Here is a 56,982-nt window from a genome sequence, read left to right on the forward strand (position 1 = left end):
TCGGTGTGGCGCGTGATGTGGCGGTGTTGAATCAGCTGGTATTGAATGAACCGACGATTGAGCCGGTTGCCGCGACGATTCAGGATACCTTCCCGATTCAGGTCGATGCGCCTCAGGCATGCCCGCGTTATTTAGGCCGTGTGGTGAAAGGTATCAATGTTAAGGCGGCAACGCCGCTGTGGATGCGTGAAAAGCTGCGCCGTTGTGGTATTCGCTCTATCGATCCGGTGGTTGATGTGACCAACTACATTCTGTTGGAGCTCGGCCAGCCGATGCACGCATTCGATCTTGACCGTCTCAACGGCGGCATTATTGTGCGCATGGCGGAAGAGGGCGAAACGCTGACGCTGCTGGATGGTAACGAAGCGAAGCTGCACGCCGATACGCTGGTTATTGCTGACCAACAGCGTGCACTGGCGATGGGCGGTATCTTTGGCGGTGAACATTCTGGCGTCAACCAAGAAACGCAAAACGTTCTGCTGGAATGTGCCTATTTTAACCCGCTGTCAATTACCGGGCGTGCACGTCGCCATGGTTTGCACACCGATGCCTCTCACCGTTACGAGCGTGGCGTTGATCCGGCGTTGCAACACAAAGCCATTGAACGTGCCACTCGTTTGCTGATCGATATCTGTGGTGGTGAAGCAGGCCCGGTCGTTGATGTCACGAGTGATGCTAATTTGCCAACGCGCGCAACAATTACGCTGCGTCGTGAGAAGTTGGATCGTCTGATTGGCCATGTGATTGCCGATGAGCAGGTAAGCGATATCCTGCAACGACTGGGCTGTCGTGTGGTGAAAACCGACACCGGCTGGCAGGCGTCTGCGCCGAGCTGGCGCTTCGACATGGAAATTGAAGAAGATCTGGTTGAAGAAGTCGCGCGTATTTACGGCTACAACAACATTCCGAATATTCCTACTCAGGCTCCATTGATCATGACCGCGCATCGCGAAGCGTCATTGTCATTGAAGCGTGTGAAGACATTATTAGTCGATCACGGCTATCAGGAAGCAATTACTTACAGTTTTGTTGACCCGAAAATCCAGGGGTTAATCCACCCTGATGAAACCTCATTGAGCCTGCCGAGCCCGATTTCAGCAGAGATGTCGGTGATGCGTTTATCACTGTGGAGTGGCTTACTGAGCGCCGCGGTGTATAACCAAAACCGTCAACAAAGCCGCCTGCGTCTGTTTGAAAGTGGTCTGCGTTTTGTACCGGATACCCGTGCTGACTTGGGTATTCGCCAAGATTTGATGCTGGCGGGTGTGATTACCGGTACACGTTATGAAGAACATTGGGATCTGGCGCGTCAGGCCGTTGACTTCTATGATTTAAAAGGCGATTTGGAGGCGGTACTGGCATTGACGGGCAAATTGTCTGAGGTTGAATTCAAAGCCGAAAATAATCCAGCATTGCATCCGGGACAAAGTGCTGCTATTTATCTGTGCGGGGAACGCATTGGATTTATTGGCGTTATTCACCCAGAACTGGAGCGCAAGTTGGATCTCAACGGGCGCACCGTGGTGTTCGAATTGTTGTGGGATAAGGTCGCAGACCGCGTATTACCTGATGCGAACGAGATTTCCCGCTTCCCTGCGAACCGTCGTGATATTGCCGTTGTGGTCGCTGAAAATGTCCCTGCGGGTGATATTTTGGCCGAGTGTAAGAAAGTTGGCGCAAATCAGTTAGTTGGCGTAAACTTATTCGATGTGTACCGAGGGAAGGGCGTAGCGGAAGGTTATAAGAGTCTGGCTATTAGCCTGACCTTGCAAGATACCACGCGTACACTGGCAGAAGAGGAAATTGCTGCTACCGTTGCTGAGTGCGTAGCAGCATTAAAACAGCGATTCCAAGCATCCTTGAGGGATTGAACCTATGGCGCTTACTAAAGCTGAAATGTCAGAATACCTGTTTGAGAAGCTCGGGCTGAGCAAACGGGATGCTAAAGACCTGGTCGAGCTATTTTTTGAAGAAGTTCGTCGCGCTTTGGAAAATGGCGAGCAGGTCAAGTTGTCAGGTTTTGGCAATTTTGATTTACGAGACAAGAACCAACGTCCTGGACGTAACCCAAAAACTGGCGAAGATATTCCGATTACGGCGCGCCGTGTGGTTACGTTCCGTCCGGGGCAAAAGCTGAAAAGCAGGGTAGAGAACGCCTCTCCCAAAGAGTAACAGTGTCACTCAAAAAGGCCGCGCAAGCGGCCTTTTCCTCTCTTATTCGCTGTATCTATTTTAACGTCATCTACTTTAACGTCAGGTCGGTATCTGTCGGCTCGATCGGCTGCGAACCTAAAGCGGTCGCCCGTCCAGTTGACGCTTTGGGTGATGTCTCTTTTTGGGGGTAATCTGGCACGGGTCGATGATCGTCAATTAAATGGCGTATCGCCAAAATAGGGTGGCGCAGCAACATCCGTGGCCCTGACCAGCGCATAATCGCTTTAATCGCTTCACGTCTGGCGGGCTGATAGCAGTGAATAGGACAGTGCTTACACGCAGGTTTATCTTCACCAAAATGACAGCGTTCCAGACGCCTGATGGCGTAATTGAATAGGTCTTTATACTGCGCGCTGTCGTCGGTTTCTGGGTGGTGCTTTTCATACAATGCGATCATCAACCCGACGGTACGTATCTCCCGCTGTCGGTATTTTCCCAAGGTTTTTCTCGCCATGAGCGTCATATCCTGATGAAATTATAATAGATGTATTTTAAATGCAATTTATGGCAGGGGAAACCGCTTAAGTCACATCAACGTGTAAAAGGCTGAGAGAGAAAAAGGCGAGGAGAACCCTCGCCGAAAAAAAGAAGGTATCAGGCCTGACCGAATTGTGCCTGATGCAACGTCGCATAAATGCCACTTTGTTCCAGCAACGCGTGATGGCTACCTTGCTCAATGATGCTGCCATTATCCACCACTACAATACGCCCCGCGTTTTGTATGGTTGCTAGCCGATGCGCGATAATCAACGTAGTACGCCCTGCGGAGAGTTCGCTGAGCGACTGCTGTATAGCCTGCTCCGTCGCGGTATCTAGTGCGGACGTCGCCTCGTCAAGAATCAGAATTGGCGGATTTTTCAGGAAAATTCGCGCGATAGACAAACGCTGCTTTTGCCCGCCGGACAGCTTGACGCCGCGTTCGCCGACCACGGTATCCAGCCCTTCAGGCAGATTGTCGATCAGCTCATCTAATCTGGCCCGTTGTGCGGCCTCCATGATTTCGTCATCGCTGGCACCCAGTTTGCCGTAGGCGATGTTTTCCCGGATGGTGCCGCCGAACAGGAAGACATCCTGCTGTACGATGCCGATTTGACTACGTAGCGACGCCTGGGTCATCTGGCGGATATCCATACCGTCAATGGTGATGGCTCCGCTGGTTAAATCGTAGAAGCGGGGAAGCAGGGAACAGAGCGTAGTTTTGCCCGCACCAGACGGGCCAACAAACGCCACGGTTTCTCCTGCGCGAATCGACAGGTCGATATTGCGCAGAATCGGACGATCGTCGGAATAACCAAAGCTCACCTGATTAAAGCGGATATCACCTTTCAGCGGCCCGGCATCATGCGCATCAGGGGCATCGGCAATCTCGGGAACGGTGTCGATCAGTTGAGTAAAGCGCTTGAATCCCGCAATGCCCTTGGGATAGCTCTCCAGCACAGAGGTAATTTTGGCCACGGGACGAAAGAAAACTTCGATCAGCAGCAGAAACCCGATAAAACCACCATAGGTAAGCTCGCCTTGAATAACATACCAAATGCCAGCCAGCATCACGATAAGCTGTATCAGGCGCGTGCTGAGGTAACTGAGCGTCATACTGGCGGTCATGATGCGGTATGCCTGCAATTTAGTTCGGCGATAGTTTTCGTTGTCGTTAGAGAACAGTTTCTTCTCATAGGCTTCATTAGCGAAAGCTTTAACGACACGGATACCGCCCACGCTCTCTTCAATGCGGGCGTTGAAGTTGCCTACCTGACCGAAGAGTTGGCGCCAGGTTTCTGTCATTCGTGCGCCATAGCGGCTGACGAGATATCCCATGAAAGGCACGATAATAATCGTCAGCAGCGCCAGGTTCAGGTGAACCGTTGCCATCAGAATAAATGCGCCAATAAAGGTCATGATAGCGAGGAACAAATCTTCTGGGCCGTGGTGGGCAATTTCCCCTACTTCTTCCAGATCTTTGGTGACGTGGGTGATGATATGCCCGGTCTTCATATTGTCGTAGTAACGGAATGGCAAATTTTGCAGATGCTCAAATGCCTGCCGGCGCATGTCGGTTTCAATCCCCACGCCCAGCGCATGCCCCCAATAGTTGACGATAGCCATCAGCGCGGTGTTCAGTAGATATACCGCCAATAATGCTACCGACGCTAACAGGATCAGTGACCAATCCTGAGCTGGCAACAGTTTGTCGATGAACGCTTTAATCGCCATCGGAAACCCTAATTCAAGCAGGCCTGCGATAATGGCACAGCCAAAATCGAGGACGAATAACCCTTTATAGGGAGAATAGTACGAAAAGAAACGGCTTAACATGTGTGACTTTTTAGGTAACTAAATGTGAAAGCGACTATAGCAGGTTAGCGAGAAGAATGTGACCGCGAGCAGATTAAGGTTTTTATTGACGAGGGAGCCCCATCCAAAACGGATCAGCACGGGGGAGACCGTGTCGCATACCAACAGAGCAATGAGCCTGTAGTGACCATGGCAACGCCTTGCCAGAACGAAATGGCGGGCGTGATGTTGAGCCAGATCGCTGCCAGTAATGTGGAAAGTACGGGCGTAAAGTAAGAGGCGGTTGCCAGCAACGTCAGATTGCCATGTTGAATACCGGCATTCCATGCTGAATAAGCCAACGCGGTTGAGGCACCCATAAAGAGCAATTCCAGAGAACTTGGTAATGTCAATGAAATCGACCCTTCGGCACTGAAGATATACTGAATCCATAGCACGAGCGAAGTGATGAAGAAAAACAGTGAGACGCCACTTTTCCCTTGCCCATAGCGTTTAGTGATATTGCAGTATAGCGCCCAGGCCACGGCCGCAGAAAACGCCAGGCAGTAGGCCAGCGGGTTAACAAGAATGTTGTTCCACAGGCGCTCTGGTGTCCAGTCGCTTTCTCCTTTCATCATCCAGACGATACCGCCCAGCGCGAGGGCGAGGCCTGGCCAGAGCAAAAAACGGCTTTTCTGCCGATTGATAAAAAGAGAAAAAAATAGGGTCAAACTGGGCCACAGATAGTTAATCATCCCGATTTCCATCGCCTGCATGCGACTAGTGGCCAATCCGATAGACAGAGACAGAAATATTTCATAGCAGACAAACAGCGCACCGCCTGCGAACAAATAGATTCTGGGTAGCGTGTTAACGCGTGGAAGGCCATAAAAAGCGAGTAGGCATAACGTGCTGGTGGAGTAGATCATTGCCGCTCCCCCAATGGGGCCAAGCGCCTCTGTCAGGCTGCGGATAAGTCCAACGGAGGTACTCCATAGCATGATTGCGAGTAAGCCTGTGAGCGTGGCGCGCTGTGGCGTCATGTTTATCCCTGTCATTCTTCAAATTGCTTGCACGGTGGTTGCATTGCTTGGCCTTTCCATGGTTCATCCCTGATGAACCAACGCTTCAGATTGTTCAAAATGCTAACATTTTTCCCTGCCACTTGAATGAGTGACGGTGTTATAAAATGCGTACAAAAGGGATCAAGGTCGAGCCGGACGCCATTGCTAGCGTCCGGTGGTGTTTATCGCAATGGTTTACTGCCAGAAGTCATCAAACACGGTAATCGGTGGACGACGCTTGTGCTCAGTTTTGCGATACCAGTTCTCGATCGTGGTCGCATCGTTAGCGTCGATCTGCTTACCTTCCAGATAGTCGTCGATCTTTTCATAGGTCACGCCCAGTGCAACTTCATCAGGAAGGGAAGGACGATCTTCTTCCAAATCGGCCGTTGGGGCTTTGGTATAAAGATGAGAAGGGCAGCCAAGTTCGCGCAGCAGCGCTTTGCCCTGTCGCTTGTTCAGTCGGAAAATCGGGTTGATATCGGTACCGCCATCACCGTATTTGGTGAAAAAGCCCGTTACTGCCTCTGCCGCATGATCGGTGCCGACGACAAGCCCGGCATTCATGCCTGCGATGCTGTATTGCGCTTTCATGCGTTCTCTGGCTTTCTCGTTGCCTTTGACAAAATCGGAAAGCGTTACGCCAATGGCACGTAAGGTGGCTTCACTGGCCTCGATAGCTGGCTTGATATTTACGGTGAATACGCGATCGGGTTGGATAAAGGTGATGGCATCCTGACAGTCGGCTTCATCTGCCTGCACGCCGTAAGGCAGGCGCACGGCGATGAACTGATAGCGAGAATTTCCGGTTTCATTGCGTAATTCCGTGATAGCCATCTGGCACAGTTTGCCAGTCAGCGTAGAATCCTGACCACCGCTGATACCCAACACTAACGACGTAACGAACGGGTGCGCGTTCAGATAATTCTTTAAAAAATCAACGCTAACACGGATTTCCTGTGCTGGATCGATGCTGCTTTTCACTCCCAGCGCAGTGATAATGTCGTTTTGTAATGACATGCCATCTCCCTCCTGAACTTATTGATACTGCAAAAGAATTATTACGATTTCTTGAGTGTAAAACGAATCGACGTGAAGAAAAAGGACAAGCTGTCAGGTAGTCATTTTCCCTATAGGTAACCCGTTTTTGACTATCGGCCAATAGGTTACATCCCTGCGTTATGATTTGAAAAAGTGGTCGCTGCCGACTAGCCTTAGAGTGACCCATTAATATGAGGTGATGAAATGAAGAATAACAGATTACTGGTATGTATTGCGGCAGCGGGTGCTGTCATGTTGGCGGGATGTTCGGCTTATAACAAAGCAGAAAGCTATGTCAATGAGCCTGTGGTGAAAGATGTGAAAGTAGGAATGACGAAGCAGCAGGTTCATCAGGTTGCGGGGATCGGCGGTACAGAGAAACGGCTGGTGAATGCCAAAGGAACCTGTAGCGATTATCTGCTGAAAAACCGTGATGGAACGGCACAGAACTATTTCGTGAGTTACAACGACACGGGTCATGTGCTGAATAAAGGCTTCCAAAGTTGCCAGGCTTACGATACTAACCCGCAGCGCTAACTAGCCGATGGCACGATATCGTTATTAGAAACGCGTCATAAAAAACGTAGGGAACGTTTTTCAACGTTGCGTAGCAACGGCTCGTAGGGTGACGGACAAGGATGTCCGTCACAAAGAAAACGCCGACGGTAGATGCTGTCGGCGTTTTCTTTTGTGCAGCAAGCGTGGCTTAGCGGTGCGTCAATTCAGCGTCATCCTGTGCGTTAAAAACCGTTTTATCCGTCTGCTTCATCAACTGGCTGGTGACGGTGCCCGCCGTCATCGATCCGCTAACGTTGAGCGCGGTACGTCCCATATCGATAAGCGGCTCAATGGAGATCAGCAAAGCAACGAGCGTGACTGGCAACCCCATCGCGGGTAAAACGATTAACGCGGCAAAGGTAGCACCACCGCCCACACCGGCTACACCAGCCGAGCTGATGGTGACAATACCGACCAGCGTTGCAATCCAGACAGGATCCAGGGGATAGATTCCCACCGTCGGTGCGACCATCACGGCCAGCATCGCTGGGTAAAGTCCAGCACAGCCGTTTTGACCGATTGTCGTACCAAAAGACGCCGCGAAGCTGGCGATAGATTGCGGCACACCGATGCGACGCGTTTGCGCTTCGATGCTGAGTGGAATGGTTGCCGCACTGGAACGGCTGGTAAATGCGAATGTCAGTACCGGCCAGACTTTGCGATAAAAACGCGCCGGATTGATTCCGGTGAAAGACAAAATCAGTGCATGGACGCCGAACATTATTGCCAGTCCCAGATAGGATGCAACAACGAAGCTACCGAGTTTGAGGATATCTTGCAGGTTAGAGCTAGCAACCATTTTGGTCATTAGCGCCATGACACCGTAAGGGGTTAACTTCATCACCAGGCGAACGAGTTTCATTACCCAGGATTGCAGCGTGTCGATGGCGGTTAACACACGTTCGCCTTTCACTGCATCATCTTTCAGCAATTGTAGCGCCGCAACGCCAAGGAAAGCGGCGAAGACGACGATGCTGATGATAGACGTTGGGTTAGCGCCAGTCAGTTCGGCAAACGGATTTTTAGGAATAAATGACAGGATAAGCTGAGGAACGTTAAGGTCAGCGACTTTACCCGCATAGTTGCTTTCAATAGCCGTTAATCGCGCGGTTTCCTGCGCACCCTGTACCAATCCGGTTGCCGTCAGGCCAAATAGATTGGTGACGAAAACACCGACCAGCGCAGAAATCAGCGTGGTGACCAACAACGTGGAAAGCGTTAAAACGCTGATTTTCCCTAATGATGAGGCATTATGCAGTTTGGCTACGGAATTGAGAATGGAGATAAATACCAGCGGCATCACGATCATTTGTAACAATTGAACATAACCATTACCAACGATGTTAAACCATGAGATGGACTGCTTAACGACCGGATTGTCGCCGCCATAAATCAGATGCAGCGCCAGACCAAATAGCACCCCAACAACCAAACCCAGCAATACCTTCTTTGCCAGGCTCCAGGATGGATTGCGGCTGGCATAGCCTAACCCGAGCAGTAATGCGATAAATAACAAAATATTTATAAGTAGCGGAAAATTCATCTGGTCTTTCTCCCTATCAGTGAATCGCGCTATATCACGTTAGCCACAAACGCACACAACTGGGCTGTTTGATGGCAAAACCTGATTTTTCGCGATAAGAAATAACAAACGGGCACAGAATAGCAGTTCTTTTGTCATCGCGTTACCTAGACGACGTCGTAGCAGATAAAACCGCTATTTCACGTATTGAGAAAAGTATGTCTGCGCGGACTGTAAGAAGCGAAATGACTGTTCGTAGGTGCAACAATCCAGATTTTTTTGCGGTTGATACAGCGAAAAACCGATACAGGCAAGACACAGGAAACGCTCTAGTTGATTACCTTTTTGGCTGTTTAAAATTGGCAAGCGGAAACGCCAGCGGCAGGGCCAGAGTAGGGGAACGCCAGAGGGGGTCAACATGTCGGCGAGAATATGGCTAAGATAACCGACGATCATGGCATGGTAGGCATCAGTCGGAATCGGCCAACTCGGTGGTAAGCGCGTCTGAATAAAGAAAACACCTGTAGCGATAGCAAGGAAGCTGTGAGTAAATCCTCGGTGACCAAAAAGCCGCGCAATAGGTGTAGAAAGCCACTTCAGGCGTTGTCCTAAAACGGATTTTGGGTGATCGATATCGGGTAGCAGCGCGGTAAGGAGTGCTCCAGGGATAATGTGCCACCAATCTCCGGTAGCCAGCGCTGGCGATAACTCAACTTTTTTAGCCAGAATCGCGCAGGCAACAGAAAAAAGCAGGTGTCCTTCCGCAGTCATGAAACATCTCAAATAAAACTGTTATTTTATACAGTATAAGAGATTATCTCTGCCTACGGAAGCGGTGACAGCGTAACGATTTATTACGCTATACCTCGATTACGGTGCGGTTTTGGACGGTTCTAGGGGCAAAGCTTGCAGCCAATTGTCCAGCAGTTGAGGCCATGCTGCTGCGGGAAGCCCTTTTGTACCGCGCAGACCGAAGCCGTGCTTACCGTTCTCAAAGAGATGCATTTCAACCGGAATTTTCTCCCCTCTCAGAGCGCTAAACATGACCAGACTGTTATCAACCGAGACTGACGGATCGTCAACGGCATGTACCAGAAATGTAGGGGGCGTTTGAGCCGTAACCCGCTTCTCTGGAGAATAACGGATCACCTGCGCTTCCGTTGGCTGTTCGCCGATTAATTGTTTACGTGAACCGGTGTGCGCAATATTGGCTTGCATGGAAATCACGGGGTACATTAACACCATGAAGTCAGGACGTGCGCTTACGCTGTCAATGGCATCTATCGCGGGGTAAACGGATTGTGCGAATCGGGTTCCCAGACTAGCGGCAACGTGACCACCGGCAGAGAATCCCATGATGCCGATACGCTGTGGGTTGATGTGCCACTTATCCGCATTGGCTCTCAGTGTTCTTATTGCTCTCTGAGCATCGGCCAGTGGGGCATCAGCGCCTTCTTTATGGCCTTCACCGGGCATGCGATAGGTCATTACGAAAAGTGTGTAACCCTGCTGGTTAAAGAACGGTGCCAGATCACTGCCTTCTTTGTCCAACACGACGCGTTGATAAGAACCACCAGGTGTGATGAGCAATGCCATGCCATTGGGTTTCTCTGCCTGATAAACGGTAATCTCGGGGCTGCGAATCCCAGTTGCTGCACGGTCGGGAAGGGAGGGATCTTTGCTTCGCTCAACCAGTTGCGGCTGTACCGTTGAAGAAGAAGCTCCCGGTGCATCGCCGTGTGGCCAGACAGGAAAAACAGGTTGGGCGTAACTTAATCCATTTACAGACATCATAATGGCTCCGACAAGCAGAGAACGAACAATCATGATAGATCACCTGACAAAGGGAAAGGGGGTGGGCGATGATAAAAAATAGGGTAGCCATTACATCGGAGAAAAAATGACTACCCTGAACCGCAAAATTTAATAAAGAAATAACATTCATACACGAAGAGGGTAAATCAGACACAGCAATTGCAACAGCTAAAACGCATGTAACTAAAACATAGTTAACTCGAACGCATGTAACAAAGAAACGTAACTAACTTAACCAACAACGGACAGCGTAATAAAAGGATGTTAAAAATAAAAGTAAATAAACAATTAAAAATAACATCCCTTCCGCTAACTAATAACACTTAGTTAAATAACAAGGCTGTTATTAGAAGCTGTATTGCACACCAACGCGGAAACGAGTTTGACGATGGTCTGTTTTTCCATCTTGAGCTACGTTACCAATAGCAGTGTATGGTTTCCAGTTTTTATCCCACTTATAGGAAAGCTTTACATCATGATCGAAGTTATCATTGTCATTATCATAAAGTGTTTTTCCTGCTTTGGTGGCTTTTTTATAATCTAATTCATAATCAACCTGGAAGTCTTTCAGGAATTTATAACTTAATACTGTTGTTAAGTTGTAGCCTTTTTCAACAGAAGGGTCACTGTTTGGTTTGCCAATATTAAGCCCGCTGTTTCTTAAATAGTATGGACGGTAGCGGAAAGAAACGGAGAAATCATCAGTGACCGCTGCACGTCCACGCAGGTAAGGGCGGTAATTGTTAGAGGTCGAACTTGAATCTAAAGAGAAACCAGGTTCAACTTGGAAAATTTTATTAATTTTATATACATAGCTGGCAACCACTTCGGTACCGTTGCTGACGGTTTCATTAAATGGTTTATCTGGCGTGTTTTCGTTACTTGCTTGACGCCATTTTGCTTCGGCTGAAAGACCAAAGCCATTGTCAAAACGGTGAGATATTGATAAACGATCTCGGTGATCTCTATTTGGTGTATCTTTCATTTCATGACGGTAATCGATGGTTACGGCCATTGCATTTACACTAATTAATGACGTAACTGCCAGAGCTAATAATTTAAATTTCATTGTTATATTCCCTACTGGTTAGGAAGTCGCTTAATAAAAACACGCATTATGATTTTTGGGACAAGTTCTATTCTATTTATTATTAAATTACGTTCTGTGATCGAGATCGTCTTGAGTAACAAAAAGTAAAATTGGGTTTCAAATTGTGAGTGAGATCGAATTGAATATAGCGGATGTTTTAATTTAAATGAAAAATCCCTGCCGACGGTGCGGCAGGGATGAATGACAGAGTAAATCGAGTGCTACATTATTTCATTGCGCGTTTCAGAATACGCTCAGATTGACGCTGGAAGTATTTCGCTGCGTCATCAACAGATTTCTGACCATAATCGATAGACTGGATGGTATCACCAAACAGAGAAACGATTTGCGGATCGTCGAAATAAGGAGAAACAGCAACGTCATGCGGCAGAGACAGCGCCAATTTCAACCCGGCAACCGCTGGTGCATCATCTTTGATGATGCCATCTGCAGTCAACTGAGCCACAGCGGCTTTACTCAACGGTACACCACGCTCCAGACCCAGTGCCTGAGCACCTTCTTTGCTGTTCAGCAGGAAGTTGATCAACTGAGCAGATTCTTTAGGATGCTTGGTTGATTTACCAATAGACAGCATCTGTGCAGGTTTGAAGAACAAACCAGAATCTTTCGCGCCTGGCAGCATTGGGTAATTACCCAATTCCAGTTTCGCTGGTGGTTGCAGGTTGTCAGAGTACTTGCTGATGGTGGAGTTCCACATGTAAGTACCAGACCACTCGCCATTGATCCATGGCTTCATCTCATACATGTTGCTCTTACCATAAGAAGCATAGTATTTCGCATCAGGCATGACATGGCTGTCGATCAGTTTCTTATACATGCCAAAGAATTCAACCCATTGTGCATCGGTATAGGCGAATTTCTGACCTTTTACATCAATAGCGGGAATGTTGTATTTCTGAACCATGTAAGAGTTCAGCAATGCCAGAGAATCCTGGTGTTCCAACACGATAGGGTAGTATTGGTCGCCCAGTTTTTCTTTGAACACTTTACCGGCATTCAGCAGCTCGTCCCACGTTTTCGGATATTCCAGACCTGCTTTTTTCCAGCTTTCGGTGTTGAAGTAGAACACACGCGCAGTAACAGAAATTGGAATGCCGTTCAATTTGCCGTTAACCGTGGTGTTTTGCAGTTCTTTTGAATCAAACTGCGTCAGATCCAGAGAATCTTTAACCTTGTTCAGATCATAAAAACCATCGCCGTTTTTAGAGAAAATTGGCAACCAGTTCCAGTTGGTCTGCATCACATCTGGCTCAGTGTTACCGGCGATCTGTGTGGTCAGACGAGACAGGTGACCATCCCATCCAGTGTATTCCGCCTTCACAGTGATTTCTGGGTGCTGCTTATGGAACTCTTCAATGGCCTTGAGCGTCTGCTGGTGACGGCCATTGCCGCCCCACCAGGACATTCTCAATTCCACATTATCAGCGGCTAAAGATGGCATTGCTACTAATGCCAGAGATGAAACTATTAACGTGTGTAGGATCGCTTTTTTCATCGGTTACTACTCCTGTTAAAGAGAGATATTTTTTTCTGTTTTTGCATCAAAAATATGGCATTTTTCCATGTCGAACTGGAAATATACTGGACGATGCAGTCCCTTCTCGATAATCAGCCGACCTTCGTCATAAGGAATGCGGCTGGTTAATTCAAAGCCATCGACTTTAATGTACATAAAGAATTCATGACCCATGTTTTCTACGCGAACCAGCTCACCCTGTGAGTGGCTGCCTTCAAATGGTGTATCTGACACGGAAACATAATCTGGGCGAACGCCGAAGAATACGTCTTGTCCGATATAGCTGCGCACTTTATTTTGTTTTTCAGCATTTAACACCAGCGCGTTATTACCCACAACAACGCCAATCTGACCGTCTTTCTCGACGAGTTTGCACGGCTTAATGTTCATTTCTGGTGAGCCAATGAAGCCAGCAACAAACATGTTGACAGGGAAGTGGTACAGGTTATCCGGTGTATCGACCTGCATGATGTGACCGAGTTTCATCACGCAGATACGGTCACCCATGGTCATGGCTTCAGTCTGATCGTGGGTAACATATACCGTTGTTGCTGCTTTACCGCTTTTCTTCAATTGCTTATGCAGGTCGGAAATACGGATACGCATGGAGGCACGCAGTTTGGCATCCAGGTTTGATAACGGTTCGTCAAACAGGAACACATCTGGCTTTTTAACGATGGCGCGGCCTACTGCCACACGCTGTGCCTGACCCCCAGACAACTGGCGCGGCAGGCGATCCATCAGGTCTTCCAGTTCCAGAATTTTGGACGCTTCAGCTACCTGAGCTTCAATTTGCTCTTTAGGCAATTTGCTCAGCTTCAGACCAAACGCCAGATTCTCTTTTACCGTCATGTGAGGGTAGAGCGCGTAGTTCTGGAACACCATCGCAATCCCACGCTCTTTCGGCGCCAGATTGTTAACAACACGTTCACCGATGCGAACTTCACCACCGCTGATGGTTTCCAGACCCGCCAACATACGCAACGTTGTTGATTTCGCACAGCCAGACGGGCCGACGATAACCATGAATTCACCGTCTTTAATGGTCAGGTCGATGCCATGAACCGCTTTAAAGCCGTTGGTGTATACTTTTTCCAGTTTGTTGAAAATAACTTCAGCCATGATAAATCCTCTATTAACCTTTAATTCCGCTGCTGGTCACGCCTTGTACGAAGTAACGCTGTGCCAGGAAGAAAACAATAATGGATGGCAGAATGGAGATGCTGGACATAGCCAGAATTTCATTCCACGGAGCGCCTTCAGTCACGTCGATAGACATTTTCAGCGCCAGCGCAATCGGATATTTATCCACGCTATAGACATAAATCAGCGGACCGATGAAGTCGTTCATTGACCACATGAACTGGAACAGCGCAACAGAGATGATGGCTGGTTTCAAAATCGGCACGACCACATACCACAGCACCTGGAAGGAGTTACAGCCATCGATCTGGGCGGCTTCTTCCATATCACGTGGTACACCACGCAGGAACTGGATCAGCATGAACACAAAGAACCCTTGTGTTGCAAACGCCAGCGGCAAATACAGTGGTAGATAGCTGTTCAGCATGCCCATTTCACGGAACATAAGGTACTGTGGAATCAACAGTACGGTGCTTGGCAGCAGCATGGTGGTAATCAGCGTGGCAAACCAGAAATTCTTCCACGGAATGTCAAAGCGAGCGAAGCCATAAGCCACAATCACCGAGGAGATAACGGTCAGAACCACTTTCGGAATCACATACTGGAAAGTGTTAATCATGTAGTGACCGAAGTTATATTCCGTACCGGTTTTCCAACCGTTAACGAAACCGTCCCAAGTGGCATGTGCTGGCCATAGGCCCAACGTCGTGAAGATCTCATGGTTCGGTTTGAACGACGCTGAGAACATCCACGCCAGTGGGTAAAGCATCAGCAAGCCAACGAACAGCAGAACCACGTAACGGATGGCGGCACTGAGTTTCTCTTTACGTAATGTACGGCGTACTTCTGCAGCGGCAATTTCTTGTGCTGTAGTCAGGTTTGAATGCATGTCAGCCATTTTTTCCTCCTTTATCAGCGGAGTAGAACACCCAGTATTTCGACGACTTAAAGGAGATAGACGCGAATACCGCAACAACCAGGAACAGAACCCATGCCAGTGCAGCACCATAGCCCATATCAAAATACTTGAACGCTGTATCATAGATATAGAGCGAGAACAGGTAGGTGTAGTGCGTTGGGCCACCGCCAGTGATGACGTAAGGTGCCGTAAACTCCTGGAATGCCTGAGTGGTCTGCATGATAAAGTTAAAGAAAATAACAGGCGTAATCAGTGGTACCGTTACTTTCAGGAACATTTGCCATTTGGATGCACCGTCGATCATCGCCGCTTCATACTGAGACTGCGGAACGTTCTGTAATGCAGCCAGGAAGATAACCATCGCGGAACCGAACTGCCATACGCGCAACAGCGTTACCGACATCAGTGCCAGAGACGGTTCGCCCAGCCAGTTGATGGCATCAAAGCCAAACACGCCAAGGAAGCTGTTTAACAACCCATCGATAGCGAACAGTGCACGCCACAGAACGGCGATTGCCACGCTGCTGCCCAGAATAGAAGGCACATAGTAAGCAGTACGGAAGAAACCGATACCACGCAATTTGAAATTAAGTACAAACGCAATTAACAGTGCGAAGATTAATTTCAATGGAATGGTCAGAAATACATAGGCAAAGGTAACGCCCATTGATTTCCAAAAGAGATCATCTTCCATGAACATACGGTGATAATTTTCTAGTCCCGTAAATTCAGGTGGATTTATCAAATCATACTCAGTAAAACTGAGGATAAATGACGAAACAAAGGGGAAAGCGGTAAAAACTATCAGCCCTATAATATAGGGGGAGATATAGGCTAACCCCAGCATTCTGTTTTCATTCATAATGCTTACCTATTTGTAATTGTGAATCATTAAAAAAATATAAAATTTAATCCGCTAATAACTCTGGATAAATTAACTCCACGTCATAAACAATTCTATTTTCCCCGTTAACGCAAAAATCACCGTGAACATATCCACCTTGCGTCAAGAACGGTGGAATAGCGTTTAATTTGTTGCGACAAGCGGCAACGAAAGTCAGTAAAGCCAGCGGATAAGTATCATCCAGACGAACATAACGATGCTGTGCAGAGCGAACAAACAAGCCATGATGGAAGTGTTGTTCAAACAGAACGCTCGCCAACTGCGCGGCGTAATGTGCCCAGGATTCTGATTGTTGGTGGTCGGCCAGCTCGATAACGGTCAACAACAGTAGCGGGCTAGCAATGTGCTGAATCTCTTCTTTATTCAGCCGTGTCAGCATGGTGTTAACCAGTGCATACAGATCTTCATCGCCGCTCAGACGATAAGCACGAACCAGTGGTAATAAATAATCGCCTTCTAATGAAAACGGTTTTAATTCTGTTCCCGCTTTGCCGTAATAGCCATCGCGTTGAAAACGGTAACCTGTCATGTCTTGACCGTTGTTCCACATCGGACGCAGCGTATTGCTAGTGACATCGTAGGCATATTGATAATAATTTTTTAATCCAGAGATGACCCAATCCAGCATTTCAGCATCAGGTTGGGTGCGGAGGATATCCAGCATTGCCAGTGGATTATCAATTAGCAGTGGGCGCATATCACGGAACAGCACATTAGCTTCACGCGCGATTTCGCCGAACTCAGCACCAAACTGGCGTTGGGCACGATCGCCAAACCAGGACTGCGTTTGGTTATCGTCTTCCGGCACAGGCTGACGCTGCTGCGGTGAGCTGAACTGATACACAGGCATACCGGTTTCTGGGTTACGAGCCAGAACGTATTGGCGATAAAGGTGTTTACCCCAGGCTGCGGCATGACTATCGCCGGTGTATTCTGCGTATTTGAATGCGGCGTAAATCAGGTCCGTGCCAGCATTAACAAACGTCAATCCTTTCGTTAATGGCAGAGCAGGCCACTTTGCTGGATCGACGACATCATGACGGCTATGCAGGAATACATTAGGATCGCGTTTTTTGCTGTAATCGCCATGACGACCCAAATCCAATGATTCCCAGTTTTCAACGTGCGCGTTCCAGAAACCCTGAAAGAAATTCAGCGTCTTTTCCGCATTAACATGCTGTAACAGCGAATAATAAGGCAGGTGATGCTTTAATTCATGCACCTGAGCTTTGGATTCTGGCCCTTCACCTTCTAATGTGTCCAGATTAATAAAGCGGTGACCGCCCCAGTAGAACAGGCCGCTATTATCATCAACAAAGTGTTCCAGGAAATATTCGCTTTGTGCGATAGCGTACTGTTGATAGCTATCATTATCGGTAACGACGCTCATAGCACACAGTGTTCTTAGCCAATTTTGCTGGCTGGCAAAATTAGAAATAGGTGCGCTATGTCCATCGGGAAATTGCCATACTACAGGCGCATAATTTTCTACATCAAAGCCATCGGCTAATAACGGCGTTGGTTGAGTCTGGCTGCGACCTTTATCCTGTACGCAAGTTATGTGGCTATCAAGCGCTGCAACCCATTCGTCGAGCTGCGATTTCTTGCTGGTGTATAAGTTTTCAAAAATACTCATGGAGTACCTTCTTATGGAACCGTGGAACAGTTCCTTATAAATAGAAACACTGTTTTGATTGATTATATTGCGCTATTAACCTTGTCGTCATGCACGCAATCTCTAAAGTGTGATCAAAGTCGGAACGTTGTTTTGATTTTTTTTAAGAAAGGATTTAGGCAGGAGAAAGAATGATGAGAAACAAAATAACAACTTGAAAAATAAATAAAAAGCACAACCGAAATTGTGCTTTTTATCGCAGGTTGGCGAAATGCCGCTAAGACAAATGATGCTTAGCGAGCCAACCAGCCACCGTCAACGGCAATCGTGTAGCCATTGATGTAGTCAGATGCGCTGGATGCCAGGAAGACGGATGGGCCCATCAGGTCCTGTGGTAAACCCCAACGACCCGCAGGGATACGATCCAGAATTTCTTTGCTACGATCTTCATCGGCACGCAACTGTTGAGTGTTGTTGGTTGCCATGTATCCTGGAGCAATCGCGTTGACGTTGATACCGTGTTTTGCCCACTCGTTGGCCAACAGACGGGTCACACCCATAACGGCGCTTTTTGATGCGGTGTAAGAAGGTACGCGAATACCGCCCTGGAAGGACAGCATAGAAGCGATGTTGATGATTTTGCCACCTTTACCTTGTTTGATAAACTGGCGCGCAACGGTCTGAGACATAAAGAAAACGCTCTTAATGTTCAGGTTCATAACGTCATCCCAGTTTTTCTCACTGAACTCGATAGCATCTTCGCGACGAATGATACCGGCGTTGTTGACCAGAATGTCAACGTGGCCAAATTCAGCAACGGTTTTTTCTACCAGTTCGGCATGACCAGATACATTGCTCATGTCAGCAGTCAGGCTGAGGAAACGACGTCCCAGTGCGGTGACTTTTTCGATGGTGTCTTTCGGTTCAACGATGTTGACGCCGACGATATCACAACCTGCTTGCGCCAGACCGATAGCCATACCCTGACCCAAACCGGTATCACAACCAGTGATAAGAGCAACTTTACCTTGCAAATCAAAAGAATTTAAAATCATATCTATAATCTCTCTGTAAGCGACAAAATACTTAGTCGTTAGCTGTTACTGTAGGGAACACCGGTAATTCCGGTTGAAAGCGATTAACGTAACTCGCTAACTTTGACGTGATCCATGTCACCGAAAACTTGATTCTCGTCAACTATGCCCCAGATAAAGGTGTAGCGTCTGGTGCCAACACCGGAATGAATTGACCAGCTCAGTGAAATCACCGCCTGCTCGTTTTTTATAACTATGTGACGGGTTTCCTGTGATTGACCCATCATGTGGAAAACGGCCATTTCATCATTAACCGCTCCTGGCGAAAGCACCGGGCGAAACAGATGATGTCGCGTGGCAGTGACAACGTCACCTATCCTTTAACCTGCCCGGTTCTTTCTTGTTATGCGGGATGATAGTTTGGATGGGATGTGAATTCAATAAAAATGAAATAATGTTTTATTTATTTCTTGAGGGCCGTCATGGTTTTGCTTATTTTATGTTTCTTCTGGTACTGATGTGGCTAAAATGTCGCAATCCATAGTCATACACTCGTTGCCGTGCACAGTTTGTTGACGCAATAGAAGGTATGGGCAATAAAAGCGTTAGAGGAGAGATGATGATGAGAAGATTTTTTATTGATGATGAAACGCCATGGGAAGAGCTGGGCGGTGGCATTAAACGTAAAATCATGACGTGGAGCGATGAGCTGATGATGGTTTACGTGCACTTTGATAAAGGTGCGATTGGTACGCCGCACTTCCATGAGATTCACGATCAGATTGCTTATGTTGCTGCTGGCAGCTTTGAAGTGGAGATCGAAGGTGAGAAACGTATCCTGAAAGCGGGCGACGCCTATCTGGCGGTGAAACCTGAGATGCATGGTGTGGTTTCGCTGGAAGATGGCAGCGTTCTGATCGATGCTTTCTCGCCTAAGCGAGCTGATTTCCTGTAATGCCTCACTGCGTGGCGGGTATATAGCCAGCCACGCTTTCGCAATATCCCGCGATTCCTACCGTTCTCGTTCTATTCTGCTACTTTTCTGACCCTAGACCAAATGCTCCTCAGCCAGTTGATTTAGTGAGTCTAGCTTATAGTCGGCCAGCACCCAGCGTGCGTCAGCACGAAATTCAGCCTGTGGAATAACGATTGAACGCATGCGTGCTGCTTTGGTTGCGATCATGCCATTCACCGAATCTTCCAGCGTCACGCACTGTGCAGGAGAAATGCCGAGTCCGTTTGCTGCATTTAAATACACTTCGGGGTGGGGTTTGCTATACGGCAGTGTCTCGGCTGACATTAGGACATCAAAATAGTGCTCCAGATTAAACATGCGCAGCACCTGCTGCTGCATACGGAGCGGCGAAGCGGAAGCTAGTCCAATTTTAAGGTTCTGTTCACGACACAGTTGCAGCGCATATTCTACGCCGGGCAGAAGAGGGCGCTGCTCAGCAACGAGTTCGATGGCGCGATCGATAATGCGGCGGACAACGTCATCTCGACCTGGAGTCGCCCAGGGAGAATGTTGATACCAAAGTTCGACCACCATATCGATGCGCAAGCCCAGCGTGTCTTTCATTGATTCTCGTAGTGAAATATCGACGCCTAGCGAAGCGATAACTTCCAGTTCGGCCTTATCCCACAGTGGTTCTGAATCAATCAGCAGCCCATCCATATCGAAAATCGCCGCTCGTATAGAGGAATCAAAGGACATACCACGGGCTCCATCAGCAAAGAAAAAGAATATTTAATGGTAAACTATACCCTGAATAAGTCGAGTGGCAGGGGACAACTCAGGCTAGGCGGGAGATAAAGTATTGACTGCACGTAAACTTACAGTAGGCTATCCGTCGTACTAAAACGAAATATTATCGATGTTGCGTCGCTAAGAAGGGGTTCTCATGACGTATCAACAGGCTGGCCGTATTGCCGTGGTTAAACGCCTTGCCGGATGGATACTTTTTATCCCCGCGCTGCTTTCAACCTTCGTCTCGCTGGCTAATTATCTCTACGCCTATACGCAGAAAAAACAGGGTATCGATGCTGTACTTCTGGATTTTCTACATTTAATGGTCGATATGGTGCGCTTTAATACGCCTTTCCTGAACATCTTTTGGTACAACTCACCTGTGCCAGATTTCACACATTTTTTCAGCACCGCGACGCTGATGTTTTGGCTGATCTACATCCTGATTTTTATTGGCCTTGCGTTGCAGGTTTCGGGTGCCCGCATGTCTCGTCAGGCGAAGGTCATTAAAGAAGGCATTGAGGATCAGCTAATTCTGGAAAAAATGAAGGGAGAGGGTGGGAACACGCGAGAGACACTGGAATCGCGTGTCATTGTTCCTGCGCATACGATATTTGTGCAATTCTTTCCGCTTTATATTCTGCCGCTAATTATCGCAGGGATTGGCTACCTGGCGTTGCGTTTATTAGGATTGCCAGTCTGAGTGATAGTCTGGCGCAGAGATTGCGCCAGATGTTGAAACCTCTTTCTTACCGTAGAGTAAACTTGTTGGCTGCGAGCAAACACCTCGTCTTAAATCAAAAGCTGACGTTCTATAAGCTGTTGCGCTTCAACAATATGTTTGCCACCGAAAAGATTGGCGCGGTTAAGCAGATAGTAAATCTGGTAAATGGGTTGGCGATCGATAAAGCCTTTATCCAGCGGCCATACGCTCTGGTAGCCATCATAAATCTGCGCAGGTAGAGCCGGATAGCGTGGCAGCATCGCTAAATCACACTCTCTGTCCCCCCAATAACAGGCTGGATCGAACAGATAACTGCCATCCTGACTATTTGCACAATTATCTGGCCACAGATCGCCATGCAAAAGTGAGGGCTGGGGCAGGTGCCCCGCGAGACGTTCCTCAACGCGTGCGATCAGCGTTTCAATGTGACCAAAATGCATTCCTTTTTCCGCCGCCAGTTGTAGCTGCCACCCAATACGCTGTTCGGCAAAAAAGGTCGCCCAACGCCGCTGCCAACTGTTGGGCTGAGGCGTTGTCGAGAGGTCATTATCAAAATCCAATCCAAACTGTGGTTGATCGCTCCACTGGTGCAGGCGTGCTAGCTGCTCGCCCAGACACCACGCGCTGTGGGCATCCAACGGTTTGACAGGCAGATATTGTAGAAGCAGGAAGCTGTGATCGCGTGAACTGCCGACACCGTAGACGGCGGGTACACGCACGGTATTACTGCGGCTCAGTAAGTGAAGTTGGTCGGCTTCAGCGGTGAATTTAGCGAGCATTTCACGGCTATCGCATTTTACGAAGACGTCATGCTCGCCGTAGCGGACGTACCAGGCTGGATGTATTTCACCACCGGACAATTCGCGATGTTCCTGAATGTCCGCAGTACCGTGATGCTCTTCCAAAAGTCGGCTGATAGCTTGCCACATAAGGTCATCCTCCCGTTGATGTTGCCCGATATCCTGCTGTTCACTGGGTGATTCGTTTACGGTAACCCATTGAGCGCAATAAAAATGGAATCTACAGCACAGTGATAACCGATCGATAGATATAGCGAGAGACAAGTATAGTCGGAATTAAAAATAACGACGTTAGGATGGCGCTCAATTCGTTAGATGATGACGTAACCGGCAGTTGCGTTCCGGCTACGCCATGTTGGGGCAGAGAAGCAAGGCACTACAGTGCATCAGTGACAATCTGGGATGCTGCTTGACGACGTAGTTTGAGCTGGTGGTACGTCAGGGCTAATATGAAGAACAGCGCCTGAACGATGACGATGCAAGGACCCGTCGCCCCATCAATGTAAAAACTGATCAGGGTGCCAGCAATACAGGAAATGACGGAAACCAGCGTCGCGACAAGAACCATATACTCGAAGCGTTTACAGACCATAAAAGCAACGATCCCCGGCGCAATTAGCATCGCGATCACCAAAATAACGCCGACGGCCTGTAATGATGCGACGATGGTCATTGCCAGCAAGCTCAGTAACCCGTAGTGCAGTAGCTTAACGGGCAGGCCAATGACGCGGGCATGATTAGGATCGAAGCAGTACAGCATGAAATCTCGCCGTTTTAACAAGATGACGGCCAATGTCACCCCTGCAATCAGTAATATTTGCGTCAGTTCTTGCTGAGTGATGCCTAGCACGTTACCAAACAGAATATGGTTTAGGTGCTGATCGGTATCGATGCGTGCAAACATGACGAGCCCCAGCGCAAACATGCCGGAAAAAATGATCCCCATTACCGTATCTTCTTTGACCCGGCTGTGCTCTTTTACATATCCTGTCGCTATCGCACAGAAAATACCGGAAACAAAAGCGCCGATGACCAGTGGAATCCCCAGTAGAAACGCGACAACGATACCGGGCAACACGGCATGCGAAATAGCATCACCCATTAGCGACCAGCCTTTCAGCACCAGATAGCAGGACAATACCGCGCAAACCGTACCCGTGACGACGGCGGCGAGTAAGGCTCGTTGCATGAACGGATAAGACAGGGGATCGGTTAGCCAGCTAATTAGCATCATAACGCGTCTCCTGATTGATCGCGCAATCGCAGGCGGCGTGAGGCCAGTAACCCATGCTTGGGAGCAAAGACAAACGCCAGCAGGAAGACAATGGTTTGCAACGTGACAATCACGCCGCCCGTTGCGCCATCAAGGAAAAAGCTCAAATACGCCCCCACTGCACTGGTGAGTGCACCGAGCACAATCGAAATTATAACCAGGCGGCCAAACCGGTCGGTGAGCAGGTAAGCTGTGGCACCCGGCGTAATCACCATCGCGATGACCAAAATCGCGCCAACGGTTTGCAATGCCGCGACAGTACAGGCGCTCAGCAGCGTAAAGAAGAGAATTTTCAGTTTTAGTGGAGAAAGGCCAATCGAACGGGCATGGTTCTCATCAAAAAACACAGCCAGCAGATCCTTCCACAGTAGGCAGAGAATCACGAACGTTACGCCAATAATGATCTCAACTTGCAGAATATCTTCGTCGGCAATTCCCAAAATATTACCGAAAATGATGGATTGCACGTTAACGGATGTCGGATTGAGCGAAATAATCAGCAGACCGACGGCGAAAAACGTTGAGAAAATAAAGCCGATGATCGCATCTTCGCGCAATCGGGTAATGTGACGGATAAGGGTCATCGCCAGCGCGGCGAGCATGCCAGTAAAAAATGCGCCGGCAGCGTAGGGCAGGCCCAATGCATAGGCACCCGCGACGCCGGGAACGACAGAGTGGGAGAGGGCATCCCCCATCAGCGACCAGCCTTTCAGCATCAAGTACGCCGAAAGAAAGGCACATACGCCACCGACAATGGCGCTGACCCAGATCGCTTTGACCATATAGTTATAGTTGAATGGCTGTAGCAGGATATCGATCATCAGGGCTTTTTCTCCTCCGGTATCGCGCGTGACGCAGGAGGGTCGCTCTTAGTCGAACCGTAGAACACAGCCGGACGTTCATCGTCAGTTAATACCGTCACCGAGCGGGCATCGTCATCATCGTGAAGGTGAGATCCCCCAAGGTTGATGTGTCGCAGAACACCACCGAACGTTTTTTCCAAATTACTTTGGGTAAAGGTGCTGTGCGTCGGCCCAGCGGCTAGCACAGTGCGATTGACCAAAATAACATTGTCACAAAACTCTGGAACGCTACCGAGGTTATGGGTGGCTACCAGAATCAGATGTCCTTCATCGCGCAAGGTACGAAGTAGTTCGATGATGGCGTTCTCTGTTTTGACGTCCACCCCCGTAAAAGGCTCATCGAGCAGTAAAACGCTGCCTTGTTGAGCCAGCGCCCGGGCCAGAAAGACGCGTTTTTTTTGGCCGCCGGACAACTCGCCGATTTGGCGATGTTGCAGTGTCGACAGCCCGACGCGCTCCAATGATTCCGCCACAATGGCGCGATCTTGTTTACTGGGAATACGCAGGAAATTCATCCGTCCGTAGCGTCCCATCATGACCACGTCGGCAACCAGCACGGGAAAATTCCAGTCTACGTCTTCTGTTTGCGGAACGTAAGCAACCAGATTCTGTTTCAGCGCTTGGTAGATGGGTTGCTGATTGAGCAGCACCTGTCCTGAGGTTGGTTTGACTAACCCCATGATACTTTTGAATAACGTCGATTTCCCACTGCCATTTACGCCGACTAAGGCGCAAATCGTACCGCCGGTCAGAGAAAAAGAGGCGTGGCGAATAGCCTGATGCCCGTTGCTGTAAGTAACCGAAACATCATTGACTTCTAATGACTGTTCTGATCGATCACCACTCATTGATTAAATCCTTTCGCGATGGTTTCCACCGTCACTTGTAACAGGTCGATATAGGTTGGCACAGGACCTTTTTCTGTCGACAGCGAATCAACATACAATACGCCGCCATATTTTGCGCCCGTTTCTTTGCTGACCTGTTTTGCTGGTTTATCAGAAATCGTGCTTTCACTGAAAACTACAGGAATCGCCTTTTCACGCACGGTATCAATCACCCGACGAACCTGCTGTGGCGAGCCTTGTTCATCGGCGTTGATTGGCCAGAGATAGACTTCATTGAACTGATAATCCTTCGCCAGATAGCTGAATGCGCCTTCACTGGTGACTAACCACCGCTGAGGCTCTGGGATACGGGAGAGGCGCTCACGCAACGGTGCATCGAGCGCCGTAATTTTTTCAGCATAGGCCTTGGCGTTACGGTTATAGGTCTCCGCATTGGCTGGATCGGCTTGAACCAAACCTTTGCGGATATTCTCAATATAGATTAACGCATTGGAAGGGGACATCCAGGCATGCGGATTCGGATTGCCATTATAGGCACCCTCGCGAATAGGGAGGGGGGTGATACCTTCCGTTACTACGACAGCGGGCACGTTTTTTACATTTTCGAAAAAGCGCGTAAACCAGCGCTCAAGGTTCATACCATTCCACAGCACCAACTGCGCAGACTGTGTTTTAACAATATCGCGTGGCGTCGGTTGATAATCATGAATTTCTGCACCCGGTTTGGTGATGGATTCGACGGTTGCGGCATCACCTGCTATGTTTTGTGCGATGTCCTGAATAATGGTAAAGGTGGTGATTACTTTTAGTTTTTCAGCCGCCTGTACGGATGTGCTGGCTAAAAGCAATAAGGCGCTCGGTAGCGCAATACAACGGAACAAGGCAGATAAAAGGGCGTGAAAACTGATCATGCAAATATCCTTACAAACCGTGAGATGTCATTTGAGAATAATTATCAATATCATTTAAGTCAAGAGGCAAAAGAACGCGGAGAGTCAGTATTCGAGGGGAGCTCATGATACAAGCAATCGCGGTTCGCTGGCTTGTCGTATGTGCTTGTGCAGATAAGGAACGCATCATGCTCCTTTTGTAACAAAAATGTTGCTTTAATTTAATGAATCGTACTTAAGGTTACAACGAAAGTCTAACGGTAACGAGGGCGAACTGTCGTGTCGCTATACATAGCTATACACATGGTTAAATTTACGCCCAAAAAAGAGAAAAATCTGAAGTAACCTTAAAAGTATCGTGGCTGCTGCCGATAAACCATAAAGAGTGTGAGAGATGTCTCTATTTTTATATGAAAGGACTGTGAAGCGTATGAGCACAAAATCAGAGCGACGCTGGAAATTGGCGAGTGTATTTTTATTGACCTTCTTGGTGGCATTATTAGTTCTACTGGTTCAAACCAGTTAATTCCTGGCACAGCAAGAGGCTAGTTACTATCTATTATGTAATGAATTAATGCAAAGGATATAGATAGCATAAAAATGATAATTGATTTTAAACATTGATATAAGCGTGACCGCTGCGGATCACGCTTCTCGTTAATGTTCAATATCTGTTAGTGACAGAAGGCTAATTATCGCTTTTTGTTACGATTGTCGGCCTGTTGTGCCAGAAATGCGACATTTGTCGCGTATTTTGTGCATAATAAAATCTGAAATGTGCTTATTGTGTAATGCCAGAACGGGCTTGTGAATATAGGTGTCAGTGTGTGCTATCGTGTATTAATGAATCAGTAATGATGTGAATTTGTGCGGCGTATCCATGACTGATAAAAAAGGCCTTGCCATCGTTTGCATAGTGTGTAATAACCCTTCTGGGTAAAACGAGGTACAGTTCTGTATATGAATGGCATTTTCAGTAAAGAAGACTTAGGTACAACCTTTAGCGTTGCGTGCTACTTCTCTGCCGATCCTTATCTTAGTGCCTCAAGCAGTAACGACTTTGGTTTGTCTGTATAACGCCTTTTGGGCGGTTTAAACAATTAAAGGAAATATTTGAAATGGCAAAGATTAAAGGTCAGGTTAAGTGGTTCAACGAGTCTAAAGGCTTTGGTTTCATCACTCCTGCTGACGGCAGCAAAGATGTATTCGTACACTTCTCTGCAATTCAAGGCAACGGCTTCAAAACTCTGGCTGAAGGCCAGAACGTAGAGTTCGAAATTCAGGATGGCCAGAAAGGTCCTTCTGCAGTAAACGTCACTGCGCTGTAATTTTACAGCTCTGTTGCAAAACCCGCCATGGTGCGGGTTTTTTGTTGTCTGCGTTTTATCTGCACCCGTAATGCAATGACGACGTGTTTAATGAGGAAAATGTGCCGATGAGTTATCAGTGTCCGCTATGCCAGTTGCCCCTGGAGCGACACCCGCGGCAATGGACGTGTGGTAAACATAGCTTTGACTGTGCGAAAGAAGGGTACGTCAACCTGTTGCCGGTACAGTTTAAGCGCTCAAAACAGCCCGGTGATAGTGCCGAAATGATGCAGGCCCGTCGCAGTTTTCTGGAGGCTGGCCATTATCAACCGCTACGTGATGCTGTTGCACAACATATTGATAATATTGTGCCGGATGACGCGTTAGCACTGCTGGATATCGGCTGTGGCGAAGGGTATTACACCGCAGAGTTGGCCCATCGTCTCACATCACGCAAGGCGATGGCGATATACGGACTGGATGTTTCCAAAGCAGCGATTCAGCGTGCGGCAAAGCGGTATGATAATGTTGAGTTTTGCGTTGCATCCAGCCAGAGGCTACCTTTTCGCGACGCATCCCTTGATGCTGTGGTGAAAATCTATGCACCGTGCAATGACGCAGAACTACAGCGCACGGTTAAGATTGGCGGTTGGGTGGTGACGGTGTCTCCAGGGCCACGGCATCTTTATCAGTTGAAGGCGGAAGTCTACGATGAGGTGCTATTGCATCCGAATAAAGATGAAGCACTCGCAGGCTTTCAACCTATGGTACAGCAAACGCTCACGTATCCAATGCAGTTATCTGGAAACGAGGCCGCAACTCTGTTGCAAATGACCCCCTTTGCCTGGCGGGCAACACCTGATGTGAGTATTCGGTTGCAGGCAACTGTGCAGTTTAGCTGTGAAACGGACTTTATTATCCGTTTGCATCAGCGCGTGGAGAGCGGTGCGGTAGCGTAATCAAGAAGAATAAAAATGGGCAGCGCGATAGCCGGGCTGCCCATTAATATGAGAGGTATTTTTATCAGGCAGCGTAGCCGAGGTGTTCGTACAGGATATTACAGCCGATACCAATCAGAACTAATCCACCCATAACTTCTGCTTTTTTACCGAGAATCGGGCCAATGTAACGGCCAATCATCATCCCAAGCGTAACCATAATCATGGTGGCACAGCCAATCACCATCGCGGTATGGAAAATATTGACCTGAAGGAAGGCCAGACCAACGCCGATTGCCATGGCATCCAGGCTGGTGGCGACGGCGGTACAGATTAACAGTGCCAGACTATGATTTTTGACTTTTTCGCAGCGGCAGTCTGAAGAGCCTTTGAGGCCTTCAACGATCATGCGACCACCCAAAATCAATAACAGCGTAAAAGCAACCCAATGATCCCATTCGAGAATATATTGGCTGGCAAAAAAACCAAGCACCCAACCGATGAGTGGAGTAATGGCTTCGATAACGCCAAAAATGAGGCCCGTGCGTATCGCATCACGAAAACGGGGATTATGCAGGACGGCACCTTTACCGATTGACGCGGCGAAGGCATCCATTGACATGCCAAATGCTAGGATAAGTGTTGCTGACGTATTCATTGTAAAATAGCCTCGGCTGGACGATTAACCATATACACGCAGACCATCCCCAACCCGAATGACGATCCTACGTGTCTATGGTCTCGCCTGCCAATCATGCTTGGCCGCCCGCACCACGTTTTATGCTCCGATAATATGGAGATAGAACGAGTATGTTGATACGAGCATTTCTGACCAGTTACTATGAATATTGGCTAATCAGAAATCGGCTACTCCCCAATGACGGCGCAACCTTACCATATTATTTATGTTGCAAACAACACCAAAAGTTTTAAGTGTTAATAATGCAATTGATAATTATTTTCATTTGGTTGTTGAGGATGAAATCGGATAAAATAACGTCATGGTTGTTGTGGTTAAAGTGTCATCGAGATAGGAAGGGTATATTGAAAACTATTTAAATAATTTGAATGATAATTTCATTTCATTGATTGTTAATCATAAATTTATATATTTTTTCTAAATCATCGAGCTGTGTAACTTGTATCAATAAACGACGTTTTTCAAGTTCGATGACCAATACGCCATCCTCAGATAAATTCATATTCTTAATTTTGGTATAAGGAATGAATATATTCGCATGAAAGAAACCGGTTGATTTAAAAAACAGTTTTGGGCGGCGAATATAGGCCAGATAACATGCCATGAAGGCCAGCGAAATCAAAAGATAGGTTGTGATAACAGCGCCATTATTCATCACATTTTGATAAATAAGAATACCCACTAAGCCGATAAAAATCAGGGTGTCGAGTCGATTGATCCGTTTCAGGGGGATGAGAAGCTGTGTTTTTCCTTTGAGTTTATCCATGATGAATTCGTCATAGATGGCATAAATCAGTGCTAAAGTAATCAATCCCACCAGCGTGATATCTGTCATCGTCATCCGTATTCCCCTTGTCCGTTGCGTCTCTGTTGATAAAGAATCGTCGGGCACATTGTGTGCCCGACGAGTAAGCATTATACGCCGAGCAGGCCGATCCAATAGCCGAAGATACCGATGGCAAAGAAGCCCATGATCAACCACAGCGCATTCACCTTACGCCGCAATAGCCACATGCAGCCGAACGTCAGCAGTAGAGGAACGAGCCCCGGCATGAGCTGGTCGAGGATGGATTGAACGGTGGTTACCGTGGTTTCCCCGTTCTGGTTCGTCACCGTCGACACCACCATCGGAATGTTGACGTGCGTCCATTTATTGACGAGTGCTCCCATCACGAACAAGCCGAGGATAGACGCTGCTTCGGTCATTTTTTGCAGGAAACCGCCGCCCATATCACTGACGATATCGATCCCCTTGCGGTAGCCGTAGGCGACGCCATAGTAACGCACCAGCAGGCGAATCAGGTTAAAGAGGACGAAGAAGAGGACGGGCCCTAACAGGCTGCCGCTCATGGCAATCCCCGCGCCTAGCGCAGCGAACACCGGGCGGGCGGTTCCCCAAAATATCGGGTCGCCGACGCCAGCCAATGGTCCCATCAACCCAACCTTCAGACCGTTTATCGCCGCGTCGTCAATCGGGGCTCCGTTAGCACGTTGCTCTTCCATTGCCATTGTTACACCGAGTATCGGGGCGGCAACAAAAGGCTGCGTGTTGAAGAACTCCAGATGGCGCTTGATCGCTTGTTTACGTTCTTCCGAATTTTCAGGATAAAGACGGCGGATCACCGGCACCATCGAAAAACAGAAGCCGAGTGCCTGCATACGTTCAAAGTTCCAGGAGCCTTGAAACAGGTTGGAACGGATAAACACCGCGCGGATATCGCTGTCAGTGAGTTTTTTAACATTCGTATTTTCGACCATTTCTCTCACTCCTGTTAATCCAGTTCGTTATCAAGGCCGTTATTGCCTGATGCAACAGACTGGCCTTGAACCTTGTTATATTTTGGGCTGAGCTGGATATATAGCACTGCCATCACAATACCGATTACGCCCAGCGCCACCAGGTTGAACTCGGTGAACGCGGCGGTCACGAAGCCAAGATAGAAGAATGGCATCAGGTAGCCCGCGCGCATCATGTTGATGACCATCGCGTAACCGACGACGACAATCATCCCACCAGCGATATTCAGGCCGTTAGTGACAACGTCTGGGATGGAGTTCAGCAGAGCGTGAACGGCGTCAGTACCGACAGAGACTGCCACAATAACCGCAGGAATCGCGATACGCATGGCTTGAAGCAGCAGGGCGGAGACGTGAATCCAACTGATGGCCGTCAGGTTACCGCGCTCTGCCGCGCTATCTGCCGCATGTTGAAATGCAACTGTGATGGTACGAACAATGATGGTTAAGACTTGCCCGGCCGCAGCAAGTGGAATCGCCAGGGCAATCCCAGCCCCAATTCCCTGACCGCCAGCAATAACCAGAATGGTTGAAATAATGGAAGCCAGCGCCGCATCGGGTGCGACTGCCGCACCGATGTTCATCCAGCCTAATGCGATCATTTCCAGCGTACCACCAATAATGATCCCGGTTTTTAAATCACCTAATACTGCACCAATTAGCGTACACGCGACGAGTGGACGGTGGAACTGGAATTCATCAAGAATCGAACCCATCCCCGAAACACATGCGACGAGAAATATCAGCACAATTTGAAGTGTGGTAATTTCCATCGTACTTCTCCTATAAAATGTGTCTGAGTAAAAATAAATCGTCATCCCCGTTGTTTTTCAATGTCAACGTAAAGCTTTCTATGTCGATATAAAGCTTTTCAATATCGGCATAACTTGAAAATCGCCAGGTCTGTAAAACTATTATTGATAGTGATATTGGCATTAACGACCTTCGCAGCACGACAGGCATCAACGCGGCATTTTGTTAATCAAATCCATCATTTTAATCCGGGAATCGGTTGATACTTTTCGAACCTCCAATTCAATACCGCGTTTATCTAATTCACGGAATGCCGCAATATCGTTTTCATCAATAGAGACAGCATTATTTACCTGCGTTTTCCCCTGTTTGAATGCCATCCCACCAATGTTGACCGAGGTGATGTTTACGCCATTTTCGATCAGCGTTAATACATCCGTCGGATTGGTGAACAGCAACATTACGCGATCGGCGGCATATTTCGGGTTGTCATAAACACGAACCGCTTTTGCCACATCCACGACGTGGGCGGTAACGCCCGGCGGCGCAACCTGAGTCAGCAACGTTTTACGCACGTGATCGGCGGCGACCTCATCGCTGACAACAATAATGCGCGAAACATTGGTTTCTTTCGTCCAGCGGGTGGCGACCTGACCATGAATCAGACGGTCGTCGATACGTGCCAACCCAATCTTCATATGTTCACCGGATCCCGCTGGTGTGGGTACGGTGTTGGTTTTTGGAGGGAGTAGAGGAGAAGGGGGCGCTGCTTTGGGTTTTTCCTGATGCTTCAGGGCTTTTACACCCTCTCTACCGGCTTCCAGAGCGATGGTAACCAGATCGGAGAAGGAGGGGTTATCATCCCGAGCCATAAAGGTTTCCGCCAGCATAGGGATATTCACGCCGGCGATAACATCATGGTTTTCTTTGTCAGTGACGAGGCGACTGGCGGCGTTGAACGGGCTGCCGCCCCAGGTATCAACGAGAAACAGCACGCCCTGCGATGTGTCTAACTGCGTGAGTTTTTCCTGATATTTTTCTATCAATGTTTCGGCGTTTTCTCCAGGAACGAAATCAATCCAGGCGATATTACTTTGTTCGCCAAGAATCATTTCTGCTGTTTTTAACAGCGGTCCCGCAGTGGCGCCGTGAGTGCATAACATGATTGCAATACTCACTTGCTACCTCCTCACGTTCACGATCAAAAAGAGTCAATGTGTCAGGAAATCGGGTTAGCGTTCAGTCACTGAGCGTTAACCGTCGCGGTATTAGTATGGCTACAAGAAAAAATTTTACCGTGCATTCATGACATTTCGCTGTGTTCCTCCAGGTTGTCAGGCGAAAAATCGTGACTGACAGATTTATTTTAGTTATCGAAAAAATAAATAGTGTGATGATGCTCTAATGCTGACCAGTTAAGCAGGGGGACAAAACGGTGTGAAATCAGAAAATTTGAGCGAGTTATCAATGCGAAGCCAGTCTAAGAAATTCTTTGTGAAAAACGGTAACAACCTGTTAGAGTAAATATCCCTTAAATTGCTTAGGAGCACCGGGCATCAGCCCTTCCCATGGACTGTCACCGACAAAACGTTCTCTGTTTTCCCGCTAATGCTGGCGGTTTTCTGTACTCAGTTGGTCACTCAGACCACGTTCAGAATCTCTCTGATTCACATCAACTCTTTTTATTACCATTCAATGCGGCTCATGCGTTGATGTCATCTGCTCGTTCATTTTCTGGAGTCTGACATGGAATTTTTGCTAGATCCTTCAATCTGGGCAGGCCTATTGACGCTGGTGGTACTTGAAATTGTTCTGGGTATCGACAATTTGGTGTTTATCGCCATTTTGGCAGATAAATTACCTCCCAAGCAGCGAGATAAAGCCCGCATTATCGGTTTAAGCCTGGCGTTATTCATGCGTCTGGGCCTGTTGTCTTTGATTTCCTGGATGGTCACACTGACGCGCCCACTGTTTAGCGTTGGCGATTTCAGTTTCTCAGGGCGTGACCTGATTCTGCTATTCGGCGGTATGTTCCTCTTGTTCAAAGCCACGATGGAGTTGCATGAACGGCTAGAAAATAAAACGCACGACGGCAATGGTAATCGCGCGCATGCCAACTTCTGGGCTGTGGTTGCGCAGATCGTCGTGCTGGACGCCGTGTTCTCGCTGGATGCTGTAATTACCGCCGTGGGGATGGTAGACCACCTGGGCGTTATGATGACGGCGGTGATCATTGCGATGGGCGTGATGCTGATTGCTTCTAAGCCACTGACCAACTTCGTTAACGAGCACCCAACGGTGGTTGTCCTGTGCCTCAGCTTCTTGCTGATGATTGGTCTGAGCCTCATGGCGGAAGGTTTCGGTTTCCACATACCGAAAGGCTACCTGTATGCTGCGATTGGTTTCTCTATCCTGATCGAACTGTTTAACCAAATTGCCCGTCATAACTTTATGAAGCATCAGTCGCACCGCCCCTTGCGTGAACGTACCGCAGAGGCCATTTTGCGCCTGATGGGTTCACGGAAAAATACGGACGATGTGGATGCGGATGAACCGCAGAAGAAACTCACGACAGAGGAATTCGCCGAAGAAGAGCGCAATATGATCAGCGGTGTGCTGACGTTAGCCTCACGTTCGCTGCGTAGCGTGATGACGCCGCGTACTGAAATCTCCTGGGTGGATAGCGCGAGTTCTGTCGAACAGATCCGTATGCAATTGCTGGATACGCCTCACAGCCTGTTCCCGATATGCCGCGGTTCGCTGGATGAAATTATCGGTGTCGTCCGTGCCAAAGACCTGCTGGTGGCGCTGGAAACGCAAACGGATGTGGAAAGCTTTGCCGCCGCTAATCCGCCGATTGTCGTACCTGAAACGCTGGATGTCATTAACCTGCTGCCGGTTTTGCGTCGTGCGAAAGGCAGTTTGGTTATTATCGCCAACGAATTTGGCGTGGTGCAAGGATTGGTCACGCCGCTGGACGTGCTGGAAGCCATCGCGGGTGAGTTCCCGGATGAAGACGAAACGTTGGATATCATCCCTGACGGCGAAGGCTGGTTAGTGAAAGGCGGAACGGACCTGCACGCTTTGCAACAGGTCGTGGATAGCAGCGATCTGGTTGATCCAAAGGAAGAGTATGCATCGTTGGCAGGCATGTTGCTGGCGCACAGTGATGAATTCCCGAAAGTCGGCGAGGTCATCGAGTTGTACCACCTGCGCTTCCATATCGTCGAAGTTTCCGAATACCGTATTGAACTGGTGCGTGTAGAACGCATCGTCGATCGGGAAGAGGATGAAGACGCATAAGCACCGTCGTGCGCGATGATCACACCCTGCGAGCAGTACGCTGGCAGGGTGTTTTTTGTTGAAAAGGAACTGGGCAGAGACTACGTTATATTACTTTACTACTTTAAAAGGATCGGGAACGGTATGTTGGTTAGCATTGTTCCAATAGTTCTGTAATACCCAGCCATATTCTGGTAACCCATTGATAAATGGCGGAAGCATCGCGTCAGCGGTTGGGTTTTTCCAGTCTGCTTGTAATTCTGCACCAAGCGCAAATACACTTTCAAGCTCAGCACCAGCCGCCGTCATTCTCTGCATCGCTGCATCCGCCTCGTATTTGCTCCATGCGCCGGAGGCATCAACAACCGGATAGACTTGATACCCATCATTTATCATTGCCAATGTCGGTAAGGTTACACAGGTTCCCAATGTGACACCGGAAATAATAATGTGCCGACGACCCGTTTTGGCAACTAAATCCTCTAAAGCCTTACGGAACGTTGGATCTTCATAGGCGTTGATAATCCCTGTACGACGGTAAATGGGTTGATCTTTGAATATTTCTTTTAGTTCCGGCAGAGTATCGCCATTCTGCCATTGAGCATTGGAGCTCGTAATTAATACAGGGATATCTAATGCTTTAGCCATTTGCGCTAAGGCAACAACATTATTTTTATAGCCTGATGCCTGTTGAAAATCTCGAACGCTTGCCATCAGCCCCACTTGGTGATCGACAAACAGCATAATACTATTTTCAGGCGTCGGTTTATCATACGCCACGCGGCCAGCTTTGCGTGCTTCTGAAGGACTCGTTTTATATGGAAAAACCTTATTCGTAATAGGACTCACAATATCTGTTGATTTCTGATCTGCAAAAGAAAAAGAGGAAAAACAAAATATTGTTAAAGCAATAGAGAGTTGAGTCAATTTTATATGAGACATAATTTTCCTGAAAATAAGAATAATAGAAAGTGAATTAACTACGGCTAATCCAGGTCGGTGAAATTTGAGTTCCTTTACCCGCCCCGTAACCAAAATAAATATTTAGTCCACCGAGTGGTTCCAGATAACGAGCATTTTTTAGTCCGCCAGCGTCTACCGGAGAGAATCCGATACTGTCGATTAATTCGCGGACAGTTTCTTTTGCTGATTCGCTATCCGTAGCATAAAAAACCGGGACAGTTTCATTCTGGGAAAATTTCGCCCCGTCAGCCAACACTTGAGCAAAAATCGTGTTAAATGCTTTAACAACAATAGCGCCAGGAACCATTTTCGCGATTTCCTCTCCCGCAGAGGTATCATGGCCAAGGGTTAATCCCATGTAGTCAGCGGTGAGTGGGTTGGTTATATCAACGATCACTTTCCCATTTAGATCGCCAAGAGACTGTAAGGCGGAGCGTGTATCATTGTAGCCTACCGCTAAAATCGCGATGTCTGAATCCTGCAATGCGTCACCTGATGCCACTGCCACAGCCCCAGCATATTGATCGGCCAGCGCTCTGGCTTTGGTGAGATCACGTGCAGTGACACGGACTTCATGCCCCGCTAAGGTGAGTTGTTTGACAAACCCCTGACCCATATTCCCAGTACCTATAACGGCAATTTTCATTGTGTAATCTCTTGTGAAGTAAAAGTATCAACAACACTTTATTAGTAATGTTAGTAATGATAAATAACGAGGAATTAGATATATTGTCTCGCAGGGGGAGATAATGGATAAATTGCAAGCGATGGCTACCTTTGTTGCGGTAGTGAAAGCAGGAAGTTTTGTCAAAGCGGTGGAAAGTACCGGGTTTTCAAAGCCAGCCGTATCACGGCAAGTCATTGAGTTAGAAAAATTTTTGGGCGTAAGATTACTCCATCGCACTACGCGGCGTATTTCTTTGACTAATGAAGGCCAAATTTATTACCTGCGTTGTAAAGAGGTGCTATCGGTTATCGAAGAGGCTGAAAATCAAGTCTGCACACGAGCCAATCAGGCACACGGTCGCTTGCGGATTGGCGTACCGCAGGATTTCGGTGTACTCCAGCTAGCTCCACTGTGGGGACAGTTTATGGATAAAAACCCGAAAGTTGAGCTTGATATTGTTCTTTCTGATCGTAACGTTGATCCAGTAGAAGAAGGATACGATTTAGTCGTCCGCATCGGCAATCTGCCTGATTCAACGCTGGTATCATCTTTGTTGGCAACAACTCGCCTAATATTGTGCGCTTCACCTGAATATCTTCGCGTATGGGGTACACCGCTACATCCTATAGATTTAGATAAACACGTAGTGATTGCTTATAGTTATAACTCCAGTGGCAACGAATGGTTATTTTGTAAGGAAAAAAGAGAACAAATAAAAGTGAGTATTCACCCGCGTCTCAATGTTAATAATGGTGCAACATGCCGATTTCTTGCTATCGAAAGTCAAGGGATAATCTTGCAACCAGACTTTCTGGTATATAGCGATATTCTCAAGGGGAGGTTGGTGGAAATTATGCCAGACTGGCAAGCGCAAACACTCGGAATACACGCGCTTTATCCTACACGCACATTATTACCACTCAAAGTGCAGCTTTTACGTGATTTTCTATCCGATTCTTTACGACCTAAGACATGGCTATTATCCGCTTATGACCCGTGGGAAAAATTATTAACGGGAAAGTGAACGACCAATCATGGAATATGTGCACTATCGTAATGTATCAGCCTTAGCCATATATAGCATGGTGTGCGCTGCTGATTAAATTGAGTTGTCAACGGCAAACAGAATGGCGGGGCTAATTCCGCCATTCTGTTCAAGGGAAAGTTTTGTGGGCCAGAGTGAACGATATTATGTCAAGTTGGCGGACTTTTATCGTTGATAAAAAAGGGGCGAATGGCGTGAGCTAATCAATCACACTGCACTTTGATCGCCAATCCGCCTCGTGAAGTTTCACGGTATTTGGCGTTCATGTCTTTCCCCGTTTCGTACATGGTTTCAATGACCTTATCCAGCGAAACGCGCGGTTCACTGGTACGTCGGGTAGCCATACGTGCGGCGTTAATCGCCTTAACGGAAGCAATCGCGTTACGTTCGATGCACGGAACCTGTACCTGGCCTGCAACCGGATCGCAGGTTAAGCCTAAGTTATGTTCCATACCGATCTCGGCGGCGATACAAACTTGTTCTGGACTCGCCCCCATCAGCTCTGCCAGTCCAGCTGCTGCCATGGAACAGGCCACGCCCACTTCACCTTGACAACCCACCTCGGCACCGGAGATAGAAGCGTTCATTTTGTACAGAATGCCGACCGCACCTGCTGCGAGGAAATAACGAATATAAATGGTCGGGCTAACCGGTTCGATGAAATGGTCGTAATAGGCAAGGACAGCCGGAACGATACCACATGCACCGTTTGTTGGTGCGGTAACCACACGGCCGCCAGCGGCGTTTTCTTCGTTCACTGCTAGCGCGAACATATTGACCCAGTCGACGACGTTCATCGGATCGTTGGACAACTTATCGGAAGACACCAACATACGACGCAGTGCAGAAGCACGACGTGGTACGCGCAGCGGTCCGGGTAAAACACCTTCGGTGTTCATGCCGCGATCGATGCAGGCACGCATGGTTTGCCAGATATCGGCAAAGTAGGCGTCAATCTCCTGACGGCTGTGCAGCGTCAGCTCGTTACGCATCACCATCCCAGAAAGCGACAGGCCACTTTGTTTGCAGTGTTCCAACATCTCTTTGGCAGAATGGAAAGTATAGGGAACGGAGATGTCGGTGGTGGCATCTTTACCAAAATTTTCTGCATCGACGATGAAACCGCCGCCGATGGAGTAATAGGTTTTGCTATAAATTTCTTTATTGTCGGCAAAGGCGGCGATTGTCATGCCGTTTTCGTGTAGCGGTAGATTTTCGCTGCGAAAAACCATGCCACCTTCTCGAGGGAAATCCACCTCGTGCTGCCCGTTAGCCAGCAGCAGACGTTCGCGTTGCTCAACATCGCGGATAAAACTGGGAATGGCATCAATATCCACGGTATCTGGCATGTTACCCGCCAAACCCATGATGATGGCGATATCCGTATGATGGCCTTTACCCGTCAGTGACAGCGAGCCATAAACGTCGACGGCAATGCGCGTGGTTGCGGTCAGTAAATTTTGGTTGATCAATTCATCGACAAATTGCTTACCGGCTTTCATCGGTCCAACCGTATGAGAGCTAGAGGGACCAATACCGATCTTAAACATGTCGAAAACACTTATCACACCAAACTCCTCAAAGACTTAGGGCAGTATCCACAATTCTCTGGCCGCCTGCTTTCGGTTCTGGCGAGACATGACCTGAATTGTAGTGGATATATATCTAAAAATTAGAATAAAAATCGTCAAATCGCGCTATTGTAGTGTGGAATATGTTGTGCGGCTTTCTTTTTCGCATGAAATAAATTTATGCCAACACATAATTTAACTTATCTCAAATGTGAGCTAAATCATTGTAAATCCTATGGCTGAATGATTTTTGTCCGGCAGAGCGGCTTTTAACGTAGGGATAATTAGTCGGGAAAAAGAAGTGTTGCGCTAAAAGCCGCCGGGGCGGACTTAAACGTAGGGCCTGTCGGAAATCTGTAGCGCAAGCTGGTGGATGATGGCGGCGGTCAATCCCCAGACAAACTGCTGTTGATACCAGGAGAGATAAACCCGATGCCGTTGCTGCTTACGTTCAATATCCAACGGGTAATAACGCGTTAGCGCGAAAGCCTCGTCCAGCGGCATTTCAAACAGCTCGGCGACTTCATCTTCATTGGGGTGAAAGCGAGTTTGCGCGGCGATCAACCCGACGACAGGCGTAACCTGAAAGCCACTGATGCTGTCCAACGGCGGTAAGACGCCCAACACTTGTACATTTTCTGGTGGAATGGCGACTTCTTCCTGCGCTTCACGCAGCGCGGTTTCGATAATGGAACGATCCGTTTTGTCTGCCGCGCCGCCGGGGAACGCCACTTGCCCGGCGTGCTTACGCAGGTCGGTAGAACGCCGAGTCAATAGCAGCGTGGGTGTCGGGTGACAAACAATCGGCACCAGAACCGCCGCCTGACGCGGTTGGTGCACCGGCCGCAGCGGCGGTGGAAGCTGTAACTGAAAACGCGTAATAAAGTCGTTCAGCGCAAACGTCATCGGTGGCAAGGCGATCTCACTCATTTATTGGGCACCAGAATGGTCTGGGAACCCTCCAGCAGGGGAAGAATACGCCCCACTTTATCAAACGTTTCCTGATATTCCGCCTGTTCCTGACTGTCGGCAACAATGCCGCCGCCCGCCCAGCAGTAGATTCTACCGCGTTCGGTCAATAACGTCCTGATGGTGATGTTGGTGTCCATGGTTCCGCACTGGCTAATATAGCCGACACTGCCGCAGTAGGCATTACGCCGCTGTGGTTCCAGCTCTTCAATAATCTGCATGGCGCGGATTTTGGGTGCACCGGTGATCGACCCCCCAGGAAAACAGGCGCGTAGCAACGTGGTGGCGGGGCAATCTTCCGGTAGCCGCGCTTCAATCGTGCTGACCAGATGGTGTACTGCGGGAAAAGGCTCGACGACGAACAACTCCGGTACGCGAACGCTGCCCGGCACCGCGACACGACCGATATCGTTACGCAGGAGATCGACAATCATCAGGTTTTCTGAGCGATCTTTCTCTGAATGGGCAAGCCGCGCCGCCTGCTGTTGATCCGCATCTGGATCTGCAAGACGCGGTAATGTGCCTTTAATCGGACGCGTTTGAATGTGGTTATTTTCCAGCCAGAGAAAGCGTTCCGGCGACACACTGATCACGGTATTCTCCGGCAAGCGCAGAAAGGCAGAGAAGGGGGCTTTATTGCCTGCGGACAGCTGTAAAAATGCCTGCCATTCATCGCCCTCGTAAGTCGCAGAAAAACGCTGTGCCAGATTGACCTGATAGCAATCGCCCGCCAGAAGATAGTCCTGTATTTTGCGGAATTTCTCTCCGTATGCGCTGCGTGACATAGTCGACTGCCAGGTGTCGGTGAGGTTGAAATCGGCTTTCGGGGCGTTAACGGGCGGGTTGGCTAACCAGTCGAGCCGTACCTGAAGGGAATGATGTACGATCAGCGTTAATGTTTGCCGATGATGATCGGCAACCAGCGCCCAGTCATATAGACCCACGGCCATATCCGGCAAATCGATGTCCCGTTCGGCCTGTGCGGGCAGTGTTTCAATTTGACGTCCCAAATCATAGCCAAACAAACCTAACGCGCCGCCCTGAAAGGGAAAATCAGAATGTGATTCAACGGGTAACGACAGCGTATCAAGCTGCTGTTGCAGCAGAATAAACGGATCACCTTCTATGGTTTTAGTTACACCGTCACTTATAATTTCTGTCCTGCCCTCGCGCGTACACAGCGTGATGCGCGGGTCAGCGACCATAATGTCAAAGCGATTGTGCGGATGATCGGCAAATCCAGAATGCAGTAGCATAGCCCATGGTTGTTGGGAAAAGGGGGCAAAGCGATCGAGCAGCACAGTCGGATAATAGGGCAGCGCGTGATAGAGAACGGCGGAGTCCGAATCGCTGGTATTGATCTCGTTGATCGTGTTGGCAGCAGTCATGTTTTCGTGTGGTGTCTGTAGAGTGTCGTGTCGATTTTACTGACCACAGCGTACCACAAAGCGGAAATGCTGGTGTATGCCGAAGCGGACATGCGATGATAAGCGTGAATTTACCAACCAGGAAACTATCATGATTGCAGGTATGCCCGCGCTGACGCACAAGCAGCAGCAAGATGCGGTAGAGCGCATTCAGGAACTGATGTCTGAGGGCATGAGCAGCGGCCAGGCGATCGCGCTTGTCGCAGCGGAAATCCGCAAAAATCATAAGGGTGGCAACGTTGCGGTAATGTTTGACGAAGACGATGACGCGTTTAATGACAGTGATGAAGAACACCTTTTTGACGATGGGGAAGAGGAAGAAGAGCAATAACCACGCTTCCCCTATACCCGCCATACTTCAAGTTGCATGTGCATTGTTCAAACGTTTACGTTTGTTCTGAAACTCGAATTATTTAGGGTATAAGAGTGATGATAGCTTATACCGCCGCAATCGCTTTGATTTCGATTTTGAATTGCGGGTGCATCAATTTAGCCTGCACGGTGCAGCGTACAGGTGCGCTACCCGCCACGACCCAGTTATCCCACGCGGCGTTCATCGCAGCAAAATCATCCGCATCGGCGAGAAAAATCGTCACGTCTAACAGCTTACTCTTATCCGTTCCCGCCTGTTGTAGGATCGCATCCAACGCGCTTAGCGCGTTTTCCGTTTGTGACTGAGCGTCGTCATCCAAATTTTCCGGTACGCTGGTGTAATAGAGCGTGTTGTTGTGGATGACGGCGTCTGACCAGCGTGCTTCAGGATTAATACGAGTGATCGCCATGGGTGAAGTTTCTCCTAACGTAATAAAAGTGAATTACCAAGCCTAACACAGCGGGCGTCGGTTCGTGTTCCTGATTTAAAGTGGTAGCGCCGGGTGACTCTTGGCATAATCAGCGCGATATTTTGCCATGACCTGAAATGGTCAGCGGCTTACAAATACAGCATTCCTTTGATAAAGAGAGCAGGCGTGACGAACGATCGGGTAATTGATGATTTTGCTAATGACGGCGCGCTGGCGAAAGCGATCGCGGGTTTCAGGCCGCGTGAACCACAGCGGCAGATGGCGCAGGCCGTCATGCGAGCCATTGACGACAAAACGGCGCTGGTGGTGGAAGCGGGAACCGGAACCGGTAAAACCTATGCTTACCTCGCGCCTGCCTTGCGTTCCGATAAAAAAGTCATCATCTCGACTGGTTCGAAAGCGCTACAGGATCAGCTCTATAGCCGCGATTTACCGACGATTGCGCAGGCGCTGAAGTACAAAGGCAAATTAGCGCTGCTGAAAGGCCGATCGAACTACCTCTGTCTGGAGCGGCTCGAACAGCAGTCGCTGGGCGGCGGCGATTTACCTGGCGAAACGCTGAGCGAACTGGTTCGGCTGCGCGGCTGGTCGTCGGAAACAACGGAAGGCGATGTCACGACCTGTTCAGGCGTGGCAGAAGACAGCGCGATCTGGCCATTAGTGACCAGCACCAACGATAATTGTCTGGGTAGCGACTGCCCGCACTATAAAGAGTGCTTCGTGGTGAAAGCACGGCGTAAAGCGATGGATGCCGACATCGTGGTGGTTAACCATCATCTTTATCTGGCAGACATGGTGGTAAAGGAAAGCGGTTTTGCGGAACTGATCCCGGAAAGCGATGTAGTGATTTTCGATGAAGCACATCAAATTCCTGATATCGCCAGCCAATATTTTGGCCAGCAGCTTTCTAGTCGCCAACTGCTGGATTTGGCGAAAGACATCATCATTGCTTACCGCACCGAAGTGCGCGACGCTTCTCAGCTGCAAAAAAGTGCCGATCGTCTGGCGCAAAGTACGCAAGATTTTCGGTTGGCGCTCGGCGATCCGGGGTTCCGCGGTAACTTACGTGATGTGCTCGAACAGCCGTCGCTTCAGCGTGCGCTGGTGCTGCTGGATGATGCGCTGGAGCTGTGTTACGACGTCGCGAAACTGTCTCTTGGCCGTTCTGCGCTGCTGGATGCTGCCTTTGAACGCGCCACACTTTATCGCAATCGGCTAAAACGGCTGAAGGACGTGCAGCTACCGGGCTACAGCTACTGGTATGAATGTAATTCGCGCCATTTTGTGTTAGCGCTGACGCCATTGTCCGTCGCCGATCGTTTTCGTGAATTGATAAAAGAGAAGCCTGCGGCCTGGGTATTCACCTCCGCCACCTTGTCGGTTAACGATCAGCTCTTCCACTTCACCGATAGACTGGGGTTGGATAACGCGAACACGCTCCTGTTACCCAGCCCGTTTGATTATGCCCATCAGGCGCTGCTCTGCGTCCCGCGTAATTTGCCGGAAACCCATCGTCCCGGTGCGGCGAAAAGGCTGGCGGCGATGCTGCGGCCGCTGATTGAAGCGAATCAGGGGCGTTGTTTTATGCTATGTACTTCGCATCAGATGATGCGCGATTTGGCGGCCGAGTTCCGCGCTACGCTGACGCTACCGGTGCTGTTACAGGGCGAAACCGGCAAAGCGCAGTTGCTGTCGCAGTTTGTGTCGGCGGGTAATGCGCTGTTGGTGGCGACCAGTAGCTTCTGGGAGGGCGTGGATGTGCGCGGTGATACGCTTTCCTGCGTGATTATCGATAAACTGCCGTTTACCTCGCCGGATGATCCGCTGCTCAAGGCGCGTATTGAAGACTGTCGCCTGCGTGGTGGTGAGCCGTTCGACGATGTGCAAGTCCCCGATGCGGTGATTACCTTGAAACAGGGCGTCGGGCGCCTCATCCGTGATGTTGAGGATCGCGGTGTAATTGTGATTTGCGATAATCGACTGGTGATGCGGCCATATGGTGCCGTGTTTCTTAACAGTTTACCGCCGACACCGCGTACCCGCGATATTCAGCAAGCGATTACGTTCCTGACGAGTAGCACTTAATCCCGGTCGGTGATTGCCGCATGGCGGGAAGGGCTGCGGCACGACAGGGGCTTATGCTATGATGCGGGTTATTAAGATTTATTTATCCTGCCTGAGGTTGGCATGTCTACGCGAATTCTAGCGCTTGATACCGCAACGGAAGCCTGTTCCGTCGCACTCTGGAATGAAGGTGAAATTCATTCTCTGTTCGAAATTTGTCCCCGTGAACACACACAACGTATTCTGCCGATGGTTCAGCAGGTGCTGGCTGATAGCGGTCTGACACTCAACGATCTTGATGCGCTGGCTTTTGGTCAGGGGCCGGGAAGTTTTACCGGTGTGCGGATTGGTATCGGTATTGCGCAAGGGCTGGCGCTGGGCGCGGATTTACCGCTGCTTGGTGTATCGTCATTGGCTGCGATGGCACAAGGCGCTTTCCGTCTAACGCAGGCAACGCACGTGCTGGCGGCCATTGATGCGCGGATGGGGGAAGTCTACTGGGGTTGTTATCAGCGCGATGCTGACGGCCGCTGGCAGGGGGAATCCGAAGAAGCGGTATTGAAACCTGAGCAGGTGCAAGCGTTAACGGGTGCGCTGTCAGGCGAATGGACAACGGTAGGAACCGGGTGGGAAACCTACCCAGAATTGATCAACCATCCATCGTTGCTATTAACGAAGGGTGACGTGTTGCTGCCACAGGCACAAGACATGCTGCCGTTGGCCTGTCAACGTTGGCTGGCGGGGAAAGCGGTCAACGTCGAGAATGCGCAACCTCGTTACCTGCGCAATGAAGTGACATGGAAAAAACTGCCTGGCCGCGAGTAGCAGAACGTACATTTTTGCGTGAAGTATACCCGTCATAAACAGCAACTTATTCGATGCTGAGCAGTCTAACTATCAGGTATCTGAAGAGGGGTTGTGCCATGTTTGTACAACAGATGAAAAATGTGAATCAGAAAAGCGTACGCCTCTGCATGGTGGCTGCCGCGCTGTTGCTTTCCGGTTGCGTCACGGTGCCGGATGCGATTAAAGGCACCTCGCCAACGCCGCAAGACGATCTGGTGCGAGTGATGAATGCGCCACAGATTTATGTCGGTCAGGAGTCACGCTTTGGCGGGCGGGTGGTCAGTATCCGCAATGAAGCGAATAAAACGCGTCTGGAAATTGCCAGTATGCCGCTGGATAGCGGGGCGAAACCACTGTTGGATATGCCGTCAGAAGGCCGCTTTATTGCCTATGTGAATCGCTTTCTGGAACCTGTCGATTTTAAAGAGCAACTGGTGACCGTTGTGGGGCCGATTGTTGGCACCGAACAGGGCGCGATTGGTGATAAACCCTACCGTTATGTTGTGGTTGATGCGCAAGGCTACAAACGCTGGAATGTTGTGCAGCGACTGATGGTGCCACCTGGTGGCTATGGTCCGTGGGGATGGCGCGTGGGTTACGGGTATGGCTGGGGACCGGGATGGGGATTTGACGGCGGCTGGCCTGGTCCGGCACGGATTGAGAATATCGTGACAGAATAAGAAGTTACCCACTAGGCTATTGAGATCAGGCGACGCAGGTTGCCTGATTTTTTTTGAATAAAGAATAAATTAGTGATCGTTCTCGCAACCTTAACATTGTTTGTTAGCTAACTGGTAGGCTGAGTTAAAATAATGTTAATAACTATATGCCTATGAGGGCGACGGTGATGCCACTAAAAAAATATCTCGGGAGTGACGTCTTGGAAAAAATTTGGTTATCACGTTATCCGGCGGATGTACCGGCGGAAATCGATCCCGATCGCTATTCGTCGTTGATTGACATGTTTGAGAATGCCGTGAAGCGTTATGCCGATAGGCCTGCGTTCATCAACATGGGGGAAGTGATGACATTTCGTAAGTTGGAAGAGCGGAGTCGGGCGTTTGCGGCTTATCTGCAAAACCAGCTTAAATTGCAGAAAGGCGATCGCGTGGCGTTAATGATGCCCAATCTGCTGCAATATCCCGTGGCGCTGTTTGGCGTGTTGCGTGCAGGTATGGTCGTTGTCAACGTTAACCCGCTGTATACGCCGCGTGAACTGGAACATCAGCTAAAAGACAGCGGCGCCAGCACGATTGTGATCGTCTCTAATTTTGCGCATACGCTGGAAAAAATCGTCCATAACACCGCGGTGAAGCACGTTATCCTGACCCGTATGGGGGACCAACTCTCTACGGCAAAAGGTACATTAGTGAATTTCGTGGTGAAATACATTAAGCGACTGGTGCCCAAATATCATCTACCGGATGCCATCTCGTTTCGTCGCGTTTTGCAAGAAGGGCGACGCCAGCAGTATGTTCGGCCTGATATCATCAATAGCGATCTCGCTTTTTTGCAATATACCGGCGGTACGACGGGGGTGGCTAAGGGGGCCATGCTCACACATCGTAATATGCAGGCGAATTTGGCACAGTGTCTTGCGGCTTATGGCCCAGTATTGAGGGAAGGAAATGAATGGGTGGTAACGGCGTTGCCGCTGTACCATATTTTTGCTTTGACGGCTAACTGTCTGCTGTTCTTTGAACTGGGCGGACAGAATCTGCTGATCACCAATCCCCGGGATATTCCCGCAGTAGTAAAAGAACTGAAACAATATCCTTTTACTGCGATTACGGGCGTTAATACGCTGTTTAATGCGTTGTTAAATAACAAAGAGTTTCATGAGCTCGATTTCTCTACACTGCGATTGTCCGTTGGCGGTGGTGCGTCGGTGCAGCGAGCGGTAGCGGAACGCTGGGAAAAATTAACGGGTAAACATCTGCTTGAGGGGTATGGGTTAACAGAAAGCTCCCCCTTGGTGGCCGTGAACCCTTATGATCTCAAACATTACAGCGGCAGCATCGGGCTGCCGGTGGCATCAACGGATGTCAGAATCATTGACGATAACGGTAACGATGTTGGACCGGGCGAACCCGGTGAACTGTCGGTGCGTGGGCCACAGGTGATGTTAGGGTACTGGCAGCAGCCTGCCGCGACGGATGAGGTGCTGAAAGACGGTTGGTTGGCAACAGGTGACATTGTCACTGCCGATGATGAAGGGTTTCTGCGGGTGATCGACCGCAAGAAAGACATGGTTCTGGTTTCTGGTTTTAACGTTTACCCGACGGAAATTGAAGATGTGATTAGCCGTCATCCCAAAGTGTCTGAATCAGCAGTGGTTGGAGTTGAAAATGAGGTTTCTGGTGAGGCCGTCAAAGCCTTTGTGGTAAGGCGTGATGACTCGCTAACGAAAGCGGAACTGATTACCCACTGCCGCCGTAATCTTACGGGCTATAAAGTGCCGAAAGAGATCGAATTCTGTGAGGATTTGCCGAAATCCAACGTCGGGAAAATCCTGCGTCGCGAATTACGTGATGATAAGAAGGCGAAGAAAGACGCTGCCGCTTGACGATGTTCCGCGAAAAACGACTGCCAGAGAGAGGCAGGACGCGATATGATGTTTTCACGCCGGTTTATCCGGCGTTCTTTTTTATGGCAATACGGGTTTGACCCAGAACCGTAAAGTAAAAACAACCAAGAGAATGACGTTTTGAATTATCAGTTGATCACTTCCGACATCGGGTTACAACAAGTCTGCGCTCAGGCGCGACGCTTTCCGCAGGTGGCATTGGACACGGAGTTCGTCAGAACCCGCACGTATTACCCGCAATTAGGGTTGATTCAATTGTATGACGGTGAACAGCTTTCACTTATCGACCCGTTAACGATTACAGACTGGGCATCTTTTCAGGCATTACTGCGTGACGAGCAGGTCACTAAATTTCTGCATGCGGGCAGCGAAGATCTGGAAGTCTTTCTCAATACGTTTGGAACACTACCGACGCCTTTCATTGATACACAGATTCTGGCCGCATTTTTAGGCAAACCACTTTCTTATGGTTTTGCTGCGCTGGTGGCCGATTACATGAACGTGACGCTGGATAAAAGTGAATCGAGAACGGACTGGCTTGCCCGACCGCTGAGCGAAAAACAGTGTGACTACGCGGCCGCTGATGTGTTCTATCTGTTGCCGATGGCGCTCCAATTGGTGGCGGATACCGAAGCCGCAGGGTGGATGAACGCGGCGTTGGACGAGTGCCTCCTGCTTTGTCAGCGTAAACAGGATATTTTGGCGCCGGCGCTAGCCTACCGTGAATTTGGCAATGCCTGGCAACTGCGTGGAAGAAACCTGGCGTGTCTTCAACGTTTGGCTGAGTGGCGTTTACGTAAAGCGCGTGAGCGGGACAGTGCGGTGAATTTTGTCGTACGTGAAGAGAACCTGTTACAGGTCGCACGTTGTCTGCCGTCTTCGCTGGGGGAACTGAGCTCTCTGGGGCTGAGCGGCCCTGAAATCCGCTATCACGGAAAAACGCTACTGGATTGTGTTGCGCAGACGGACGGCATTGCTGATATGGATTGCCCACCACCAGTCATTAATTTGATCGACCATCCTGGCTATAAAAAAGCGTTTAAAGATATCAAAGCGCTGGTACAGCGCGTGAGTGAACAGAGTGGATTATCCGCCGAGCTGTTGGCATCACGTCGTCAAATTAATCGCCTGTTGAACTGGCACTGGAAATTAACTGGGCAAGATTCCTGCACACCGGAAATGCTATCTGGCTGGCGTGGACAATTATATGGCGATGAGCTGCGCGAAATTGTGCAGGGCTATTAATCACTGGCAAACGTGTATTCTCAAGGCGCCTTATTTGTTGCGATGTTCAATTAGGGAAAGGCAGCAAATAGGGTGAGAAGAAAACGGTGAAAAACAAAATAAAAACACTGTCTAAATATACAGCTTATTTTGAGCTGTTCGCGTTTTAGAAAGGTGACAAAAGAAAGAATCTTGATGAATTTACTCAAGTCAGTGATTCGAGTGTATAGCGAGTATATATCCCCTGCGTGAAAGCAGGGGATATTACAGCAGAAAAATCATTTAGGCGTTTCTTCCGCTTCCGGTAATGTCACGTTCAACTCAAGCACGGAAATATCATCTCCTTTTTGCTCAAGTTGAACGGTCACCATCTCAGGATCAATCTGTACATATCTACAGATAACCTCAAGAATGTCTCGCTTTAATTGCGGCAGATAATGGGGTTCGCTATCACCCCGGCGTCGCTCCGCGACAATAATTTGCAGCCGTTCCTTGGCAATATTGGCTGTCGTTTTTTTGCGGGACAGAAAGAAGTCCAGTAAAGCCATAATTTATCCCCCAAAAAGTCGTTTAAGGAAACCCTTCTTCTCTTCTTCAATAAAACGGAAAGGACGCTCCTCGCCAAGTAAACGTTCAACGGTATCCGCGTAGGCTTTACCTGCATCGGCTTCCGCATCCAGAATCACTGGCTCGCCTTGGTTAGAGGCGCGCAGTACAGATTGGTCTTCAGGAATCACGCCAACCAGCGGAATCCGTAGGATCTCAAGGACGTCTTCCATACTCAACATGTCGCCACGGCTCACCCGGCCTGGGTTGTAGCGTGTCAGCAGCAGATGCTCTTTGATCGGATCTTCAGAACGTTCCGCACGACGTGATTTTGAGGACAAAATACCCAAAATACGGTCAGAGTCGCGGACGGAAGACACTTCCGGGTTAGTGGTGATAATCGCTTCGTCAGCGAAATAGAGTGCCATCAATGCACCCGTTTCAATCCCGGCTGGTGAATCACACACGATAAAATCGAACGCCATATCCCCCAGGTCGTTGAGTATTTTTTCAACGCCCTCATGCGTTAACGCATCCTTGTCGCGTGTTTGCGATGCAGGCAGAATATAGAGGTTATCCGTTCTCTTATCTTTGATCAGCGCCTGATTCAGCGTGGCATCACCCTGAATCACGTTCACGAAGTCATACACGACGCGACGCTCACATCCCATGATCAGGTCGAGGTTACGTAGACCGATATCAAAATCGATGACGACCGTTTTTTTTCCTTTCTGGGCTAAACCGGTAGCAATGGCCGCGCTTGATGTGGTCTTGCCAACGCCCCCTTTGCCCGATGTAACAACAATGATGCGTGCCATAATGTTTCCTTGGGAGATTCTAGTCTAGAGGTTTTATCGTTAACACATTGTCCAGCTGGTTCAGGTTGATCCGCGCTGGTTGCCCAAAATATGCTTCAGGAATCTGGTCACTCAGCCAGTAACGTCCGGCAATAGAGAGCAGTTCTGCGGCCAGATGCGTACAGAATATCTGGCTTTGAACATCGCCAGAAACCCCCGCTAGGGCTCGGCCGCGCATCATGCCGTAAATATGAATATTGCCATCAGCAATCACCTCTGCTCCTGCGCTGACGCTACTCATGACGATTAAGTCACTGTTCCGAGCATAAATCTGTTGGCCGGAGCGAACAGGGGTGTTGATGACTTTCGTTTTCACCGCGGTAGGAACAGCAGCAACGGGTTCGACTACCCGACGTTGTGCTTTGCCTTCACTCAAAAGAGGAAGCCCCGCCTGTGCAATGGCTTTTTTTAATACGTCGTCGGTGCATCCGCTGACGCCGACGACATGCAGACCCGTTGATGAAATGGCTTGCTGCAATTTTATCCAGTCGGTTTCCGCTGTTAATGCAGCAACATTAATGACAACAGGGGCATTTTTCAGGAAAGCAGGCGCTTGCTCTATTTTTTCCTGTAGTGCCTGGTAAATTACCTCGGGTTGGGAATCATGCAAATGAACAACCGATAAGGTAAAGCTGCTGCCTTTTAGCTCTATTGGCGTTTGTGACATCTATCCTGACTCAGTTTCAGCATCTTTTAATCCCTAGAGTAACATTTAAGGCATGATATTCCAGAGCGCTGTAAGCATGTTATAGTTACAATTATATACAGGCAAGATGGCATTCCCATCAATTAGAGTAAAAAAAATGTTTTGTGTGATCTATCGAAGTGCTAAACGCGATCAGACCTATCTTTATGTTGAAAAAAAAGACGATTTTTCACGCGTGCCTGAAGAATTAATGAAAAGTTTTGGTGCGCCGCAGTTAGCCATGATTTTACCGTTGGATGGGCGTAAAAAACTGGCGAATGCCGATATAGAAAAAATGAAACTTGCGCTCCAGGAACAGGGTTTTTATTTACAGGTTCCGCCGCCAGTTGAAAGCTTATTAACCACGCCAGTATAAGTGTAAAAAAATAATACTACAACGTACTTTCAGATAAAGCCGCACACATAATTTTCTGTGGAATATCTCGGCTGTTCAGATGATATTCCGCACGATAAATATTCATCTTTCGAGTTTTAGCCTGCCATAATTTAATTGTTTCTCATCTTGATAGGTTATAACGCCTTCTTTAGACGACGCGGTCGGCAACCTCGCACTCCTGAAATCTGTTGGGGGAACCCCTGTTGCGATGATATAACGATGGTTTTGCTTATATACACCCTAAATAATTCGGGTTGCAGGAAGGCGGCAAGAGAGGGGATCCCGATAAGCTTACACAAGTCAGTGATTCGGGTGACAAATCTGCCTGGAGCAGATTTGAACGCTGCTTGCAGCGGCCCCAACGGGGCGAAGCCCATGGATGAGCCGAGTAACGGACGTAGCCGACGCACATGCAGCTTGAAGTATGACGGGTATAGCTGTTTTCCTTTTGGGCGAATTGTGCGCCACGAAAACAGCGATAATCCAACAGACAGGGTAGGAGAATACTCATGTATCAACACAGAGACTGGCAGGGCGCGCTGCTTGATTTCCCAGTAAATAAAGTCGTTTGCGTCGGAAGCAACTACTCAGAACACATCAAAGAAATGGGAAATGCGACCCCGAGCGAGCCAGTGTTATTCATCAAGCCTGAAACTGCATTGTGTGATTTACGTCAGCCCGTCGCCATTCCCAAAAATCTGGGTTCAGTTCACCACGAAGTTGAGCTAGCGGTACTGATTGGTACGCCGTTAAAGCAGGCGAATGAAGAGCGCGTCGCTCGTGCCATCGCGGGTTATGGTGTCGCGCTGGATTTGACACTGCGTGATTTGCAGTCTGAATTCAAAAAAGTGGGTCAGCCGTGGGAAAAAGCCAAAGCGTTTGACGGCTCTTGCCCGATCTCCGGTTTTATTCCGGTTGCCGAATTTGGCGATCCGCAGCAAACCGAACTGGGTGTAAAAGTGAATGATGAAGTGCGCCAGCAGGGCAACACGCGTGATATGATTACGCCGATTCTGCCGCTGATTGCCTATATGAGCCGTTTCTTTACGCTGCGCGCGGGTGATATTATTTTAACGGGTACGCCGAAAGGGGTCGGTCCGATTCTGTCTGGCGATATGCTGACGATTACGGTAAATGACCGGACGCTGAGCACACGTATTATTTAACGCACTGGCTGCCCGTGCCGAATGACGGGCAGCAACACTTCCCCGCAGTGCCTGCCAGAATCACGCCTCTTTATTCACAATGCTATAGATTTACAACAGGAAGAAACATGACTGAACGCCCTTTTTGGCAGCAAAAAACGTTGTCTGAGATGTCTGACGATGAATGGGAATCGCTGTGCGATGGCTGCGGTCAGTGCTGTTTGCATAAACTGATTGATGAGGATACAGAGGAAATCTACTTTACCAACGTCGCCTGCAATCAGCTGAATATTAAAAGCTGCCAGTGCCGTAACTATGAAAAACGCTTCGAGTACGAACCAGACTGCATTAAGCTGACGCGCGAAAACCTGCTGACGTTTAACTGGCTACCGGCGACCTGTGCTTATCGTTTGGTTCATGAGCGTGAGGCTTTACCGCAGTGGCATCCGCTGGTTTGTGGTACCAAGACAGCAATGCACCGTGAACGTATCTCCGTGCGCCATATCGCCGTGCGCGAAAGTGAAGTGGTGGACTGGCAGGACCATATTTTGAATAAACCTGAATGGGCGCGGTAGTTTCTGTTCGATACGCGTTGTTGCATGCCTAAAACAAGAAGTCCCTCAATCTGAATCTCTCAGAAGAGGGGCTTGTTATCGGGGGGAGAGTCAGTGCTCATTAGTCATCCCATTTGGGGCTCAGGTACGCCGCCAGAAAGCTAAGAGAAAGGATGCCGCCCAATACGGCGATGAAAATATTGATATTGCCTAACATGATTGTTTCTCCTGAATAAATTAATTGCGATAGAAATACCTCATAGGATGAGAAGTCGTTGTTGACCTGCGGTACGTACTATAGGCATGAGTCGGTGCGTAATGAAGAAAAAGTACTCAGAAAGGGGCTGGTGGTTTAAAGACCATTGAGGTCGAAAACGTTGCACGTTACGGCTGAGACCGAAATGTCCGTTTGTTTTTGCCCGTCACTTCACATTTTTATTTTTCCTTGTGCGAATCATGCTGCCGACTCCGGCATAAATCGTGGTGTGTTGTATAATTTTAGAGCAGCATAACCAGCAGAGGGGGAGAGCATATGATTAACTTTGAGAAAATTATTCTTGAGTACAGCGAGCAATACACCGACTTTGCTGCCTCCACGATTGCTTTCATGGAAAGTCAGGAAAAAAAGATCGACGCAGATGAAATATCACGCAGAATTCCGCTGGAAAAAAGACCTTTTTTCAACGAGCGATTAGGTCATTATCGCGATATCTACAGACCACAGCAATGATGGTTGGCACAAGCCAGTGAAGCGTAGAAACCGTTACCAGAAGCCCGACATATTGTCGGGCTTTTTGGTTCATTCTTACCGGGTATATGGTCAGCGGCTGAAGAGGTCGCGACGTTTAGGGCGGAAAGGTTGAGCGATCAGCACCAGCACGGCAACCACCAGATAAGCGGCAAAGATACCTAGCAGCCATTGTGGCATTTCCATCGAGAGAAATGACCACTGACGCTCTGAGCAATCACCTGTCGCATTAAAAATGGCCGGAAGCCATTTGTCTAAAGGCAGCCATGACGGGAAGCTGACAAAGAAATCACAGGTGGTAAACGGCGACGGATTCAATAAGATATCCGTATGCTTCCATGCCAGTCGAATCCCTTCGTAGGAACTGTATATCCATAGCACGATGGCTGGATAACGCAATAGGCTTGACGGCGCAATAGCGCCGACAATACCTGCCGCGAACACACCCCATAACGCACAGCGCTGATAGATACACAGTACGCACGGTTTTAAAAGCATAACGTGCTGAAAGTAGAGCGCAGTCAACTCCAGTGCTAAAGCAGTAAACGCGAGCAGCAGCCACGCACCACGTCCGCGTGAGCAACGATTAAGAAATCGCAACATAAAAATATTCCATGCTAAACATGATTAAAGCAGCAGTGTAAACCGTTCAGGCTTCACTGCCATCATTTCACTGTGCAAAACGTAACGATATGTTTATTTGATGCTTCTCTGTCATTTTTTCGGCGACAGCGTCCCCGCTGATAACGTCATCAACAGGGACGTTGTCGCCACCGTAATGACTATACACGATCGTGATTATGAGTGACTGCCCGGTATGGTCAAATTTGGCAAAGAAATCCAGTGATTATTCAGCAAAAAGTCAGTGAACGGCACCAACGTGAATTCGATGCAAAATAACCCGACCAACGTCATCACTATGGTGTAAGGCAGTGCCATGATTACCATGCGCCCGTAAGAGAGGCGGATAAGCGGTGCCAGCGCGGATGTTAGCAAGAACAGAAACGCCGCTTGCCCATTCGGCGTAGCAACGGAAGGCAGGTTCGTGCCAGTATTGATCGCGACAGCGAGCAACTCAAACTGAGGTAAGGAAATTTTACCGCTCTCAAAGGCGTTACGAGCTTCATTGATGTAAACCGATCCCACAAAGACATTATCCGATATCGATGATAGCAGGCCATTGAACAGATAAAACTGCGTCAGTTGGTCGCTATCAGAAGATTGCAGGACGTAATGGATAATCGGTGAGAACAGGTGCTGATCGATAATGACGGCGACGATGGCAAAGAAGACCGTCAGCAGCGCAGTAAACGGCATGGCATCCTGAAACGCTTTACCAATAGCGTGTTCTTCGGTCACACCACAAAACGTTGTGGCCATAATAATCACAGAGAGGCCAATCAACCCGACTTCAGCCAGATGAAACGCCAGCGCGACGATAAGCCAGATGCCAATCATCGCCTGTACCAGCAAACGTACTTTATCCTGTGGCGTGTGTTTTTCTGTCATGTCCCGATCGTAGTCTTCAAGCACGCGGCGCACGTTGTCTGGCAGGTTCACCCCATAGCCGAACAGCGTGAAGCGTTCGACCAGCAGGCAGGTGATGATACCGCAAATAAGAACGGGGACGGTCACCGCTGACATGCGCAGGAAAAAGCTGACAAAATCCCAGCTAGCGCTTTTTGCAATAATCAGATTTTGCGGTTCGCCGACCATCGTCATTACCCCACCCAACGCTGTACCGACGCCCGCGTGCATCATCAGGCTACGTAGAAATGCACGGAATTGGTCTAGCGTACGATGATGTTCCTCGCTGCTTAATGCGCTGTCATCGCTGATGTCGGTCTCGTCGTCACCCTGTTGGGACGCGAAACGGTGGTAAATACCATAGAATCCAATAGCGACGCTGATAACGACAGCAATCACGGTCAACGCGTCTAAAAAAGCGGAGAGAAACGCCGCCGCCATACAGAAGGCGAGTGAGAGTAACATTTTGGAGTGAATGCGCAGCAGCAATTTGGTAAACACAAACAGCAGCAGTTGTTTCATGAAGTAGATGCCAGCCACCATAAACACCAGCAGCATGAGAACTTCAATATTCCCCGTGACTTCATGCCACACCTGCTGTGGGCTGGTCATACCGATGACGACGGCCTCTAGCGCCAGCAGTCCGCCTGGCTGTAGCGGATAGCATTTCAGCGCCATGCCGAGCGTAAAAATAAATTCCACCACCAGTAGCCAACCCGCCCAGAACGGGCTGACAAAATAGAACAGCAACGGATTAATCAACAAGAAACCAAAAATAGTCAGTTTGTACCAATCTGGCGCGTGTCCCAGAAAGTTTTTTAACAGCGCGCGGTGAAGGGGAATGGCATGCATAGTGGAAGGGAAATCCTTATTCGTTAGAATAGTTTGATGGTTTTTATCATACCGTAAAAACTTTACAAATGGTCATAAGTCTACCGATCGTCGCAGTGAGGGGCGATGTGCCGTCACAATTTTTCATTGAAATGGTTCGGGGTCTGAGTACGGCGCTATATCATGATTCTTTCGTCTGGTATTATGACTTGGCTTTTTTCGGCAATCACCGCTACGGATTATCAAACACATGGTTATAAAGGCGCAAAGTCCGGCTGGATTCGCGGAAGAATACATTATCGAAAGTATATGGAATAACCGCTTTCCACCTGGCTCTATTTTGCCCGCGGAGAGAGAGCTTTCCGAACTGATCGGCGTGACCCGCACAACCCTGCGTGAGGTGCTTCAGCGCCTAGCCCGCGATGGCTGGCTGACGATACAGCACGGGAAGCCAACAAAGATTAATAATTTTTGGGAAACTTCCGGGCTTAACATTCTGGAAACGCTGGCTCGACTCGATCACGATAGCGTGCCGCAATTGATCGATAACCTGCTGGCAGTGCGGACCAACATCGCCGCCATCTTTATTCGGACGGCGTTACGCCATAACCCAGAAAAGGTGCGTGAGGTATTAACCCAGGCAAACGCGGTAGATGATAGCGCAGAAGCCTTTGCGCAACTTGACTATAACGTGTTCCGTGGTTTGGCTTTTGCCTCTGGCAATCCGATTTATGGTCTGATCCTGAACGGTCTGAAAGGGCTATATATCCGTGTCGGGCGCTACTATTTTTCCAATCTGGAAGCCCGCAAGCTGGCGGTGAATTTTTACGGTCGGCTGGAAGCGTTGCGTAGCGAAGAGTTATACGATCAGGTGATG

Annotated in this window: 58 protein-coding genes and 1 pseudogene (2 of these 59 running past the window's edge); 21 read left to right on the top strand and 38 right to left on the bottom strand. The window is 48.9% G+C overall.

Going from position 1 to position 56,982, the window contains the following annotated elements:
* Positions 1–1,871 carry the 3' portion of a phenylalanine--tRNA ligase subunit beta gene (pheT, locus tag AACH44_RS09645; protein WP_261847565.1) on the top strand. 517 nt of this gene lie to the left of the window's left edge, so 1,871 of the gene's 2,388 nt are visible here — the last part of the coding sequence; the start codon falls outside the window, past its left edge; its stop codon occupies positions 1,869–1,871.
* A 4-nt stretch (positions 1,872–1,875) separates the two neighbouring features.
* Positions 1,876–2,172 (top strand): integration host factor subunit alpha, encoded by a 297-nt coding sequence (gene ihfA, locus AACH44_RS09650; RefSeq protein WP_005968881.1) that lies wholly within the window; start codon positions 1,876–1,878, stop codon positions 2,170–2,172.
* Positions 2,173–2,242: 70 nt separating this feature from the next.
* Here ihfA and AACH44_RS09655 read toward each other — a convergent pair whose 3' ends face one another.
* The 4 genes from AACH44_RS09655 to nadE form a co-directional block, all read right to left on the bottom strand.
* The gene (locus AACH44_RS09655; protein WP_261847564.1) at positions 2,243–2,668 is read right to left on the bottom strand and encodes a nitrous oxide-stimulated promoter family protein; all 426 of its coding nucleotides are present in this window, start codon (positions 2,666–2,668) and stop codon (positions 2,243–2,245) included.
* A 140-nt stretch (positions 2,669–2,808) separates the two neighbouring features.
* Positions 2,809–4,527: an ABC transporter ATP-binding protein gene (locus tag AACH44_RS09660; RefSeq protein WP_261847563.1), complete on the bottom strand. Its 1,719-nt coding sequence runs from the start codon at positions 4,525–4,527 to the stop codon at positions 2,809–2,811.
* Positions 4,528–4,640: 113 nt separating this feature from the next.
* Positions 4,641–5,528, bottom strand: a complete 888-nt coding sequence (yddG, locus tag AACH44_RS09665; RefSeq protein ID WP_261847562.1) for an aromatic amino acid DMT transporter YddG — start codon at positions 5,526–5,528, stop codon at positions 4,641–4,643.
* 216 nt (positions 5,529–5,744) lie between these two features.
* On the bottom strand, positions 5,745–6,569 hold the full coding sequence (gene nadE / locus AACH44_RS09670; protein WP_261847561.1) for an ammonia-dependent NAD(+) synthetase: 825 nt from the start codon (positions 6,567–6,569) through the stop codon (positions 5,745–5,747).
* A gap of 225 nt (positions 6,570–6,794) precedes the next feature.
* On the opposite strand from nadE, the gene osmE reads away from it, so the two are divergent.
* On the top strand, positions 6,795–7,127 hold the full coding sequence (osmE, locus tag AACH44_RS09675) for an osmotically-inducible lipoprotein OsmE (protein WP_261847560.1): 333 nt from the start codon (positions 6,795–6,797) through the stop codon (positions 7,125–7,127).
* A gap of 169 nt (positions 7,128–7,296) precedes the next feature.
* Here the strand turns inward: osmE and AACH44_RS09680 are convergent, their stop codons facing one another.
* The 11 genes and pseudogenes from AACH44_RS09680 to AACH44_RS09730 form a co-directional block, all read right to left on the bottom strand.
* Positions 7,297–8,691: an L-cystine transporter gene (locus AACH44_RS09680; RefSeq protein ID WP_261847559.1), complete on the bottom strand. Its 1,395-nt coding sequence runs from the start codon at positions 8,689–8,691 to the stop codon at positions 7,297–7,299.
* Positions 8,692–8,865: 174 nt separating this feature from the next.
* Complete coding sequence (locus AACH44_RS09685; RefSeq protein WP_261847558.1) at positions 8,866–9,441, bottom strand: metal-dependent hydrolase; 576 nt, start codon at positions 9,439–9,441, stop codon at positions 8,866–8,868.
* A 99-nt stretch (positions 9,442–9,540) separates the two neighbouring features.
* Entirely contained in the window at positions 9,541–10,497 is a 957-nt protein-coding gene (gene paeX, locus AACH44_RS09690) for a pectin acetylesterase PaeX (RefSeq protein ID WP_261847557.1), read from the bottom strand.
* A gap of 334 nt (positions 10,498–10,831) precedes the next feature.
* Entirely contained in the window at positions 10,832–11,554 is a 723-nt protein-coding gene (locus AACH44_RS09695; protein WP_261847556.1) for an oligogalacturonate-specific porin KdgM family protein, read from the bottom strand.
* A gap of 247 nt (positions 11,555–11,801) precedes the next feature.
* Positions 11,802–13,091 (bottom strand): ABC transporter substrate-binding protein, encoded by a 1,290-nt coding sequence (locus AACH44_RS09700; protein WP_261847555.1) that lies wholly within the window; start codon positions 13,089–13,091, stop codon positions 11,802–11,804.
* Between the two features lie 15 nt (positions 13,092–13,106).
* Positions 13,107–14,234 (bottom strand): ABC transporter ATP-binding protein, encoded by a 1,128-nt coding sequence (locus AACH44_RS09705; protein ID WP_261847554.1) that lies wholly within the window; start codon positions 14,232–14,234, stop codon positions 13,107–13,109.
* Positions 14,235–14,247: 13 nt separating this feature from the next.
* Positions 14,248–15,153 carry a carbohydrate ABC transporter permease gene (locus AACH44_RS09710; protein ID WP_261847553.1) on the bottom strand — a complete coding sequence of 302 codons (906 nt, stop codon included), beginning with the start codon at positions 15,151–15,153 and terminating at the stop codon, positions 14,248–14,250.
* Positions 15,146–16,036: a carbohydrate ABC transporter permease gene (locus tag AACH44_RS09715; protein ID WP_039286676.1), complete on the bottom strand. Its 891-nt coding sequence runs from the start codon at positions 16,034–16,036 to the stop codon at positions 15,146–15,148. The genes AACH44_RS09710 and AACH44_RS09715 overlap by 8 nt, the downstream gene beginning before the upstream one ends.
* Before the next feature lie 46 nt (positions 16,037–16,082).
* Positions 16,083–17,714 (bottom strand): pectate disaccharide-lyase PelW, encoded by a 1,632-nt coding sequence (pelW, locus tag AACH44_RS09720; protein ID WP_261847552.1) that lies wholly within the window; start codon positions 17,712–17,714, stop codon positions 16,083–16,085.
* Positions 17,715–17,986: 272 nt separating this feature from the next.
* On the bottom strand, positions 17,987–18,748 hold the full coding sequence (gene kduD / locus AACH44_RS09725; protein WP_261847551.1) for a 2-dehydro-3-deoxy-D-gluconate 5-dehydrogenase KduD: 762 nt from the start codon (positions 18,746–18,748) through the stop codon (positions 17,987–17,989).
* 83 nt (positions 18,749–18,831) lie between these two features.
* Positions 18,832–19,041, bottom strand: a pseudogene (locus tag AACH44_RS09730) (5-dehydro-4-deoxy-D-glucuronate isomerase); the annotation flags it as partial.
* Between the two features lie 308 nt (positions 19,042–19,349).
* On the opposite strand from AACH44_RS09730, the gene AACH44_RS09735 reads away from it, so the two are divergent.
* Positions 19,350–19,682, top strand: a complete 333-nt coding sequence (locus tag AACH44_RS09735; protein ID WP_261847640.1) for a cupin domain-containing protein — start codon at positions 19,350–19,352, stop codon at positions 19,680–19,682.
* A 93-nt stretch (positions 19,683–19,775) separates the two neighbouring features.
* Here the strand turns inward: AACH44_RS09735 and hxpB are convergent, their stop codons facing one another.
* The gene (gene hxpB / locus AACH44_RS09740; RefSeq protein ID WP_261847550.1) at positions 19,776–20,441 is read right to left on the bottom strand and encodes a hexitol phosphatase HxpB; all 666 of its coding nucleotides are present in this window, start codon (positions 20,439–20,441) and stop codon (positions 19,776–19,778) included.
* A gap of 187 nt (positions 20,442–20,628) precedes the next feature.
* On the opposite strand from hxpB, the gene AACH44_RS09745 reads away from it, so the two are divergent.
* Entirely contained in the window at positions 20,629–21,177 is a 549-nt protein-coding gene (locus AACH44_RS09745) for a YniB family protein (protein WP_261847549.1), read from the top strand.
* Positions 21,178–21,266: 89 nt separating this feature from the next.
* On the opposite strand, the gene AACH44_RS09750 is transcribed toward AACH44_RS09745, so the two are convergent.
* The 5 genes from AACH44_RS09750 to AACH44_RS09770 form a co-directional block, all read right to left on the bottom strand.
* Positions 21,267–22,127, bottom strand: a complete 861-nt coding sequence (locus tag AACH44_RS09750; RefSeq protein WP_261847548.1) for a fructosamine kinase family protein — start codon at positions 22,125–22,127, stop codon at positions 21,267–21,269.
* 247 nt (positions 22,128–22,374) lie between these two features.
* Complete coding sequence (locus tag AACH44_RS09755) at positions 22,375–23,232, bottom strand: metal ABC transporter permease (protein ID WP_261847547.1); 858 nt, start codon at positions 23,230–23,232, stop codon at positions 22,375–22,377.
* A complete protein-coding gene (locus AACH44_RS09760; protein WP_261847546.1) occupies positions 23,229–24,092 on the bottom strand; it encodes a metal ABC transporter permease in 864 nt (287 codons plus the stop codon). The genes AACH44_RS09755 and AACH44_RS09760 overlap by 4 nt, the downstream gene beginning before the upstream one ends.
* The gene (locus AACH44_RS09765; RefSeq protein ID WP_261847545.1) at positions 24,092–24,982 is read right to left on the bottom strand and encodes a manganese/iron ABC transporter ATP-binding protein; all 891 of its coding nucleotides are present in this window, start codon (positions 24,980–24,982) and stop codon (positions 24,092–24,094) included. The genes AACH44_RS09760 and AACH44_RS09765 overlap by 1 nt, the downstream gene beginning before the upstream one ends.
* Positions 24,979–25,893, bottom strand: coding sequence for a metal ABC transporter substrate-binding protein (locus tag AACH44_RS09770; protein WP_261847544.1), 915 nt, complete (start codon positions 25,891–25,893; stop codon positions 24,979–24,981). Before AACH44_RS09770 ends, AACH44_RS09765 begins: the two co-directional genes overlap by 4 nt.
* Before the next feature lie 939 nt (positions 25,894–26,832).
* On the opposite strand from AACH44_RS09770, the gene AACH44_RS09775 reads away from it, so the two are divergent.
* From AACH44_RS09775 to rlmA, 3 genes are all read left to right on the top strand, one after another.
* Complete coding sequence (locus AACH44_RS09775; protein ID WP_015730422.1) at positions 26,833–26,949, top strand: DUF2627 domain-containing protein; 117 nt, start codon at positions 26,833–26,835, stop codon at positions 26,947–26,949.
* A gap of 41 nt (positions 26,950–26,990) precedes the next feature.
* Positions 26,991–27,200, top strand: a complete 210-nt coding sequence (gene cspE, locus AACH44_RS09780; RefSeq protein WP_005968829.1) for a transcription antiterminator/RNA stability regulator CspE — start codon at positions 26,991–26,993, stop codon at positions 27,198–27,200.
* Between the two features lie 107 nt (positions 27,201–27,307).
* Positions 27,308–28,138: a 23S rRNA (guanine(745)-N(1))-methyltransferase gene (gene rlmA / locus AACH44_RS09785; RefSeq protein WP_261847543.1), complete on the top strand. Its 831-nt coding sequence runs from the start codon at positions 27,308–27,310 to the stop codon at positions 28,136–28,138.
* Between the two features lie 64 nt (positions 28,139–28,202).
* On the opposite strand, the gene mntP is transcribed toward rlmA, so the two are convergent.
* The 5 genes from mntP to manX form a co-directional block, all read right to left on the bottom strand.
* A complete protein-coding gene (gene mntP, locus AACH44_RS09790) occupies positions 28,203–28,775 on the bottom strand; it encodes a manganese efflux pump MntP (RefSeq protein WP_261847542.1) in 573 nt (190 codons plus the stop codon).
* Between the two features lie 424 nt (positions 28,776–29,199).
* The gene (locus AACH44_RS09795) at positions 29,200–29,658 is read right to left on the bottom strand and encodes a DUF986 family protein (RefSeq protein ID WP_261847541.1); all 459 of its coding nucleotides are present in this window, start codon (positions 29,656–29,658) and stop codon (positions 29,200–29,202) included.
* A gap of 74 nt (positions 29,659–29,732) precedes the next feature.
* A complete protein-coding gene (locus AACH44_RS09800) occupies positions 29,733–30,575 on the bottom strand; it encodes a PTS mannose transporter subunit IID (protein WP_261847540.1) in 843 nt (280 codons plus the stop codon).
* Between the two features lie 14 nt (positions 30,576–30,589).
* A complete protein-coding gene (locus AACH44_RS09805; RefSeq protein ID WP_039300201.1) occupies positions 30,590–31,387 on the bottom strand; it encodes a PTS mannose/fructose/sorbose transporter subunit IIC in 798 nt (265 codons plus the stop codon).
* 189 nt (positions 31,388–31,576) lie between these two features.
* Positions 31,577–32,545, bottom strand: a complete 969-nt coding sequence (gene manX, locus AACH44_RS09810; RefSeq protein ID WP_261847539.1) for a PTS mannose transporter subunit IIAB — start codon at positions 32,543–32,545, stop codon at positions 31,577–31,579.
* A gap of 568 nt (positions 32,546–33,113) precedes the next feature.
* Here manX and AACH44_RS09815 point away from each other — a divergent pair.
* Positions 33,114–34,670, top strand: a complete 1,557-nt coding sequence (locus tag AACH44_RS09815; protein ID WP_261847538.1) for a TerC family protein — start codon at positions 33,114–33,116, stop codon at positions 34,668–34,670.
* A gap of 90 nt (positions 34,671–34,760) precedes the next feature.
* On the opposite strand, the gene AACH44_RS09820 is transcribed toward AACH44_RS09815, so the two are convergent.
* Positions 34,761–35,591 (bottom strand): isochorismatase family protein, encoded by an 831-nt coding sequence (locus tag AACH44_RS09820; protein ID WP_261847537.1) that lies wholly within the window; start codon positions 35,589–35,591, stop codon positions 34,761–34,763.
* Between the two features lie 34 nt (positions 35,592–35,625).
* A complete protein-coding gene (locus tag AACH44_RS09825; RefSeq protein ID WP_261847536.1) occupies positions 35,626–36,258 on the bottom strand; it encodes an NADPH-dependent F420 reductase in 633 nt (210 codons plus the stop codon).
* 103 nt (positions 36,259–36,361) lie between these two features.
* Here AACH44_RS09825 and AACH44_RS09830 point away from each other — a divergent pair, with 103 nt between their 5' ends.
* Positions 36,362–37,303, top strand: coding sequence for a LysR family transcriptional regulator (locus AACH44_RS09830; RefSeq protein WP_261847535.1), 942 nt, complete (start codon positions 36,362–36,364; stop codon positions 37,301–37,303).
* Positions 37,304–37,527: 224 nt separating this feature from the next.
* On the opposite strand, the gene sdaA is transcribed toward AACH44_RS09830, so the two are convergent.
* From sdaA to pabB, 3 genes are all read right to left on the bottom strand, one after another.
* Positions 37,528–38,892 carry an L-serine ammonia-lyase gene (gene sdaA, locus AACH44_RS09835; RefSeq protein WP_261847534.1) on the bottom strand — a complete coding sequence of 455 codons (1,365 nt, stop codon included), beginning with the start codon at positions 38,890–38,892 and terminating at the stop codon, positions 37,528–37,530.
* Positions 38,893–39,225: 333 nt separating this feature from the next.
* Entirely contained in the window at positions 39,226–39,825 is a 600-nt protein-coding gene (locus AACH44_RS09840) for a CoA pyrophosphatase (protein ID WP_261847533.1), read from the bottom strand.
* Positions 39,822–41,252 (bottom strand): aminodeoxychorismate synthase component 1, encoded by a 1,431-nt coding sequence (gene pabB, locus AACH44_RS09845; RefSeq protein WP_261847532.1) that lies wholly within the window; start codon positions 41,250–41,252, stop codon positions 39,822–39,824. The genes AACH44_RS09840 and pabB overlap by 4 nt, the downstream gene beginning before the upstream one ends.
* A gap of 130 nt (positions 41,253–41,382) precedes the next feature.
* On the opposite strand from pabB, the gene AACH44_RS09850 reads away from it, so the two are divergent.
* Positions 41,383–41,622, top strand: coding sequence for a YoaH family protein (locus AACH44_RS09850; protein ID WP_261847531.1), 240 nt, complete (start codon positions 41,383–41,385; stop codon positions 41,620–41,622).
* Between the two features lie 106 nt (positions 41,623–41,728).
* Here AACH44_RS09850 and AACH44_RS09855 read toward each other — a convergent pair whose 3' ends face one another.
* Entirely contained in the window at positions 41,729–42,073 is a 345-nt protein-coding gene (locus AACH44_RS09855; protein WP_261847530.1) for a RidA family protein, read from the bottom strand.
* Between the two features lie 186 nt (positions 42,074–42,259).
* Here AACH44_RS09855 and AACH44_RS09860 point away from each other — a divergent pair, with 186 nt between their 5' ends.
* From AACH44_RS09860 to rnd, 5 genes are all read left to right on the top strand, one after another.
* Complete coding sequence (locus AACH44_RS09860; protein ID WP_261847529.1) at positions 42,260–44,179, top strand: ATP-dependent DNA helicase; 1,920 nt, start codon at positions 42,260–42,262, stop codon at positions 44,177–44,179.
* 102 nt (positions 44,180–44,281) lie between these two features.
* Entirely contained in the window at positions 44,282–44,983 is a 702-nt protein-coding gene (gene tsaB / locus AACH44_RS09865) for a tRNA (adenosine(37)-N6)-threonylcarbamoyltransferase complex dimerization subunit type 1 TsaB (RefSeq protein ID WP_261847528.1), read from the top strand.
* Between the two features lie 113 nt (positions 44,984–45,096).
* Complete coding sequence (locus AACH44_RS09870) at positions 45,097–45,684, top strand: Slp family lipoprotein (protein ID WP_261847639.1); 588 nt, start codon at positions 45,097–45,099, stop codon at positions 45,682–45,684.
* 200 nt (positions 45,685–45,884) lie between these two features.
* Entirely contained in the window at positions 45,885–47,570 is a 1,686-nt protein-coding gene (fadD, locus tag AACH44_RS09875; protein ID WP_261847527.1) for a long-chain-fatty-acid--CoA ligase FadD, read from the top strand.
* A gap of 141 nt (positions 47,571–47,711) precedes the next feature.
* A complete protein-coding gene (gene rnd / locus AACH44_RS09880) occupies positions 47,712–48,836 on the top strand; it encodes a ribonuclease D (RefSeq protein WP_261847526.1) in 1,125 nt (374 codons plus the stop codon).
* Positions 48,837–49,093: 257 nt separating this feature from the next.
* Here the strand turns inward: rnd and minE are convergent, their stop codons facing one another.
* Genes minE through minC form a run of 3 tightly spaced genes read right to left on the bottom strand, consistent with a single transcriptional unit; the run spans position 49,094 to position 50,885 of the window.
* Complete coding sequence (gene minE, locus AACH44_RS09885; RefSeq protein ID WP_005968801.1) at positions 49,094–49,363, bottom strand: cell division topological specificity factor MinE; 270 nt, start codon at positions 49,361–49,363, stop codon at positions 49,094–49,096.
* Positions 49,364–49,366: 3 nt separating this feature from the next.
* The gene (gene minD, locus AACH44_RS09890; RefSeq protein ID WP_261847525.1) at positions 49,367–50,179 is read right to left on the bottom strand and encodes a septum site-determining protein MinD; all 813 of its coding nucleotides are present in this window, start codon (positions 50,177–50,179) and stop codon (positions 49,367–49,369) included.
* Positions 50,180–50,198: 19 nt separating this feature from the next.
* Positions 50,199–50,885, bottom strand: coding sequence for a septum site-determining protein MinC (gene minC / locus AACH44_RS09895; RefSeq protein ID WP_261847524.1), 687 nt, complete (start codon positions 50,883–50,885; stop codon positions 50,199–50,201).
* Positions 50,886–51,021: 136 nt separating this feature from the next.
* Between minC and AACH44_RS09900 the strand changes: the two genes are divergently transcribed.
* The 3 genes from AACH44_RS09900 (at position 51,022) to AACH44_RS09910 (ending at position 53,020) form a co-directional block, all read left to right on the top strand.
* Positions 51,022–51,279, top strand: coding sequence for a YcgL domain-containing protein (locus AACH44_RS09900; protein ID WP_261847638.1), 258 nt, complete (start codon positions 51,022–51,024; stop codon positions 51,277–51,279).
* Between the two features lie 530 nt (positions 51,280–51,809).
* Positions 51,810–52,466: a fumarylacetoacetate hydrolase family protein gene (locus AACH44_RS09905; RefSeq protein WP_261847523.1), complete on the top strand. Its 657-nt coding sequence runs from the start codon at positions 51,810–51,812 to the stop codon at positions 52,464–52,466.
* A 107-nt stretch (positions 52,467–52,573) separates the two neighbouring features.
* Complete coding sequence (locus AACH44_RS09910) at positions 52,574–53,020, top strand: YcgN family cysteine cluster protein (protein WP_261847522.1); 447 nt, start codon at positions 52,574–52,576, stop codon at positions 53,018–53,020.
* Positions 53,021–53,120: 100 nt separating this feature from the next.
* Here the strand turns inward: AACH44_RS09910 and mgtS are convergent, their stop codons facing one another.
* Positions 53,121–53,216, bottom strand: a complete 96-nt coding sequence (gene mgtS, locus AACH44_RS09915; RefSeq protein WP_261847521.1) for a protein MgtS — start codon at positions 53,214–53,216, stop codon at positions 53,121–53,123.
* Positions 53,217–53,531: 315 nt separating this feature from the next.
* On the opposite strand from mgtS, the gene AACH44_RS09920 reads away from it, so the two are divergent.
* The gene (locus AACH44_RS09920) at positions 53,532–53,729 is read left to right on the top strand and encodes a hypothetical protein (protein WP_005968786.1); all 198 of its coding nucleotides are present in this window, start codon (positions 53,532–53,534) and stop codon (positions 53,727–53,729) included.
* A 90-nt stretch (positions 53,730–53,819) separates the two neighbouring features.
* Here the strand turns inward: AACH44_RS09920 and dsbB are convergent, their stop codons facing one another.
* A complete protein-coding gene (gene dsbB / locus AACH44_RS09925) occupies positions 53,820–54,350 on the bottom strand; it encodes a disulfide bond formation protein DsbB (RefSeq protein WP_261847520.1) in 531 nt (176 codons plus the stop codon).
* A 195-nt stretch (positions 54,351–54,545) separates the two neighbouring features.
* On the bottom strand, positions 54,546–56,126 hold the full coding sequence (nhaB, locus tag AACH44_RS09930; protein WP_261847519.1) for a sodium/proton antiporter NhaB: 1,581 nt from the start codon (positions 56,124–56,126) through the stop codon (positions 54,546–54,548).
* Between the two features lie 229 nt (positions 56,127–56,355).
* On the opposite strand from nhaB, the gene fadR reads away from it, so the two are divergent.
* Positions 56,356–56,982, top strand: the 5' portion of a protein-coding gene (gene fadR, locus AACH44_RS09935; protein WP_261847518.1) for a fatty acid metabolism transcriptional regulator FadR. 93 nt of this gene lie beyond the right edge of the window; 627 of the gene's 720 nt are visible here — the first part of the coding sequence; the start codon lies at positions 56,356–56,358; the stop codon falls past the right edge of the window.

Origin of the sequence: Pectobacterium araliae (genome assembly GCF_037076465.1) — a bacterium.
GTDB classification, from domain to species: domain Bacteria; phylum Pseudomonadota; class Gammaproteobacteria; order Enterobacterales; family Enterobacteriaceae; genus Pectobacterium; species Pectobacterium araliae.

Coding starts and splice junctions, on each gene's coding strand:
- osmE (WP_261847560.1), top strand. CDS start 6,795: ATGAAGAATAACAGATTACTGGTATGTATTGCGGCAGCGGGTGCTGTC.
- AACH44_RS09765 (WP_261847545.1), bottom strand. CDS start 24,982: ATGAGTGGTGATCGATCAGAACAGTCATTAGAAGTCAATGATGTTTCG.
- AACH44_RS09855 (WP_261847530.1), bottom strand. CDS start 42,073: ATGGCGATCACTCGTATTAATCCTGAAGCACGCTGGTCAGACGCCGTC.
- AACH44_RS09705 (WP_261847554.1), bottom strand. CDS start 14,234: ATGGCTGAAGTTATTTTCAACAAACTGGAAAAAGTATACACCAACGGC.
- AACH44_RS09770 (WP_261847544.1), bottom strand. CDS start 25,893: ATGATCAGTTTTCACGCCCTTTTATCTGCCTTGTTCCGTTGTATTGCG.
- minC (WP_261847524.1), bottom strand. CDS start 50,885: ATGTCACAAACGCCAATAGAGCTAAAAGGCAGCAGCTTTACCTTATCG.
- AACH44_RS09850 (WP_261847531.1), top strand. CDS start 41,383: ATGATTGCAGGTATGCCCGCGCTGACGCACAAGCAGCAGCAAGATGCG.
- hxpB (WP_261847550.1), bottom strand. CDS start 20,441: ATGTCCTTTGATTCCTCTATACGAGCGGCGATTTTCGATATGGATGGG.
- AACH44_RS09900 (WP_261847638.1), top strand. CDS start 51,022: ATGTTTTGTGTGATCTATCGAAGTGCTAAACGCGATCAGACCTATCTT.
- AACH44_RS09920 (WP_005968786.1), top strand. CDS start 53,532: ATGATTAACTTTGAGAAAATTATTCTTGAGTACAGCGAGCAATACACC.
- AACH44_RS09660 (WP_261847563.1), bottom strand. CDS start 4,527: ATGTTAAGCCGTTTCTTTTCGTACTATTCTCCCTATAAAGGGTTATTC.
- AACH44_RS09760 (WP_261847546.1), bottom strand. CDS start 24,092: ATGATCGATATCCTGCTACAGCCATTCAACTATAACTATATGGTCAAA.
- rlmA (WP_261847543.1), top strand. CDS start 27,308: ATGAGTTATCAGTGTCCGCTATGCCAGTTGCCCCTGGAGCGACACCCG.
- AACH44_RS09680 (WP_261847559.1), bottom strand. CDS start 8,691: ATGAATTTTCCGCTACTTATAAATATTTTGTTATTTATCGCATTACTG.
- AACH44_RS09750 (WP_261847548.1), bottom strand. CDS start 22,127: ATGTGGCAAGCTATCAGCCGACTTTTGGAAGAGCATCACGGTACTGCG.
- AACH44_RS09910 (WP_261847522.1), top strand. CDS start 52,574: ATGACTGAACGCCCTTTTTGGCAGCAAAAAACGTTGTCTGAGATGTCT.
- nhaB (WP_261847519.1), bottom strand. CDS start 56,126: ATGCATGCCATTCCCCTTCACCGCGCGCTGTTAAAAAACTTTCTGGGA.
- AACH44_RS09830 (WP_261847535.1), top strand. CDS start 36,362: ATGGATAAATTGCAAGCGATGGCTACCTTTGTTGCGGTAGTGAAAGCA.
- mntP (WP_261847542.1), bottom strand. CDS start 28,775: ATGAATACGTCAGCAACACTTATCCTAGCATTTGGCATGTCAATGGAT.
- pelW (WP_261847552.1), bottom strand. CDS start 17,714: ATGAGTATTTTTGAAAACTTATACACCAGCAAGAAATCGCAGCTCGAC.
- AACH44_RS09805 (WP_039300201.1), bottom strand. CDS start 31,387: ATGGAAATTACCACACTTCAAATTGTGCTGATATTTCTCGTCGCATGT.
- AACH44_RS09815 (WP_261847538.1), top strand. CDS start 33,114: ATGGAATTTTTGCTAGATCCTTCAATCTGGGCAGGCCTATTGACGCTG.
- pabB (WP_261847532.1), bottom strand. CDS start 41,252: ATGACTGCTGCCAACACGATCAACGAGATCAATACCAGCGATTCGGAC.
- kduD (WP_261847551.1), bottom strand. CDS start 18,748: ATGATTTTAAATTCTTTTGATTTGCAAGGTAAAGTTGCTCTTATCACT.
- nadE (WP_261847561.1), bottom strand. CDS start 6,569: ATGTCATTACAAAACGACATTATCACTGCGCTGGGAGTGAAAAGCAGC.
- AACH44_RS09695 (WP_261847556.1), bottom strand. CDS start 11,554: ATGAAATTTAAATTATTAGCTCTGGCAGTTACGTCATTAATTAGTGTA.
- ihfA (WP_005968881.1), top strand. CDS start 1,876: ATGGCGCTTACTAAAGCTGAAATGTCAGAATACCTGTTTGAGAAGCTC.
- yddG (WP_261847562.1), bottom strand. CDS start 5,528: ATGACGCCACAGCGCGCCACGCTCACAGGCTTACTCGCAATCATGCTA.
- AACH44_RS09685 (WP_261847558.1), bottom strand. CDS start 9,441: ATGACTGCGGAAGGACACCTGCTTTTTTCTGTTGCCTGCGCGATTCTG.
- AACH44_RS09775 (WP_015730422.1), top strand. CDS start 26,833: ATGAATGGCATTTTCAGTAAAGAAGACTTAGGTACAACCTTTAGCGTT.
- cspE (WP_005968829.1), top strand. CDS start 26,991: ATGGCAAAGATTAAAGGTCAGGTTAAGTGGTTCAACGAGTCTAAAGGC.
- dsbB (WP_261847520.1), bottom strand. CDS start 54,350: ATGTTGCGATTTCTTAATCGTTGCTCACGCGGACGTGGTGCGTGGCTG.
- AACH44_RS09795 (WP_261847541.1), bottom strand. CDS start 29,658: ATGACGATGACAGATATCACGCTGGTGGGATTGATTACTTTAGCACTG.
- AACH44_RS09700 (WP_261847555.1), bottom strand. CDS start 13,091: ATGAAAAAAGCGATCCTACACACGTTAATAGTTTCATCTCTGGCATTA.
- AACH44_RS09800 (WP_261847540.1), bottom strand. CDS start 30,575: ATGGTCGAAAATACGAATGTTAAAAAACTCACTGACAGCGATATCCGC.
- AACH44_RS09840 (WP_261847533.1), bottom strand. CDS start 39,825: ATGAGTGAGATCGCCTTGCCACCGATGACGTTTGCGCTGAACGACTTT.
- AACH44_RS09820 (WP_261847537.1), bottom strand. CDS start 35,591: ATGTCTCATATAAAATTGACTCAACTCTCTATTGCTTTAACAATATTT.
- mgtS (WP_261847521.1), bottom strand. CDS start 53,216: ATGTTAGGCAATATCAATATTTTCATCGCCGTATTGGGCGGCATCCTT.
- AACH44_RS09870 (WP_261847639.1), top strand. CDS start 45,097: ATGAAAAATGTGAATCAGAAAAGCGTACGCCTCTGCATGGTGGCTGCC.
- AACH44_RS09755 (WP_261847547.1), bottom strand. CDS start 23,232: ATGATGCTAATTAGCTGGCTAACCGATCCCCTGTCTTATCCGTTCATG.
- tsaB (WP_261847528.1), top strand. CDS start 44,282: ATGTCTACGCGAATTCTAGCGCTTGATACCGCAACGGAAGCCTGTTCC.
- AACH44_RS09745 (WP_261847549.1), top strand. CDS start 20,629: ATGACGTATCAACAGGCTGGCCGTATTGCCGTGGTTAAACGCCTTGCC.
- minD (WP_261847525.1), bottom strand. CDS start 50,179: ATGGCACGCATCATTGTTGTTACATCGGGCAAAGGGGGCGTTGGCAAG.
- AACH44_RS09735 (WP_261847640.1), top strand. CDS start 19,350: ATGAGAAGATTTTTTATTGATGATGAAACGCCATGGGAAGAGCTGGGC.
- AACH44_RS09825 (WP_261847536.1), bottom strand. CDS start 36,258: ATGAAAATTGCCGTTATAGGTACTGGGAATATGGGTCAGGGGTTTGTC.
- AACH44_RS09710 (WP_261847553.1), bottom strand. CDS start 15,153: ATGGCTGACATGCATTCAAACCTGACTACAGCACAAGAAATTGCCGCT.
- paeX (WP_261847557.1), bottom strand. CDS start 10,497: ATGATTGTTCGTTCTCTGCTTGTCGGAGCCATTATGATGTCTGTAAAT.
- AACH44_RS09715 (WP_039286676.1), bottom strand. CDS start 16,036: ATGAATGAAAACAGAATGCTGGGGTTAGCCTATATCTCCCCCTATATT.
- minE (WP_005968801.1), bottom strand. CDS start 49,363: ATGGCTTTACTGGACTTCTTTCTGTCCCGCAAAAAAACGACAGCCAAT.
- AACH44_RS09905 (WP_261847523.1), top strand. CDS start 51,810: ATGTATCAACACAGAGACTGGCAGGGCGCGCTGCTTGATTTCCCAGTA.
- AACH44_RS09655 (WP_261847564.1), bottom strand. CDS start 2,668: ATGGCGAGAAAAACCTTGGGAAAATACCGACAGCGGGAGATACGTACC.